This is a genomic window from Halovivax limisalsi (genome assembly GCF_023093535.1).
Lineage (GTDB): Archaea > Halobacteriota > Halobacteria > Halobacteriales > Natrialbaceae > Halovivax > Halovivax limisalsi.
Genome location: NZ_CP095757.1, coordinates 3,411,423 through 3,467,572, shown reverse-complemented (window position 1 = coordinate 3,467,572; position 56,150 = coordinate 3,411,423). Strand labels below are relative to the sequence as shown.

Below are 56,150 nucleotides of genomic sequence, written 5' to 3'. Positions count from 1 at the left end.
GCTTCCACGTACGTACGTAATTCGACCAGTAGCGCGTGAAGGTGGATGAGCTCCTGGGTTTTCATGCGACCATCTAGCACACCGGTCGCTATATAGCATTTTGCCATCCGTATTTAGTGTGAGAATATTCGTAACACCCGGTCGCTCCCGGCATCCTCCTGACAGCCGCTTGGGCGCTCCTTGGTTCCGGTCTGTCCCCGGCCTGTGTTGAGCGACTTCCCATCTCGGATCGCGGTCGCTACGTCGCCATTCGCACTGTCTCCCCGACACGGCGCTGTCACCAGTACTGCAGCGGGGGGACGGACCGGTGGTCGGCTCGCCGTCACCGGTCTCCAATCCGAGAGCCACGTCCTGTGCGACGCCTCCACCCACGCCCCGTAGCGGCCCCTTACTTTTCACGTCCTCCCTGCGAGGTGACGTATGACCGACCATTTCGGCATCCTCGCCCTGGCGCCGCCGCTGCTGGCGATCGTGCTGGCGATGACGACACGACAGGTGCTGGTGTCGCTGTTCGCCGGCGTCTGGGTCGGGGCGTTGCTCGTCGCGGGCTGGAACCCGATCGCGGCCTCGGCGCTGACGATGGACTGGCTGGTCGAGGTCGTCCGGTCGCCCTTCAACACCAAGTTCATCATTCTGATCCTGTTCATGGGCGCCGGCGCCGCGTTCATCTACCGGTCGGGCGGCATCCTGGCGCTGGAGCGCGCGATCGGCGACCGCGTGAACACGGCCCGCGACTCGCAGATCCTCACCTGGCTGATCGGCGTCTTCATCTTCTTCGACTCCTACACGAGCACCGTCGTGACGGGCAACGCGACGCGGGAGCTCTCCCAGGAGAATCGCTCCTCGCGGGAGATGCACGCCTACGCCCTCGACTCGACGACGTCGCCGGTCACCACGTTCGGACCCGTTTCGAACTGGATCGGGTTCCAGGTGTCGATGATCATCGTCGGGTTCGAGGCGACCGAGGTCACGACGGACGAACTCGGCGTCACCGCGTTCGGCCTGTTCCTGCAGTCGATCCCGTGGAACATCTACTGCTTCATGGCCTTCTTCATGGTGGGGTACGTCGCGATCACCCAGCGCTTCTTCGGCCCGATGCTGGACGCCGAGTGGCGCGCCCGCTCGACGGGCCGGACGATCCGCGAGGACGCGACGCCGCTGTCGGACGTCTCGACCGACGTCGGCGAACCGAGCGAGAAGAACCCGAAACTGGTCAACTTCTTCGGACCGATCCTCGTCCTGCTCGTCGTCGGCCTCGTCTCGATGTGGTACCTCGGCGGTGGCCACCAGCCCGGCGTCGATATCGCGACCGCCTTCCAGGAGACCGACGTGGCGCTCGGGTTGCTCCACGGCGCGTTCGCGTTCATGCTCGCCGGGTTCGTCGGCTCGCTCGCCTACCGGACGATGGACTTAGAGGAAGCCGGCGAGACGATCCTCGACGGGTTCAAGACGATGGTGATCGCGCTGGCGATCATCGTCCTGGCGTGGGCCATCGGCGTCGCCGCCGAGAACGTCGGCACGGCCGATTTCATCGTGAACGTGATGGTCGGCAGCGGCGTGCCCGGGAGCTTCCTCCCGCTGATCGTCTTCGTCGCGGCGATGTTCGTCGCCTTCACCACGGGAACCTCCTGGGGAACGATGTCCATCCTGACGCCGCTGGCGATCCCGCTGGGCCTCGAACTCGTCGGCCCGTCGGTGCTCCCGGTCGTGATCGCGATGCTGTTCGGCGGCGCCATCTGGGGCGACCACAGCTCGCCGATCAGCGACACCACGGTGATGTCGTCGATCTTCGCCGGCTCCGACCACATCGACCACGTCAACACCCAGATCCCCTTCGCCGCGACGGCCGCCGGCGTCACCGTGATCGTCCTCGTCCTGTACGGCCTGGGCCTCCAGAGCCCGATCGTCGCGCTGCCGCTCGCGTTCGTCCTGACGGCCCTCGCGGTCCTCGCGCTCAACAAGATCGACGCGCGGCGCAAGGGACTCCCCGAGGTGATGCCGACGGCCGCCGCCATCGAGTCCGGCGCGGTCGACGCCGAACGCGGGGAGGCTGCCCCCGGAAACGGGAGGTACGCGTTCCTCTCGCTGATTCCCGTCACCGCGATCGTCATCGTCGTCGCCTACCTCGCGCTCGTGTTCGCGTTCGCCGCACTCGGCGGCTGATCGAGGTCCGATCCACCTGCGTTTGATCCGAGCGAACGATGCTGGGACGTCTGAGCGGTCGAACCTGCGAATCGCACAGAGTACGTCGGTACAGTAGGATCCGTGCGGCGGTTACAGTCCGTAGAGGTATGTATCGATAACCCAGCCGAGAACAAAGAGGACGGACCCAAAGACTCCAGTGAAGACCGCACCAGTAACCGTCTCGGTTTCTCTCCAGCCCAAGCCGAGACCGACACTAACGACGAAACCAGCGACGATGACCCGCCAGTCCAAGGCCACGGTTTCACGGAACGGCTACTAGCTCTTTATACTGTACGTTTCGCACGCGATGGGGACGAATTCCGATTCCGTGATCGGAATCGGCGTCCGAAACCGGTGAATATCACCGCTGTCCGGCTCGCGATAGCGGCGCGTCTGGTAGCCGGGGTGATGACCGACGATGTCTTCTCCCCACTCGAAATTCGAGAGACGACGATTCGAAACCGGTTCGCGATGTCGCCGATGTGTCAGTACTCCGTCGACGACCGGGACGGGCTCGCGACCGACTGGCACCGCGTCCACCTCGGCTCGCGCGCCGTCGGCGGCGCCGGCGTCGTCCTGACCGAAGCCACCGCCGTCGAGAAGCGCGGCCGCATCACGCCCGAAGACCTCGGCATCTGGAGCGACGCCCACCGCGATGCGCTCGCTCCCGTCGTCGAATTCGTCGACTCTCACGGCGGGACACCCGGTATCCAGCTCGCACACGCGGGTCGGAAGGCATCGAAGACGCGCCCGTGGGACGGCGGCGAGCCGCTCCAGCCCGACGAGGGCGGCTGGGAAACGGTCGCGCCGAGCGCCGTTCCGTATCCGTACGACGACGAGCCGCCCGCGACGGCGAAACTCGAGGCGGACGAGATCGCCGACGTCGTCGAGTCGTTCCGGGCGGGAGCACGGCGGGCTCGCGAAGCCGGCTTCGAGATCGCGGAAGTCCACGCCGCCCACGGCTATCTCCTCCACGAGTTCCTCTCGCCGGTGACGAATCGCCGCGACGACGCCTACGGCGGCAGCTTCCGGAATCGAACCCGGATCGTCCGCGAGATCACCGAGGCCGTTCGCGAGGAGATGGGTGCGGATCGGCCCGTCTTCGTGCGCATCTCCGCGACCGACTGGCTCGACGACCGCGCATCCTGGGATATCGAGCAGTCCGTTCGCCTCGCGGACGACCTCTCCGACGCCGGTGCCGATCTGATCGACGTCTCGTCGGGCGGCATCAACCCGGACCAGGCCATCGAGTCGGTCGGTCCGAACTACCAGCTACGTTTCGCCGAACGCATCCGAAACGAGAGCGACGCCGACGTGAACGTCGGCACCGTCGGGGGCATCACGACGGCCCAACAGGCGGACGCCATCATCCGTAACGACCGCGCGGACCTCGCCATCGTCGGTCGGAAGTTCCTCGACGACCCCTATTTCCCGCTGCACGCCGCCCGCGAACTCGGTCGCGAGGACGCCGTCGACGTCCCCGTCCAGTACCAGCGCGGATTCTGAGTCCGCGGGCCCCGCGTCTCGACTTTCGCGTCTCGGTTCTCGGGGTGACGGACGTTCGGCGCGGCCGCCGGCGGTATCCCGGACCTCTCTCGACTCGCGATGGCCGTCGCTCCCGTCGAACGGTAGTGGGATTTCTGCGTCAGAACGTGACCCGTCCCTACGGTCGTTCCTCGGGCCGTGCGAAGCCCACGCCACCGGCGAGGATGGCAGTCCCGGCGAGGATCGTCGCCCCGAGGACGACGAACCCGTCGTCCGGATTCAGACCGGCGATCGATCCGGCGACGTCCACGACGAACACCGTGACGAACAAACTCAGGATTGCGAACGCGAGCATGGCGATTCCGGCCAGGAGCGCGCTGGCCAACGACCCGAACGTATCAAGAACTCCCATTGAACGGTATACTCACACACTTCATAAGTAAATGGCGATGGCGGCGTACGCACAGACCGTCTCGTGACGGTTGCCCGCCCATCCCCGTACCGAGCGGTGATCGTCGCCCCTGTCTCACCGCAACGCCTCGCCCCAGTCGCCGCCGTGAACTACCTCTTCGAGGCCGGCGCGTTCGCGCGTGTCCGCCGAACTCTCGACGCGCTCCTCGGCGGGGTGGCCGACCGCGATCGCGCCGATCGGATCGTACGCCTCGGGCACGCCGAAGGCCTCGCGAAACGCCGGCCAGTCCGCGTCCGGGAGGCCGAAGAACAGCGCGCCGAGGCCCTCGTCGACGGCGGCGTGCAGGATGTTCAGCGCGGCCATCCCGGTGTCGATGTACCAGTACGGCACCGGCCAGCGCGACTCGTCGCGGTCGGTCCAGCCCTTGTCCGGCTCGGCGTACCGATCGAGGTAGTCGTCCTTGCAGGCCAGCGGGACGACCACCAGCGGCGCCCGCCGGACGCGCTCGGGCTGGGCGTTGTGCTCGTTGGTCGCCCAGAAGCACTCGCGATCCGCGGGCGACTCCAGCGCGAGAAAGGCAAAGCCCTGGCTGAACCCGGCCGAGGGGCCCTGCAGTCCAGCGCTGACGATCCGTTCGATCGTCTCGTCGTCGATCGGCTCCTCGCGGAAGTTCCGGACCATCCGCCGGCGCTCGATGACCTCGTAGTACTCCATGCGCGCTCGTTTCGGGGCGTTCGTGAAAGGTCTGGAGGGTCGGGCGGGCCTCTGACTACCGCGCTTCGATCTAATCAGTAGCTATATAATATTTCACGACCACTGTCAGAATGGAAGCCACGGACTCCACCGAACGCGCGGGGACATGCGCAGGAAATGTCCCGGGTGCTAGGTCCACCCGAGACGTGGCTTCCAAACCGCGAGGCGATTTGGTTGCCATGTTTGCGAACACACTACCGAGACAAAAAGGTCTCGCACGCCTGTGGTACAGTCAGCGACAGCTATTCGTGGATTCCGTCTGGGATTCTAAACTGCGTTGGGAGCCTCGGTGTCAACTCGGCACGGTGGAGGGGAACTGACGATGGCCAGGTTTTCGAGTGAGGAGCCGGAGGGTGGCTGCGACCGCTGTGGGACCGGATTGACCACCGAACACTGGGTGTGCCTTCGGGCGGAGCACCGAGGGCAGCTGGCGGATTGGTACACGGCGTCGGAGAAGCGAATCTGCGCCGACTGTCTGGCCGCGCTAGGGATGCTGGATTTGGACGTTGGCAAGTGGGCTGCCGGACGGCAGGGAGAGCGACCGGACTCGGTGCGGAACTCTGTCGGTAGTTGAGGATCGGATGGTAATTTTCTATGCGACGACTTTTCTTTTTCGTGACTACGAGGTGGCTGGATAGCGGATTTTACGATTGCATTTGGATTGACGAACGTTCGAAGCCGTATTCGATCTCTCAATATCGCGGCGATAACTGGCAGATTGGACCCCGCTTGTTCCGAGTGGACAGAGGTACTGATTGGGTCGCGAAACCGTCCATCGGACAGTGCCGTGACTGCTAGTGTGAACGCTTATGTGAGCTGTAACGATACTGCAAGAACGATGGAACATACAACGAAATATCTCCTGTGTTGTCTTGGTGCGACTCTCTTTACGTTTACAACGACCGTTGTTGGACTTGTTTCACCCCTCATCGTTGGCAGTAGTGCCGTTCTAGTGGTCGGTTGTGCTGCAGCTCTAACGACATCATCGAGTCAGCACATCGTCGTCGGAACGATTGGTGCATTCGCCGTAATCATGGCCGGGGCCGTTGTCCCAGTAGGGCTGGAGGAAGTAGCTCTGCGTTGGAATCTGGATGAGCGCGTAGCCGTTTCACTTCTTCTGACCGGTTCGGTGGCTACGCTCGGAACTTCTCTCGAGGCTATTCGAAGACGGATGACTGCTGGCGAACCGATCCGGTAGTCTCCTGTTGACGGCTCACCGATCATCCAAGCGAGCACTCGATCGCTCCAATCACGCGCCGGATGCAGCGTGATTGATGGAGCAACCACGATTTGAAGACCCCCAACAGCGTTCGACACTGGCCGACCAACCATCGTTTCGTCTGTCTCCTCTGGCAATCTTCGACGGCGGAGTCAGTGTACTTTCCCCTCTGTCACCGTGGCAACTCGCCAAGTGGAACAATTTTCCTCCCGGTAGAACTCTCTGTAGTTCACTTACCACGTGCGTAGCGGAGCCAACACCCGCCCTTCTAGCCCCAAATTCTTCATATCGAACACAAAAATCAGGTCCATGGGAGTCGTTGGCAGAGAGGGAGACTGGCGGCTCGAAAAGACCGACGAGGGCGTGTACGAGATCACGTTCCGTCGGAAGGTGCGGGTCTAGGGTGTCACTCCCGGCGCACCAATGCGAGTGCGAAATGCACCACTGCTGGGCGCCACGCCCGTCCGAGCGGTCGGGTCGTATCAAGAAGGCGGCGGGACTCTTCGAAGCGCACGCCCAGGGCCCGCCACCGCTCGGGATGGAGCGCTCCGCGGGCGAATCTGCCATCGGCGGCGGTTCGCTGGACGACATTGACGCTGACGAGATCGATCTTGATTGATACTGCCCGCTGAATCTGCGCCGTGCTCGGCGGCTCAGGCGGCTATCGGCGCCAAATACGCACATTTCCTCCCTCACTTTCGCCCTCGACCGGTCTCGCTATCGGGCGAAATGTGCCAAACTGGTACTGGATGGCAATCAACGCATTCTGCAACCGTATTTCGACCTATTATATTTTTATATTCACTAACTCCGTAACATATTTAAATAATAACTAAAAAGTCTATTCATGAACCGCCCCCATTTGCCATATGTCACTATTGTGGGTATCGCAGTTCTCGGTCTCGCCCTACTGCTGAATCCCTTCTATTTATATCCGGATGGAGGGGGAGATTTCAAAGTCACATACCATGTTGTAGAGATTGGAAATGAATCTGGTGCTGAAGCGGCTCTTCAGCAATCGGAACAAGTATTGCACTGTCCCGGTGAACGTCCCTGTGCCTTGGAAAGGCAAATACTCGAAACGGGTTCTGTCGAATACGATGGGTTTATAGAGGATTATGAGGCGGCTCGTGCCGACCCGCGTACAAGTGAAGCCCCACGGTTGTACCCTGTAGTCAGTATTGAAGGTGATCTATACCTCCCAGAGAGCGAATACGTGGATAATAGGTCGATATTGACGCTCTCAAACGTCAGCGGCATGGAGGCAATTGAACACGCCAGTGTGGATGCAGCGGACCGGTCTACCGAAGTTCGTGAGGCGGTTGAAACTGGATCGGTTACAGTATACGGCGAACATATCGATGATTTTGAACAAAACCTGATTATCGAACACGATGGGAGCTATTATTGGCAACACCGATATCATTTTCGAGGCGGCCATTGGACGGGAGATGGAGGGCTTTGGGGAGCCAGAGCGTTGCTATATACGTTGGGTGGCGGATTGTTGGCGTACTCTGGATGGCGCCTTCGAGGTGATTGATTAACCGAGTATATGCTTCATCGGTTACTCACTTCGTCGTACTATAGGGGGTCTTATTCAGCATCGCTCTCTCAATGATAATGTCTCTGACAGTAGCTTCAGTGGGTACCTGCGCAAATCCGCTGAACGTGGTCGAAATCGATCTCGAATGAGATTCTCGCCCGGTATCAGCGCCTTTCGTCTGCTCGCTAGTGGGATCGAGCCCCGCTCAGTTACGGCAGAAGGGAGATGAGTGACTTCTTCACCAGTGTTCGTCCGCTCTCCGTCAGTTCGCCCGTAATTTTTCCGTCCATAATCGATGCCGGTGGGATCGTGTACAACGCCCACGGCATCAGGTCGGAGGTGTCGGTGAACGAGATTCCGTCGAGACGCTCGTCTTCGAGTTCCGGTGTCGTTTGTTGGTACTTCCCGGCGCTCGTTCCGATGCACATCACCGTACAGTCGGTGGCACTGAACGGGTGCGTATCGTGAGAGAGGACGATTACCGGCCGTTGTAGGTGGGCGTCGGTCGGATCTTGCGGCCAGCAAACGGTTCCTGCGGGTAGTTTACTCATTCAGGTCGTCGCTGTCGGCTTCCAACGCGGCGAGTTCTGCGTCCAGCTCCTCGTCGGTACGGTCGGCACCGATCTGTGTGTCGGGCGTTTCCGGCTCGGTATCCCCGTCGCGGTGGTGACCGAACATCCGATGGACTTGATCGAGCCTCGAGACGTACCGCCGAATGTCCTCTCGGTCGCCGAGTGCGTGATATAGCCATCGTCCGTCTTTCCGACGTAGTCATCGTCGTACAGGCGTTTGAGGGTGGTCGTGGCGGTCCCTCGGGGGATGGAAAGTGCTTCTTTGACGTCCTGTGGAGCGTACCCCCATTCGGGGTTTCGATAGAGGTAGGCCACGATATCCGACTTCGTGGTCCCCGGGCGAAGGGACAGCTCGGAGTCGTGGTTCTCGAGAAGCACTGGCATAGTGTACCCGAGTGTAGTCGACTGTACCACGAAACCAGTTCGGTCGATCCGGGTCACCGATATCCATCCGAAAACGGCTCCCGGATTGTTTCCCTGGCCTATCCTCAGCAGGCCCTGTGTACTTCCCCCGCCATTCACAACGAGACGCATAACTTCAACCGTTCGCATCCTCGCGCTCGTGCCGCCGCTGCTGGGTGCCACGCCCGTCCGAGCGGTCGGGTCGTACCACGAGACGGGGGCTCTTCGAAGAGCACGCCCAGGGCCCGCCACCGATTACCGCACCGACGCTCGGGGGACTGACCACCTCACCAACGGCGCTCGTGACAGCGGGTGTCGATCATCCTCATCCCGTTCATGGACGCGGCGTTATCTACCGGTCGAGTGGCATAGACTGCAGAGTCTCGGAGCAGCGCGAGCGGTCCGTACAGGTTCGCGTCGAGGAGCGTCCGAACGTACTCGGTCTCTGAGCCGTCGGATCCCGGCCGACAGTCGTGTCAGTCCGCCGTGTTTGACTCGCTCGCGTCTTGGAGACGGAGCCGGGCGGCGCAAGGGGCGTGTGGCGGCCAGACCGTCCACGCGGCCTCGGTAATCGGGGGGTCGTCCAGTCCGTCACCGCACCGCGCTACAGCGGACATATACATCTAATATTCACATCGGCCAGTAATTATATAATGTTTCGATCCCATAGTGGAAACTGGCGCCACGCTCCATTTTGTCGCGAACCCGTGGATGGGAGCCGCCCGCGTCCTCGAGCCGCGGCCGTCGGGGCGACGCGCTCGAGAGGCGGACCGGTCGCCCGCTACACCGACTCCGTCAAGCCGCCGTCGACCCGGACGTTCTGCCCGGTGACGTAGCTCGCCTGATCGGAGCAGAGGTACGCCACCGCGTCGGCGATCTCGTCGGTGCGGGCCGGCCGCCCCATCGGAATCTCCGCCCGCGTCTCCTCGTCGACCTCGAAGCTGTCGACGAAGCCGGGCTGGACGCTGTTCATTCGAATCCCCGCGTCTGCGTACCGGTCGGCGTACAGTTTCGTGAAACTCCCGAGGCCGGCGCGCAGCACCGACGAGACGGGGAAGTCGGTTGACGGTTCGAACGCCGAGAACGTCGAGATGTTCACGAACGCGCCGCCGTCGTCCTGGGACTCCATGATCGGCGTCACGAGCCGGGCCATCCGGACCACGTTCAACAGCACGAGGTCGAGTCCCTCGTGCCAGTCGTCGTCGGCGATGTCGAGCAGGTCGCCGCTGGCCGGGTGCCCCGTGTTGTTGACGACGGCGTCGATCCGGCCGTAGCGCTCGCGCGCGGCGCCGACGAGCGCAGCGAGGGCGTCCGGATCGGTGACGTCCCCCTCGAACCCGACGCCGGCGAGCTCGTCCGCGACGTCGACGGCGGCCCCCGATCTCGACAGCAAGACCGGCGTGTAGCCGTCCTCGCTCAACCGTCGCGCGCACGCCTCGCCGATGCCGCTCCCGGCCGCCGTGACGATCGCCACCGCTTCTTCGGGCATACGCCCCATACGCGCTGCAAGACAAAAGAATTCCAGCCGATCACCGCTCGCTCGGGGTCCACGGCGCCGTTCGGTCGCGTCGCCGTGCGGTCCGCGGGGTCGAACTGTGCCCGGTACCGGGAGCAATCTGAGCGCCCGATCGGTCCGCGAGCCGCGCGGTTCCACCCGTTGCGCTCGCGTCGGCGATCGCTTACAGTATACTGCCGGCACCTTTTCCGCGCCGATCGCCGCCCTGCAACCGTGTACGCGCTCGTTTCGCTCATACTCATCATCTCGCTGTCGATGCTGATCGTCCGCGTCGGCACGGTCGCGCTCACGATGACGGGACTGTCGGAGGAGGTCGCGTCGTTCCAGTCGCTGTCGGCGTACTCCGGCGCCGGGTTCACGACCGAGGAGGCGGAGGTAACCACCGCGTACCCCGCGCGACGGATGGTGGTGAAGACGCTGATCAGACTGGGGAGCGTCGGGCTCGTGACGTCGATCGCGACGCTGATCCTCTCGTTTACCGACCCGACGACGCGACTCAGACGACTGGTGATCCTCCTCGCGGCGGCGCTCGTGCTGGCGGCCCTCTCGCGGAGCCGGACGTTCAACGAGCTGCTCACGCCGTTGATCCGGCGCACCCTGGATCGGACGGCGACGTTCGAGCTCAGGGATTACGTCGGGCTGTTGAACCTCGACCGGGAGTACTGCGTCGCCGACTTCGAAGTCGACGCGGACTCGTGGCTGGCGAACGAGCGGCTGGCCGATCTCGAACTTCGGTCGACGGAGGGGATCGACGTCCTCGGAATCCGGCGCGAGGACGGCACATACCTCGGCGCGCCGTCGGGCGAGCACGAGGTGACCCCCGGCGACACCGTCATCGCGTACGGCCAGCGCGAGCGACTGGAAGAACTTGCCGATCGACCCGCGAGCGATACCGACGCACACCAAGACGCGAAGGCCGCCCACCGGCGGCTCCTGGCGCTGGAACGCCGGCTCGACCCCGAGCGCCAGCCCGTGCGCCCGGACTGAGCTTCGATCCGTCGGCTGGACCGTTCTGCCGTCGCCCGACTCCGGCTCTCGCCGCGGCCGCGGGCCGTGACGTACCAAAGGTACAACCGCGCGTCCGGCGAACGAGTGTGCATGACCGGCACCGACGACGATATCGACGACGTCGACCGCGGCATCCTGCACAGGCTCCAGCAGGACGCCCGAAACGAGTCGGCCCGAGAGATCGCCACGGCGGTCGGGGTCTCCGCGGGGACGGTTCGAAACCGCATCGAGAAGCTGGAGTCCGCCGGGATCATCCGGGGGTACCTTCCGGACATCGACTACGAGCGGGCCGGCTACCAGCTCACGATCCTCTTTACCTGCACGGCGTCGGCCCCGTCAGCGGAACTCACCGAAACAATCCTCGACAAACACGGCGTCGTAACGGTGCGGACGCTCCTGGCCGGCACCGAAAATTACCACGTGACCGTCGTCGGCACGGATACGGACGACGTCTCGTCCATCGCCGATTCGATCCGCGAGTGCGGCCTCGAGATCGTCCGGGCCGACGTTCTCGACGCGGAAGTCGTCCAGCCGTTCAATCACTTCGGGACGGAGGGCTCCGAAGCGGACGAATGATGCATTCCGGACGCGGGTAACTTTTCTCCCCGAAACTGCGGAATCAGCAATCTATTTTCGATTTGTTCGGTTGTGCCCGATACTGGGCCGGGGCTTTAACTGCATTCACCGCCACCGATTGGCCGAATGCAGTCACCCCACACTGGCGAGCCGGTCGACCGCGAACCGCTCGTCTACGAGATCGTCCAGCAAATTTCGGCGCGCGAGGCCGTCGATCCGCTGTCCCTCACACCGCCGCTTGCCGACGTCATCGACCCGGACGCGCTGACGGGGCTGTTCGCGTCACCGACGACGGACGCGGCGTCAGGCGCCGGGATCGTCACGTTCGAATACTGCGGATACGAGGTGACGGTCGACAGCGACGGGGAGGTCGCCGTCGAAGAGACGCCGGCGAACGAGTCCCCGGGGGACGAAACGGCCCGGTCCGTCTGATTCGACCGCCCGCCGATCCCCGATACGCGTTCCCGCCGCCCGGAGCGTACGAGCGGCTGAACCGGTGTCGATCACGGCGGACCCGACTCGACCGAACGGGCCGGCCGAGACGGTTTGATGGCCGTCCTCCGCGTACCGTCGACCATGACTTCCGAGGACGACCGGCGCCACGATTCGCTCGACCGCTCCGATCAGGACCTCGGCGCGTCGATCGCCGACGATCCCGACGCCCTCCTCGACGCGCTCCCGCACTACTATCGCGGCGAGGTATCCCAGGCCAACAGCGCCCAGAACCGGATCGACCAGACCACCAACTGGGCGATCACGGTGCTGGCCGCGCTACTCTCCGTCGTCTTCTCGAGCGCGGACATGCCGGCGTACTTGCTCCTGATCGGCCTCCTCGTCCTCCTGATCTTCCTGTGGTACGAGATCCGACGCTATCGCTTCTACGACCTCTACCGGGCCCGGGTCCGGTTTTTCCAGGAGAACGTCTTCGCGGACGCCCTCGCGCCGTCCGGCGTCGAACACCCGCGGTGGCGCGAGGAGCTGAGCGACGACCTGCGCCGGCCGACGTTCAAGGTGACGGCCTGGGAAGCCCTCTCCCGGCGGCTCCGCCGCATCTACGGGCTGCTGTTCGTCGTGGTCGGCGTCGCCTGGACGGCGAAAGTGACGCTGTTCACGCCGGAGACCCGGTGGACCGAGGCCGCGGAGCTGCCGGGCGTTCACGGGATCGTCGTGGCGTCGCTCCTGGGCGCCTTTTTCCTCGGCGTACTCGCCGTCGCGCTCTGGCCCCAGCGTCGCAGCGCGAAGGGCGAAATTTACGGCGAGGAACCGGGAGCGTGGAAGGAGGAGTGAGGCGTCCGCTCCGGCAAGCCGGAATCGGACTGGTCACCGCGTCGGCGCTCTCCGGACGGTTTGTCGTCCCGATTTGTGGTGCGGATCGAACCTATCGACCCGTAGCGATCGATACGAATAAGTACGAGATCCGTCCACTTTCCGGTGAGTCGTCATGCGAGGCGAACCCTCTCACCGTCCGTTCTTTTCGCCGCGGACGCGTCCGGCCGCGCGATCGGTCGAGTAGCTGCAGCATTCGCTCGCCTCGCTTCGCTACGTTTCACGCACGCGACGTCCGCGTCGCGTTCCGTAGTTGCACTCGATCCAGTGAACACACCAGTCAATGCAGCCTTCGACCGATCGCCCGGCCCAGCACGGGTCGGACAGCCGCGAGGACGGCTCGGTCCGCCCGGACCGCAGTCGTCGATCGCATCGCACAGAATCCAGCCGGACGCTGCCCTCTTTCGGGCGGCCACGTCGGATCCGTCCGCGACCGGTACGCTCGCCGGACCGGAGCGGACCGACGACCACGCGACGGGGGGTGGGCCGATGAGCGGAGCGACCAGTTCGACGGCCGACGCCGACGAGTACCCGCCGCTCCGGCGAAACCCGAACTTCGTCAGGTACTTCCTCGGGACGTTCGTCTCGAACGCCGGCGACAGCCTCTACAACGTCGCGATCCTCTGGCTCGTCCACGAACTTGGCGGGTCGACGGTCCTGACCGGCGTCGCGAGTTCGCTGTTGCTCCTGCCGTACCTGCTCCAGATCGTCGCCGGGCCGATCGTGGATCGGTTCCCGATCAAACCGCTCCTCGTGGGCTCGCAGGTGATCCAGGGCGTCGTCGTCCTCGCACTTCCGCTCGCGGCCTACACCGGGCACCTGACGGTCTGGTTCGCCATCGCGATGATTCCGGCGCTGGCGCTGATGACGCTCGTCACGTCTCCCATCCGGTCGACGCTGGTTCCGCGGATCGTCGCCGACGGCCAGCTCTCGCGGAGCAACTCGGCGCTCGCGACCGTCACGCTGGGGCTGGACATGATCTTCGACGCCCTCGGTGGCATCTTCGTGGCCCTCCTGGGCGTGACGACGCTCTTTCTCGTCGACTCGGTCACCTTCGCCGTCGCCAGCGTCCTGTTCGCCGGCATCGCCGTCCCCGCCGTCGAACCGGACGATGACGGGTCCGCCGAGTCGCCGGTCGAGACGTACGTCGCGGATCTTCGCGCGGGGATCGACGTCCTCCGCGGGACGCTGTTCGTCGACCTCCTGTTGACGTCGGCGGTGGCCAACTTCGCCGTCGGGATCACGCTCGCGATCCTGCCCGCCTTCGGCGATTCGCTCGGCGGGCCGGCGATCTACGGGCTGTTGCTCGGCGCCCTCGGCGTCGGGCGACTGCTCGGCTCGCTCGTCGCACCCGCCTGTTCGGGCCTGGCGTACGGCCGCCTCGTCGCCACAACCTTCCCGCTGGCGGCGGGGTGCTGGCTCGCCTCGGTCGCATTCGCGTCGCCGCTCTCCACGGTCCTCCTGTTCGGGATCGCCTGGATTCCGGCCGGGATCAACGGCGTCCTGACCGAGACGCTGAACCAGTCGATCTTCCCCGCCGATCGCCTCGGTCGCGTCGCGGCGATCAAGGGGACGGCGGCCACCGCGACGCTCCCGCTCGGCTCGCTCGTCGGCGGACTGCTCGCGTCGGCGCTCGGCCTCGCGACGACGATGGGGCTGGCCGCGTTCGGCTTCGCGTTCGTCGGCGTCTACGTCGCCGTCCGGCGACCGCTTCGGACGCTGCCGTCGGTGGACGCGGCCGCGCCGGCGGACTTCGACGTGACGATCTCCGACGCCGAGTGAGCCGAGAACCGGCGTCGCTTCGTTCGACCGCGTTCGTATCGCGCTCGTCGTTGCGGCCGGTCGCCGCCAACTACCCGCATTCGAATTTCGAACGCGTCCACTAGCGTAACGGGTGTCGATCCGCCCCCGCGGTCGTTCACGCATCTTCGAACAGGCCTGTACCTGCAGGTGTCCGGTACAGCGAGGGCAACGACGCCGCAGACCGGCTGTGATCCAACGAGCAATTAGCACAGTGGGGAATCTGACCCAACAGGTGTATTAATAAAAATTTAATACAATTTAGTTGAACTGCGTGGTGTGAAACGACTGCTACTGATCGTTCTGCTCGCATCGATGATGCTGCTCTCTGCAGGTTGCATCGGACTCGGTGACGGATCGGATTCCGGCCCCGAGAACCCGACCGAGACCGAGTCACCGGAGAAGACGGTCGATCCGCTCAGTGAGGGGGCGCTGCTCGACGCCATCGATTCCGTCGAACGCTACGAGTACGATCTGACGTTCCGATACGAGGTGGATTCCGCCCGTAATCTCTCCATTTCGGCTGCGGGTGCGGTCGACCGAGCCGCCAACAGCTACCGAAGCGAGCAGGAATACGATCTCTTCGGTACCGTCCAGTCCTCGACGTACTACGTCGTCGACGAGACGATGTACGCAACCGGTGATGCGTTCGATTCCGCCGACGGGTGGGTGAGACAGCCAGTCACCGAATCCGATTCGGATATCGTCCGCCAGAAGCTTGCCAACCTCTCCGCTCACACCACGCTTATCGAGAACGGGACGTATGGACAGTTCGGAACGGAGACCGTCGATGGCGTCGAGACGACCGAAATGGTCGCCTCGCTTTCCGAGAACCAGACCGATGCCGTGGCGGAATTCGTAATGGATGACCCGGCTAATCTGGAGGACGTGTCCTACAGTATTTACGTAAACGAATCCACCAGTTTCGTCCACAAGATCGAGTTGAACACGTCGGCCGCTGTCGACGAAGTTCGCACCACCACCTCGGTCGAAATCAAATTCGCGAACCACAACGGCGATATCGACGTCACGCTCCCCGAAGCAGCACGATCTGCGACGCCGGTCGACGACACCGAAGCCGACTCGTGACCGATCGACGCCGGTGAACGTCACTGTGTCGATCCGGTCCGGTCGGAAACCCCATGGCGTTTTGCGCCTCCGGCCCGAAATTCGGACGATGACCGATCGGTGGCAGACGCTCTTCGACCGGGCGAGCGACTACGACGTTTCGACGGACGACGTTCGAACGCGTCTGGACGCGATTCGTGAGGAGGGTGGGAGCGGTACGTCCGACGGCGCCGACGCGTCGCCGACCGACGCCGGAGGGGACGATGCCTGACCGGCCGAACCCGGCCCGCGTCGTCGCCGACGCCGACGTGCTGGCGGCCGACCTGCTCGTCGGCGAATCGGCCCGCGAGGCGCTCGATCACGTCCGGCGACACGACTGGGTCGAGCTGGTCGCGAGCGACGCCCTCCTCGCCGAAACCGAGCGGGTCGTCGCCAACCTCGCGGATGCCGACCTCGCCGCCGACCACCGGGCGCGGCTGGACGACGCGCGCGTGGCTGTCGACCACCCCGACGGGGATCACCCCGGATTGGCGTCGGCGTACGCGGGCGAGGCGGCCCACCTCCTCTCGTTCGACGACCGGCTCACCTCGGCCGCCGCGGGACTGACGATCAAACCGCGCGTCGACGTGAGCGTCCGCCAGCCGGACGCGTTCGCGACCCTCTTCGATCCCGAGAGCCTGTACGAGCACGTCGTCGGCGGCGACTATCCCGGTCCGGATCGCGATCCGCGAGCGTGATCGAACTGCCGGCGGCGTGCTCGAGCGCAGGTATCGTCACCCATTTGCGAGTTTGGATCGCCACCCGCGTCACCGTTCGTCCTCGGCCACCCACTCGGCGAACGCGGCCAGCGCCCGCCCGCGGTGGGAGATGGCGTTCTTCTCGGCGGGTTCCATCTCGGCCATCGTCGTCCCGTTGTACGCGAAGATGGGATCGTAGCCGAACCCGCCGTCGCCGCGCGGGGCGACGATCGTCCCCGCCACAGACCCGGTGAACGTCTCGACGTCGGGATCGGCCGGATCGCCCGACGCGGAGGCGATCACCGACCGGAAGCGAGCCCGGCGGTTCTCCTCGTCGGCCGCCAGGCTCCAGACGCGCTCGATACCCAGCGTGTCCTCGACGTACGCGGAGTAGGGGCCCGGAAAGCCCCCGAGCGCGTCGATCGAGAGGCCCGAGTCCTCGACGAACACCGGCTCGTCGCCGCCGCGTTCGCGGTAGGCCTCGGCGGCGCCGCGTCGGGCGATGGCCTCGATCGAGTCCGCCTGGATCTCGGCGTAGTCGTATGTCACCTGTTCGATCTCGGCGATCCCGTCGAAGTACTCGCGCGCCTCGCGAACCTTCCCCTCGTTGCCCGTCACGAACTGCAGGTGCATGGCTCGACCCTCGCGCGGCTGATCGAAAAGGGAACCGATCCAACTGCGGCTACGAGTTCGGCGTCGCCGATCGATCGCGAGGGCGGTACCGCCGTCACCGATCGACCGCGCTCAAAACGTCCGCGCTATCGGGACCGAAAGTTGCGGTAGCGTCGGCGTGACCGTTACTCGTCGTCGACGAGGACCTCGACCGGTTCGGAGTTCTCGTCGTCTCGCTCGTCCTCGCCCGGGCCCGTACTCTCCTGCCAGAGGAGCGCGGCGGCGACGCCGACGACGAGCCACGAGCGCCAGTTCGCGAGGTTCAGGGTGTAGCCGATGCCGAAGGGTTTCTCGACGAGCATGCCCTCGCCCGGTTTCCAGTACGCCGACAGCATGCGGCCGATGCTCGGTCGGTCGAAGTTGTACGGAACCCCCAGAATCTCTCCGGACGTCGGTTTGTCTGCCATACCGGACGATACGACCCGGGGTGTGAAGAGTATTGTGTGCCGGCACGAGGGCCGCGAGCGTCCGTCGGATCGCGATGCGGGCCGGTGTCTCACTGCCGGCCACCGCGCGGTCACCGCCGAAACAGCGTCTCGAGGACCCGCGCCTCGGCTCGCTGGAGGTGCTCCGCGGCCGTCGCCGTCGCGCAATCCAGCTCGGCCGCGACGTCGGCGGTCGTCGCCGTCCGGGGAACCTCGTAATAGCCCAGCTCGAGGGCGGTTTCGACGGCGGTTCGCTGTCGCGGCGAGAGCGCGGCGCGGGCGTCCGCCGGGGCGACGGTCTCCCCGCCGACCGCGTCGATCACGAGGCCGACGTCGTCCGGCACCGCCTCGACGGCCCGCTGGATGTCGGCGTCGGTCCCGACGATCGTGAACGAGTTCGACCCGTCGTCGTGACAGACGACCGGCGGAATCGTCAGCAGGCTCCCCCGGGTGAAGGTTTCGAACAGCGATCGCGCGGCCGGGTCGACCCGCCCCTCGAGAAAGCAGTGACACTCCCGTTCGGCGATCGGGAGGAGTTCGTACGCGTCCACCATCTCGGCGGCGGCGAGTTCGGCCTCGAACCGCCGATAGTCCCCCGTGAGCCGGAGTAAAAACGCCGTCGGCGGCTTCGCGACGTTCCAGTTTTCGATGCGCACCCGATCGAGGAACGCGGCGCCGCCCGCCAGCCGCTCGTACAGCGCCGGCGCGTAGGAATCGGTCGGGTGCAGCGTCAACCGGACGCGTTTCATGGAACGCACAGTACCGGCGCCGGTCACTTGAAGGGGGGTGAAATATTCGGCTCAAACGTTCTGTGCGTTCGCCGCATCCGTTCGAACGCCGATGGACCGAAACGTTGGCGGACTCGATCGCATCGTCCGTGGTGTCGTCGGAATCTGGCTACTCGTCGTCGCCGTCGCGGCCCTCGCCGTCGGGGCTCGCGGACGGGCGACGATTGCAGCCGTCGCGGGAGCCGGTCTCTGCTGGAACGCCCTGACCCGGTTTTGCGGGGGGAACTACCTGCTTGGCATCGACACGACCGGCGATAACTGCGATCGCGGGTGATGCGGAACTCCGGCACGCCCCGCGCGACCGCTCTCGCCGGTCACTCGCCGACGTAGCGCCCGCGGCCCTCGATGTCCGCGAGTCGATCCAGCACGCGCTCGTCGCCGGCTTCCTCGTACGCCTCGAGAAACGCGTCCCGGAGCGGCTCCGGTTCATTCGCCGTTCCGACGAGACTCTGGTCGAAGACGTGGAGGTCCATCGCGTAATCCTCGACGTGATCGGTGTGATAGCCCAGCCCGAAGTCGATGAGGTAGGTCGGACCGGGCGTCGACGCGGTCGAATCGCTTCCCTCGCCGTCCGTCGACCGTTCCGGTCCCGGCCCGCGCACCCGGACGTTGCGCGTCGTCGGATCGCCGTGGACGAAGCCGGCGTCGTGTATCGCCGCCAGGTGCCGCCCCACCGCGCGGACCCGATCGACGGAGAGGGCGTCGCGGAGGTCCCGGTCGCCGACGGACGCGAAGGTGATCGTCGATTCGAAGGGGTCGACGTCGCAAAGTACGGGCGTGGGGACCCCGACCCGTCGCGCCTGGCTGGTGAGTCGCGCCTCGATCGCCGTCCGCTCGCGGCGCAGCCTCTCGTCGAGTGCCGGGTGCCGGTAGGACTTGGGCTGGCGGCGCTTGGTGACCACGCCGGCCTCGCGGTCGACGGTGACGACCGCCTCCGCGCCGTCGACGATCCGCTCTGGTGGCTCCGTCGCGGCGATCGAGCGTCCCGCGTCCTCGCGCCACCCGACGACCACCTCGTCCGGCCGAAAGTCGGGATCGATGCGGGAGTCCGCGACGGGCAGGGTCTGGCCCGCCTCGGCCATCTTCGCGCCGAGGACGGCGATCATCCCGGCGTTGTCCCGGAGGAACCGGGGTTCCGGCGCGTGAAACGACGCGCCGCGGGCCGCACACATCTCGGAGAGCATCTCGCGCAGGCGGGCGTTCTGCCCGACGCCGCCGCCGAGGACGAGTTCGGCGCTGCCCGTCAGCGACAGCGCCCGTTCCGAGACCTCCGTCAGCATCGCGAAGATCGTCTCCTGGAGGCCGACGCAGACGTCCTCGACGGGCGTCCCCTCGTCGTACTCGGCCTTGGCCGCGGACATGATCCCCGAGAACGAGAAGTCCATCCCCTTGACGACGTACGGCAGATCGACGTACTCGCCGTCCGCGGCCGCCCGCTCGACCTTCGGGCCGCCCGGGTGCGACCAGCCGACGTGGCGGGTGAACTTGTCGATCGCGTTGCCGACGCCGGTGTCCATCGTTTCGCCGAGGACGCGGTAGCGCCCGTTCCGGTAGGCCAGCAGGTGGGCGTTCGCGCCGCTCGCGTTCAGGCAGACCGGATCGTCGAAGTTCGCGGTGTGCCGGCCGATCTCGAGGTGGGCGACCATGTGATTGACGCCCACGAGCGGGACGTCGAGCGTTTGCGCGAGCGCGCGGGCGGCCGTCGCGACGATGCGCAGACACGGCCCGAGCCCCGGACCCCGCGAGAAGGCGACGGCGTCGATCGGCGGCTCGACGGGATCGCCGTCAGAATCCTTCCCGCCGTTCGCCGCGGCCAGCTCGCGGGCGTGATCGAGGGCCGTCTCGACGACCCGCGGGATGGCCGCGTGCATGTGTTCGGCGGCCTCGCGCGGGTGAATGCCGCCGCTCTCGGGCTGATACGGGTCGCTCTCGATGACCGTCGAATCGGCCTCGGAATCGTAGACGGCGGCGCTGGCGGCCCAGGCCGTGCCCTCGATTCCGAGGACGCGCCGGTAGGAATTCACGGTTGATCGCGCTCCCGACCGCTATGGGGCGGCGACCACCGACCGCTCACGGCGCGGTGCGCCGTTCGCGATAGTCGATGCCCCTCGCTGCGCTCGGGCCATCGCTACTCCCACTCGGTGTAGCCGCACTTGCCGCAGTGCTGGCGGTCGCCGTGCTCCGCGAGGTAGGCGTCGCCACAGCGCGGGCACTCCTCGCGCTCGACGGTGCCGTCCTCGCCGTAGAGTTCGTGTCGGCTCATTTCAGGCCTCCTCCGCTTCGGCTTCCTCGCCCGACTCCTCGGCGTCGACGCCGATCTTGTTGCGGTCGAGCATGTGGTCCTGTTCGACTTCGGTCGCGGCGTCGGCGGTCTCGTAGACCTTCGCTTCGCCGACGGTCTTTCGCATGCCGAACTTCGTATCGAGGTTCCGGACGACGACCTCGTTCGCGTCCTTGTTGAGCGTGGCCGCGAGACTGTCACGCACCTGCAGTCGCGAGGGCGTGGCGTCGTCGTGGGTCAGTTCGAACGTGACGTCCGTACGATGCAACATCGGATTGTCCGTCTCTTCGACGATGGCGACGTCCATGATATCACTCAGTTACCCTACTATCCCCCGGTCGTCGCTAAAAGGATTTCGAACCCGTCACCCCACCCGCCGCGCGCTCGACCCGATTCCCGGGCCGCTCTCACCCACGCTGCTCGTCGCGAGGGGGCTCCGTCCGAACGTGATTGTGGTATAACAAGAATTATTACGGCCACCAAACAACCCACAGAAAATGCCCTCCAGACGCCAGATTCTCGCCGGGGCTGTCGGGGCCGGTGGGTTTGGGGCCGCTGTCGCCGGTGTCCGGACCGTCAGCTCGGACGGACTACAACTCGCCGCGTCCGACTGGCCGATGCCGAGGTACGACGCCGCCGGCACCGGACACAATCCCGCCGGATCGGGCCCGGCCGACGACGCGGCGGTTCGCTGGGAACAGTCGGCGAACGGAGCCGTATTCGGTTCCCCAACGCCAATCCTGGTGGACGGAACGCTCATTACCGCCGGCGGGGGTTCGTTCGCCGCGTTCGACGCGGAGACCGGCGAGAAACGCTTCGAGCGGTCGGTGTCGTACAGTTCGGCCCCGGCGTGGGTTGGCAGTGACATCTACCGAACCGGGACCCTCGCGGTGACCGGTCCGGAGGGTGTCTTCGGGCTGAACGCCGGCGGTGGCTACGACCTGGCCGGCTGGTCGGTTGGCGCCGAACGCTGGCACGCGCCCAGGCTGGATTCAGCGGGTGGGCTGTTCGGTGCGGCGACCGGCCGTGCGCCGGTTGCCGTCGGCGGCACGGTCATCGCGGCCGTTCCTGGGACGCGCCGGTTCGTCGCCCTCGACGGCGACAGCGGTCGCATCGAGTGGCGACACGAGGTCGGCGACACGGGCGGTGATCCGCTGCTCCGGCCGGTCGTCCGCGACGGCGTCGCGTACCTCGCGAGCTGGCCGAACGATCTCCACGCGGTCGAGGTCGAATCGGGCGACTCCCTGTGGGAGGTCGAACTCGACGCCGACGAGATTCTCTCGCCGACGGCGACGAGCGAGGGGATCGTCGTCCCCGACTGGAACGCCGTCTTACTCGTCGATCCGGAGGACGGGCACACCCGGTGGACATACGACTACGACGGCAACGCAACTGACTGGAGCGCCGCGGTCGCGAACGATACCGTCTTTCTGACGGATGGTGACGGATTCCTGCACGCGATCGACCTTGCGAGCGGCGACGAGGTCTGGTCGACCGAAACCAGTCGCCAGAGCGCGCCCGTCGTCGCGGACGGCGTCGTTTACATCTCCACGCTCGGTGAGGCGACGATCTCCGCGTTCGACGTCGGATCCGGCGACCGGCTGTGGACGCGGGACGGCCCGGTGGGTCCCTCCCAACCGATCGTCGGCGACGGTGTCCTCTTCGTCGCGGGGTACGACCGAACCGTCGCCCTGGAGGAAGCATGACCGACGCGTATCCGGACGAACCCCGCGACGAGACTGGCGATGTCGCGGCGCCCTGGGGCCGATCGGGGCTGGTAACCGGGTCCATACGGAGTGCCGTCTCTCGCCTGGCGAGTATTCCGACCCTCCTCGTTCCGTTCGCCGCCGTCGCCGCGCTTATTACTGGGATCGATAGGCTTCGGCACCGGGATCCGATCCCATCGGTCGCGTGGGAATCGGTGGCCGACAGTACGATCCACGTCGAGTATCCGCTCTATCCGGCCCCCAGGTCGCGAACGATCCGTCGGCTCGAGGCGCTGATCGATCTCGAAGTCCCGTACCTGTTGTGGGCGATCGGGCTGGAACTCCTGACGATCGGGGCGGTTGCGGTCGCCGGTGTGATCGTGATACACCGGGCGCTCGCCGACGCGGGAATCGATTCGCCGCCCGTTCGCCGCCGACTCGGCGCCTATATCGGGTTCGTCGTCGCCGTCGACCTTGTCGGTCGGATGCTCGGCGGCATCGGTGCGTTAGACGAGATGGGGCTCGTTCTGGGAGTGCCGGTACTGATCGCGCTGCTCGTGGTCAGTATCAGACTCCTTCTCGTTCCGATCCTGCTGGTCGCCGGTCGATCCCTTCCGTTTGCGATCCGACGGAGTAACCGACTCGCACGCGGGCACGGCTGGTCCTGTCTCGGAGTGATTCTCATCTTCGGACTGGGGACCTGGCTCCTCGCGAGCGTGCCGATCGTCGGAACGTTCCTCACGGGCCTGGTGATCGCTCCGCTGCAAGCCGTCACCCTGGTCGCGATCTACGGGCGACTCTCACGCGGAGAGAATCGGGCCGCCAGTCCGGCTTCTTAGTCGCTGCGGACGACCATCCCGCGGGGAACCTGCGACCCGAAGGCCTCGTCCCACTCGATCGGGACCGCACGCCAGTGTGCGCCGAAGTCGCTCGACCGGTAGAGGCCGCGATTGGTCGCGCCGTAGACGACGCCGGGCTCGCCGGTGGTCGCGAAGACGGTCCTGACGACGCCGTCGCCGGTCGGCAGGCCGGTGTCCTCGAGCAGTTCCCAGGCGTCGTCGCCGCGAAGGCGGTAGACGTAGGACTCGGCCGAGTCGGGCGTGTGCGCACTGGTCGCGCCCGACGCGCTCGAGACGAGCACCGTCTCCGGGTCGCCGGGGTCGGCGACGACCGACCAGCAGTAGCGGTGGTCGAGCCCGACCTGCGGTTGGTCCCAGGTTTCCCCGCCGTCGGTCGAGCGCGCGAAGCCGTCGCCCGCGGCCGCGTAGACGAGGCCCTCACGATCGGGGTGGGTCGCCAGGCTGTGGTTGTCCCGGCGCGCGCCCGGCGGGCGTTCCTGCCAGGTCGCTCCGCCGTCCGTACTCAGCAGGAAGGCGCCGGCCTCGATCCCCACGTAGAGGCGGTCGGGGTCGAACGGGTCGACCTCGATCCAGCGCACGTGGTGGGTGGTCGGCCGCGGCGGGAAGAACCACTCCGGCTCCGACGGGAGGTCGGCGATGCCCTCGAGGTGCGTCCACGAGTCCCCGCCGTCGCGCGAGCGGTAGAGTCGGCTCGGTTCGGTCCCGGCGTAGACCGTCTCCTCGTCGTGGGGCGAGCGGGCGAGCGCCGTCACCGGATCGCCGTCGCCGACGTCGAGGCGCTCCGGATCCCCGTCGGTCACGCGCAGACAGCCGCGGTCGAACGTCCCGACGAGCAGGCGATCGGGAGCTGCCGGATCGCCGGCGAGGCACTGCAGTCGGCCGGCGTCGAGGGGCGTCGTCGCCAGTTCGGCGTCGGCACCCGTTCCCGTCACCGTCAGCAGTCGATCCTCGAGGGCGAGGTGAACGATGTCCATGGCTGTGACTCCGCTCGCCGACGTGATGGCTCTTGGGTGCGAAGCGGCCGCTTCCGCTACGGTAGTGCCGGCGAACGACCGACGACGCGACGAGAACCTTCGAAACCGCCTTAGTCGTCCGTCGCGGGCGCTGTCACCGGTTCGACGCGCTGGCCGCGCGGCCCGTCCAGGTCCACGTCCGGCAGGAGATCTCTGAGGTACTGGCCGGTGTAGGACTCGTCGTTCTTCGCCACTTCCTCGGGCGTGCCCGTCGCGACGAGTTCGCCGCCGTGCTCGCCGCCCTCGGGGCCGAGGTCGACGATGTGGTCGGCGTTCTTCACGAGGTCGAGTTCGTGCTCGATGACGACGATGGTGTTGTCGTTGTCGGTCAGGCGGTGGAGCACGTCGATCAGTTTGCGCTCGTCCGCCGAGTGCAGCCCCGTCGTGGGCTCGTCGAGCAGGTAGAGCGTGTTGCCGGTGTCCTTCTTCCCGAGCTCCTCCGCGAGTTTGATGCGCTGGGCCTCGCCGCCCGAGAGCGTGGTCGAGGGCTGGCCGAGGCGCATGTAGTCGAGGCCGACGTCCTTCAGCAGCTGGAGGCGTCGGCGGATCTGGCTCGAGGACTCGAAGAAGTCGTAGGCCTCCTCGACGCTCATGTCCAGCACGTCCGAGATCGTCTTGCCCTTGTAGGTGACGTCGAGCGTGGCGTCGTTGTAGCGCTCGCCGCCGCAGGCCTCGCAGGGGACGTAGACGTCCGAGAGAAAGTTCATCTCGATCTTGACGGTGCCCTGGCCGCCGCACTCCTCGCAGCGCCCGCCCTTGACGTTGAAGGAGAAGCGTCCGACCTCGTAGCCCCGCTGCTTCGCGAGCGAGGTCTGGGCGAATAGCTCGCGGACGTGGTCGAAGACGTTCGTGTAGGTCGCCGGATTCGAGCGCGGGGTTCGGCCGATCGGCGACTGGTCGATCAGGCGGACCGTCTCGATCTCGTCGATCCCCTCGATCGCGTCGTGCTCGCCGGGGACGACGCTCGTGTTGTTGTTCATCTCGCGGGCCAGCCCCTTGTAGAGGATGTCGTGCATCAGCGTCGACTTGCCCGACCCCGAGACGCCGGTGATCGCGGTGAAGCAGCCCAGCGGCAGATCGACGTCGAGGTCGTCCAGGTTGTGCTGACGGGCGCCCCGGATCGTGAGGTGCCCGTCGGCCTCGCGGCGCGTCTCGGGGACGGGAATCTGTTTGCGCCCGGAGAGGTAGTCACCCGTGATCGACTCCTCGCTGGCTTTCACGTCTTCGAGGGGCCCGTTGACGACGACCTCGCCGCCGCGCTTGCCTGGACCGGGGCCCATGTCGACGATCGTGTCCGCCCGGCGCATCGTCTCCTCGTCGTGTTCGACGACGATGAGGGTGTTCCCGAGGTCGCGAAGCTCCTCCAGGGTGTTCAACAGCCGGTCGTTGTCGCGCTGGTGGAGCCCGATCGAGGGTTCGTCGAGGACGTACAGCACGCCGACGAGGCCGGCGCCGATCTGGGTCGCCAGCCGGATGCGCTGGCTCTCGCCGCCCGACAGCGTCGAGGCCTCGCGGTCGAGCGTGAGGTACTCCAGCCCCACTTCGACCATGAACCCCAGGCGCGCGCGGATCTCCTTGAGGATCTCCTCGGCGATCGTTCGCTCGCGCTCGGTGAGGTCGGCCTCCATCGACTCGAAGTGCGCCAGCGCGTCGCCGATGCTCATCGCGTTGATCTCGGTGATCGCCGTGCCGTCGACGAGGACCGCGCGCGAGGCGGGTTTCAGGCGCGTGCCGTCGCAGGCGGGACAGGCCGTCGCGGACATGAAGTCCTCGATGTGCTCGCGCGTCGAGTCCGAGTCCGTCTCGAGGTACCGTCGCTCCAGGTTGGGGATGACGCCCTCGAAGCGCTTTCGCTTCCGGCGGCTCCCGCTGCTCGTCGAGCGCTGGAAGAGCACTTGCTCGCTCGTCCCGTGGAGGAAGGCGTCCCGAACCTCCGGGTCCAGGTCCTCGAACGGCGTCGACAGCGAGACGTCGAAGTGGTCGGCGACGGCGTCCAGGCGCGTCTGGTAGTACGACCGGTTGTAGCTCCAGGGTTCGAAGACGTGCTTGAGCGGCTTCGAGGGGTCCTGGATGACGAGGTCCTCGTCGATCTCCTTGGTCTCGCCGAGGCCCTCACACTCCGGGCAGGCGCCGTGGGGCGAGTTGAAGGAGAAACTGCGCGTCTCGATCTCCGGGATGTCGATCCCGCAGTGCGTGCAGGCCAATTCCTGGGAGAACTCGACGACGAGTCGGTCGTCGGCGTCGTCGACGCCGTCCTCGCTCTCGGCGTCGGTGCCGTCGGCGTCGCCGGTCGTCGTGCCGAGGTCGCCCGTCCGGCGGGCTTCCTCGCCGAGGTACTCCGCCGCGTCTGCGGGCGGATCGGGCAGGATCAGCTTGAGGACGCCGTCGGCCTCGTCCAGGGCCGTCTCGACGCTGTCGACGATGCGCGGGCGGTCCTCGGGCCCCACTTTCACCCGGTCGACGATCACGTCGATCGTGTGGTCGTAGTTCTCGTCTAACGCCGGCCGGTCGAGCGTGAGGTCGTGCTCCTCGCCGTCGACCTCGACGCGCGCGTAGCCCTCCGAGACGAGCTGGTCGAACAGGTCCTCGAAGGCGCCCTTCTGGTCGCGAACGACGGGCGCGGCGAGTTTGAGGCGGGTGCCCTCGGGGAGTTCGAAGATCCGCTCGACCATGTTCTGGGCGCTCTGCTCGCCGACCTCGCGGCCGCACTCGGGGCAGTGGGGCGTCCCGACGCGGGCGTAGAGCAGCCGGAGGTAGTCGTGCAGTTCGGTGACGGTCCCCACTGTCGAGCGCGGGTTGTTCGCGGCGTTCTTCTGGTCGATCGAGATGGCGGGCGAGAGGCCCTCGACGGTCTCGACCTGGGGCTTGTCCATCTGGCCCAGGAAGTTCCGGGCGTAGGCGGAGAGGCTCTCGATGTAGCGTCGCTGGCCCTCGGCGTAGATGGTCTCGAAGGCGAGCGAGGACTTACCCGAGCCCGAGAGGCCGGTGACGACGGTCAGGGACTCCCGGGGGATCGAGACGTCGAGGTCGTTCAGGTTGTGCTCTTCGGCACCGCGGACCTCGATGTACTCGGCGGTCATCTACCGGTCGTCAGCGCCCGGAGTAGGTAAGGGCTGTCGGTTCGGAACGCTAGCGGAGTGAAAGTGAAGGGGTCGACCTCCGAACCGGCGTCGGTGTGAGACACGGATCCATCGAATCGCCGATCCGCTCCGAAGCGACTCAGTTCCAGTCGAGGTCGACGCGATCGTGAAATTCCGCGGCGAACGAGCCGACGTCGACCTCGCCGGCCTCGATCGACCGGAGCGTTTCCATCGCCGACGGCGGGATCGGCGGTTCGAGCAGCAAAAACGCCGTTCCCGTCGCCGTTCGGCTCAGGAGCCAGGTCGTCAACCGGTCGATCGGCGCCCACTCTGCGGCGGTCCGGATCGCGGCGACGCGCCAGGCGCGCTCTCGTCCCGCGGCGATCCCGAGCGTCGTGGCCACGTCGTCGAGTGTGCCGAGGTCCTCGCCGAGTTGTTCGAGGCCGGGCGCGTACCGCTCGGCCAGCACCTCCTGCAGGACCGAAACCAGGCGACGGAGGAGCTCGTTGATCTCGTTGTGATCGGCGTACTTTTCCTCGCGTCGCGGGTCGATACCGACGGCCGAAAGCGTCAACGCGAGGTCGTAGTTGACGTGGGCGTTGATCCCGAGAAACGCATCCTGCATGACGAGCGCGTCCCCGCCGAGCGCCGTTCCGAACGCGACGACCCACGGATCGGGGACGTCCCCGAACGCCCCGCGGTCGTAGTTCCGCAGTGCCCGTCGATAGTACTCGGCGAAGCGGACGAGGTACCGTTCCATCCACGCGGCGTCGCGAAACGCGCCCGCGTCGATGGCCCGGACGGTCCGGTCGGTCATCTCCGCGTAGATCGTCGCGAACACGGCCCGCCGATCGTCGCGTTCCAGAAAGTGCGATTCGAGCCGGTTCAGTCGTCGGCGCACGTCGTCGATCGACTCGAACGGCGCCCCGAGCAGCGCTCTCCGAGCCGGGTCGGGTTCGACGTCGACGCGGTACGCCGCGGTCTCTCGACCGACCGTGTGCCGGAGCCGCCGGAGGACGGATCGATCGAGCACCAGCCGGGGGACCGACTGATCGGGGAGTTGAACGGTCACCGTCAGTGTCTACCACCAGCATGCGCGCCCCGACGTATATTATTGTCTACTTCTTCTCCGGTGAACGATCGGCGCCGACTATCGACGTGGTCGATCGACGCGAGCGAGCCCCTCGGTTCTCACTCACTCGTTCGGCACGATCGTCACGGGCACCTCGGCCGTTCGCGCCAGCCGGTCCGCGGTGCTTCCGAGGATGGCGCCGGCGACGCCCTCGGCCCCGCGCTGCCCGACGACGATGCAATCGGCGCCGATCTCGTCGGCGTACGCGGCGAGTGCATCGGACGGCGTTCCCCGGCGCACGGCGCCGCGGATGTCGACGTCCTGGCCGTCGTACGCGTCGACCACGTCGTCGACGAGCGCCTCGGCAGCCTCGTTCAGTTCCTCGACCTCCGCGATTCCGAACCGCATCGGGCTGGCGCCCGTCTCGACGACCGTCGCCACGTGGACGGTCGCTCCCATCGGCTCGGCCAGCGAGATGGCCTCCTCGAGTGCGCGTTCGGCTTCCTCGCTGTCGTCGAGGCCGACGAGTATCGCGTCGTACATGGGCGGCTATTCGACGGCGAACCGGAAGGGACTGACGCTCGGAATCGGCCCCATTCGGCGACGTTCCGTTCGAACACGCACCGACCGCGACCATCCGCCGAACCGACCTGTCTCCGTTCCGACCGGACGACAGTCCTTTCCCCGCCGGGCTCGTACCGTGACAGATGGACGCTCTCGTTCCGGCGACGACCGGCTCGGCGATGCTCCTCGGTATCGGCGCGCTGGTCCTCCTCGTTGTCGTCGTCACGCTCTGGCAGTCGGTCAGGTTCGTCGACGCTTACGACCGCGAGGCGCTGACGGTCTTCGGCGAGTACCGCAAACTCCTGGAACCGGGGTTGAACGTCATCCCGCCGTTCGTCTCGCGCACCTACCGCTTCGACATGCGGACCCAGACGATCGACGTCCCCCAACAGGAGGCGATCACGCGGGACAACTCGCCGGTGACGGCCGACGCGGTGGTCTACATCCGGGTCATGGACGCCAAACGGGCCTTCCTGGAGGTCGACGACTACATGCCCGCGGTTTCGAACCTCGCCCAGACGACGCTGCGGGCCGTCCTCGGCGACATGGAACTCGACGACACGCTGAGCCGGCGCGAGATGATCAACGCCCGCATCCGCGAGGAACTCGACGAACCGACCGACGAGTGGGGGATCCGCGTCGAGAGCGTCGAGGTCCGCGAGGTCACCCCCTCGCCGGACGTCAAGCGAGCCATGGAGCAACAGACCTCCGCCGAGCGAACCCGCCGCGCGATGATCCTCGAAGCGCAGGGTGAACGTCGCAGCGCGGTCGAGCGAGCCGAGGGTGACAAACAGAGCAATATCATTCGCGCACAGGGTGAGAAACAGAGCCAGATCCTCGAAGCGCAGGGTGACGCCATCTCGACCGTCCTCCGGGCCAAATCCGCCGAATCGATGGGCGAGCGCGCCATCGTCGACAAGGGGATGGAGACGCTTTCCGAGATCGGCCAGGGCGAGTCGACGACGTTCGTCCTCCCGCAGGAACTGACCTCCCTCGTCGGACGCTACGGCAAGCACCTCACCGGCAGCGACGTCGCCGAGGGCGACGGCACGCTCGAGAGTCTCGACTTCGACGAGGAGACCCGCGAACTGATCGGCCTCGACGACATCGCCGAGATCATCGGCGAGATCGACGCGGAGGCCGCAGTGGACGTCGAGGCGATGGAACAAGAGGCCCAGGCGATCAAGGAGGGCCAGGATCTCGGCGCGACCGACGGCCCCGAAGTGCCGGAATCGAGCGATTCTTCCGACTCGGCCTGACGGATCGGTGTCGCCGACGGGCGGAGACGCGTCGCCCAGGATGCGATCGCTTTGGGTGGCTGTTACTGATACATGCCCGAGCCCTTCGAGCGGAAGCTCTGCTCTTCGTCGCCGCCCCTGGCCCCTTCCTGCTGGGCTTGCTGGAACTGGCTCGCGACCTGTTGCATCCGCTGTTGGATCTCCTCGGCCTGTTCGTCGAGCGGCGTCGTGTCGACCTCGAACTCGACGAGCGGTTCGAGCGCGTTTTCGATGACGGCCTTCGCTGAGCCCGGATCCGGCAGGCGCGGGTGCGCGCGGACGACCAACAGGGCGGCCGGTACGTCGGCCTGATAGCACTCGCGAACGAGCGCGCCCGTCACGCCGCCGACGACGCCGCGCTCGTCGCCGATCGGGATGTCGGCCGCCTCCAGGTCGGCGCGCACGTCCTCGGTCGTCGCGATGCCGGTGACCTGTCCGAGTTGCTCCTCGGAACTCGCGGGCGCCGCGGCGAGGAAGATCGCCCGTCCGATGTCGCCCGCGATGTCCTCGATGACGCACCGACTGAGCGGCTCGTACGCTCGTTCGGGGATCGTCAGGTCGCTCTGGAGGGTCATCACCGCCGGATCGGCGCAGCCGTAGACTCGGACGAGATCCTGCACCAGGCCGTCGTCGAACGTCGCCACCGGCGGGAACGCCTCCGAGGTGATGTTCCCGCAGTGGGAGAGATCGAGCTGGTCGTTCAGCAGGTCGACGGCGATCGAGGCCACCAGCCCGTGTCCCGGCAACCCCTCGATGAGCGTCGGTTCCTCGCTGGTCATCTCCGCGAGTCGCTCGTACGACGTGGATGGATCGGACGCCATTGTACCGTCTCGTTCGGAGACCACCGCCAAGGTTCTTTGCACAGCCGGTCGCTCGCGACGAACGATCGCGGCCGTCCGTTCGGTACGATTATTTGCCCCCGCAATTTAGTGGGTATCGCCAGCCAAGCGGCCGGTCCCCCGCTCTCCGGGGCGGCTCGAGTCCGTGAAAACCGGTCGACGACCGGACGAGCGGCCGACTGCGCGAGGGCGCCAGCGGCCGTCGAGAACCCGGTTGCGGGCGCGTCCGGCAACGCGTCCGGGCCCGGCTGCAGCCGACGCGGATCCGCCCACAACCGCCCACGCACCGCACCACTCCCGACGCCGCCGGAACCCTCGACCGACGAATCCGACAATGTACCAGGACATCGAATCCGCTCCACGAGCCGAACTCGAACGGATCCAGCGAGATCGATTGCGCGAGACGGTCCGCCACGTCTACGACTCCGTGGACTTCTATCGCGATCGACTCGACGACGCCGGCGTCTCGCCGGCCGATATCGAGACGATCTCGGATATCACGACACTGCCGTTCACTGGAAAAGAACACTTCGAATCGCAGTACCCGGACGGGCTCTTCGCCGGGTCGGACGAGGATCTGACGCGGATCCAGGCCTCCTCGGGGACGACGGGCAAACAGAAACTCGTCGCCTACACCGACGACGACCTGCGCGTCTGGCGCGAGGTGATGGCGCGCTCGCTCGCGGCGGCGGGTATCGAGCCCGCCGATACGTTCCAGAACGCCTACGGGTACGGCCTCTTCACGGGCGGACTGGGCTTTCACGACGGCGTCGAGGAACTCGGCGCGACGGTCGTCCCGACGGGCGGCGGCAACACCGCCCTCCAGCTCGAGCTCCTCCGGGACCTCGACGTGGACGCGCTCGGCTGTACCCCCTCGTACTGCCTCTATCTCGCCGAGGCGGCCGACGAACGCGACATCGACGTCCGCGGCCTTCCGCTGTCGACGGTCGTCATCGGCGCCGAACCGTTCACCGATCCGATGCGCGCGGAGATCGAAGACGCGCTGGACGTCACCGCCGTCGACATGTACGGCCTCTCGGAACTCATCGGGCCCGGCGTCGCCGTCGAGTGCGCCGAAGCCCAGGACGGATTGCACCTCTGGGAGGATCACTTCTACCCCGAGATCGTCGATCCGGAGACGGGCGAGCCTCTCCCCGAGGGAGAACGCGGGGAACTCGTCCTCACCTCGCTGACGAAGGAGGCCCTCCCCGTCCTCCGGTACCGGACGGGCGACGTCACCAGTCTCACGTACGAGGCCTGCGAGTGCGGGCGGACGTCGGCTCGCATCGAGAACATTCGCGGGCGCGTCGACGACCTGCTCATCGTCCGCGGCGTCAACGTCTACGCGAGCAGCATCGAGGAGGTCCTGGTCGAGATCGACGACGTCGCGCCGCACTACCGCATCGACCTCTACCGCGATGGCTCCCTCGATACCATGGAGCTCACCGTCGAACGCCACGCGGACGCCGACCGATCACGCGAGGCCCTCCACGACCTGATCGAGCGGCGACTGACCGAGATCCTCAACGTCACGGTCGACGATCTCTCGGTCGTCCCGTCCGGCGAGATCGACCGCCAGGAGACCGGCAAGGTCCGGCGCGTCTTCGACCACCGCTGACGCCCGCCGTCGGCGCTTCGACGGTGCGGTCGCCCGAACGTCTTCGGGTCGAACGAACCCCGCTCGTCCCGGGCGTGGATCCCCTCGTTTCAGAACCGTTTTCGGAATCCGTCGCCGACCGGTCGGTATGGTTCGCGTCGACGGCTACGTCCACCACACCGGCGATCACTGCGGGTCGACCTCGCTGCGAAACCTCGCCGGCCGCTACGACTGGGGGGTCGACGAGCCCACCTGCTTCGGCCTGGCGGCGGGCCTGGGCTTTACCTACTTCGAACTGGCGCGCGCTCCCCACCGCGGGTTCTTCGGCCGGCCGCTGTGGATCGAGGACGCGTTCTTCGAGCACCTCGGAATCGGGTACGAGCGGTGGCAGCCGGGTATCGCTGCGGAGCCGGATACGGACGACGAGCGCTGGGCCGCCGTCGTCGATCGCCTGCGCGACCGAACCGCTGCGGGCGATCCGGTGATGGTCTTTACGGACATCTTCCACCTCGAGTACTTCGACACGGGGACGCACTTCGCGCCGCACACGATCCTCGTCGTCGACGTCGACGGTGACGAGGTCGTCCTCTCGGACAGCGAGTTCGACGCCGTCCAGCGCGTCCCGATCCCGGATCTTCGAGCCGCGATGGGATCGGACGCCGTCTTCGACCTGGGCTATCGCCACCTCGTCGTCACCGATCCGGAGCCGACTGTCGACCTGGCCACGGCCGCACGGGCGGCCATCGAGACGACCGCCGACGCCATGCTCGATCCGAACCGAAGGGACCGACCGCTGGGTCGGGGGTCCCACGGCCTCGACGGCATCCGCGCGTTCGCCGACGATCTTCCCGCGTGGACCGACCTTCCCGACCCGCAGTGGACCGCCCGCTTTGCCTACCAGAACGTCGAACGCCGCGGCACAGGCGGCGGCGCGTTTCGCAGCCTCTACGCCCGCTTCCTGCACCGGATGATCGCGGAACTCCCGGAACTCGATCCCGCGCTGGCCGAGCGGACGGCCGCGATCGCGGACGACTGGACGTCGATCGGGGAGACGCTGAAGACGGCGAGCGAACTGGATCGCGCGACGGACTCCGAATTTCCCGAGCTGCTCGCCGACGCGAGCGACGCGATTCGCGGCGTCGCCGATCGGGAGGAGCGCCTGGCTCGCGACCTCCTCGAAGCGGTGTCGAACTGAGGTGACGGGAACGCTGCCGGTCCACCCGGCCGTCGCGTGGTGCTGGGGAGCCGGTCGGTCCCGTCGGCCCGTTATGGGACGATGAACCGGCTCTGCGTTCTCTCCTGCGGTGATGGCGTGTCCCCACTCCATCCCGAACCCGTCACCTCGCTGGCCGGTAGTACGTTTCTTCCGCCCCCGTTCCGCTTTTCCGAAACCACGTGACGTCGTTTCGTCTCCCCGATTTCGGTAGCGCAGGCCCCGAGAGCGACGAACGAACCCGTTTGCCGAATCTCCAGCGACGGATCCGAATCGTCTCGCCGAGGGCCTCGCTGACGCTCGGCCCTCGCGGCTCACGGGTCGCTTGCGCTCCCCGCTCGCAATCTCGAGGGCCTCGCTGACGCTCGGCCCTCGCGGCTCACGGGTCGCTTGCGCTCCCCGCTCGCAATCTCGAGGGCCTCGCTGACGCTCGGCCCTCGCGGCTCACGGGTCGCTTGCGCTCCCCGCTCGCAATCTCGAGGGCCTCGCTGACGCTCGGCCCTCGCGGCTCACGGGTCGCTTGCGCTCCCCGCTCGCAATCTCGAGGGCCTCGCTGACGCTCGGCCCTCGCGGCTCACGGGTCGCTTGCGCTCCCCGCTCGCAATCTCGAGGGCCTCGCTGACGCTCGGCCCTCGCGGCTCACGGGTCGCTTGCGCTCCCCGCTCGCAATCTCGAGGGCCTCGCTGACGCTCGGCCCTCGCGGCTCACACGTCCTCGGGCAACCAGCCGCCGTCGACCTCCACGTTCTCGCCGCTGACGTAGTCGAGATCGGGATCGAGGAAGAAGCGGACCACCTGCGTGACGTCCTCGAAACTCGCCGGCCGATCGCGCGGCAGGTCGTCCGGAAACTCCTCGGAGTTCTCCACGACGTACGGCGAGACGGCGTTGACGGCGATGCCGTCGTCCTGCGTGTCGTTCGCGAGCATTCGCGTGAACATGAGGACGCCCGCCTTAGCGACGAAGTAGGGGAAGTTCTTCGGATCGACCAGCCCTTTCTCGGCGCCGGCGTAGCCGACGTTGACGATGCGACCGAATTCGGCCGCTCGCATGGTCGGTAGGGCGCGCTTCGAGCAGAGGTACGTGCCGGTCAGGTTGGTGTCCATCACGCGCTGCCAGGTGGCGAGGTCCATCTCGTCCCAGCGGACGGGCGCGAAGTCGCCGACGTTGTTCACCAGACAGTCGACGTCGCCAAGCTCGGCCTCGACGGTGCTGAAGAGCCCGTCGACGCTCTCGGGATCGGTCACGTCGGCCTGCACGGTGATCGCTGCTGCTGCGCCGCGGTCGCTGGCGGTCGCGGCCACGTCGGCCGCCGCCTCGGCGCTCGTGTGGTAGTTGACCGCGACGCGAGCCCCGCAGGCCGCCGCGTCGAGGACGAGCGCGCGTCCCAGTCCCTTCGCGCTCCCGGTGACGAGGACCGTTCGGTCGGTCAGATCGGGTCCGTCCATACGCGACGGTCCGTCGCCGGCGGGTTAGCTGTACCGCCCGGCCGCCGTCACTTCCCTTGCCCGAACCCCGCTTCGCGGTCCGTCGCTTCTACAGATTTGCCACTCGTGCGGGGCCCGTCGTCACTTCTCGTCCGCCCGTTCCTTCCAGCGTCGTTCCTGTCGTCGTTCGGCGACGTGCCGGCTCCCGTCGGCCAGTTCGTGGCGAACTCGGCTCTCGAAGCCGTCGATCTCCGCGAGGATCGTCCCCTGGAAGTCTTCGACGACGTCGTAGGACCACCGATCGCCGTCGACGACGCCGTGGGGAAGCACGGACACGCGCAGCTCGTCGGCGAGTTCGTCGTGCCCGGCCGTCCGGAGCCGCCGTTCGGCCCGGTCGAGGTGGTCCATCGCGTGCCCGGTCGCGTGGTGAAATTCCAGCAGGACGCCCTGTGCCCGCTGCAGCCACTCGAGTCCGAGTTCGACCTCGTGGAGTGCGTCGCGTTCGTCCTCGCTCAACGACTCGATGGGGTCGTCGGGTGCCATGCTGTCTCTAGACGCTCCCCAGCCCCAAAAGGCGGGCCCACGGCCGTCGAGATCGTCGGTACGGACAGACCGTCCGTCGGGAATCGTACCTCTGCGCGGTAGCCTCCGACGACGTTCGACGGCGGTGTTCGTGGCGCATCCGACGATCACGTCCCCACTCCGACGGAGTCGCCGATTAGGCTCTTCACCGCCGGAACCGTCGATCAGATCTCCACCGACGGATCCACGCCCGCCGTCGATCGCGGGCCGATCCGTCGAGACGATCTGTCAGTTAATTTCATTACGAGGGCGCGGAATGTGCTCGCCATGGACGTCGCACTGGGAGATCTGGTCTGTCTGGTGCTATACGAACGGACGGCCAGCGGGGAGGGGGACGGCCCGTCGAACGGGCGCTCGACGGTCGCCCTGACGCCGACCGATCTCGCGAGCGGGGTCGGTATCGACCCGACTGACGTTCCGGGTCGCCTCGACGTCTTCCAGACGACGATGCGCCTCACCGACGAGGGGGAGCTGACGGAGTCGATCCGGACCACCGACGCCGGGATCGAACGGAGCGTCTACGCGCTCACCGAGGCGGGGTGGGAGCGCGCGCTGGCGTGTCGCCGCCGGCTCCTGGAGCAATCCGAGGCGTTCGATCCGTCGACGGTCGCGGACGATCGACCGCTCTGGGACGTGATCAACGCCACGCCGGAGACGCCGCTGTCGTCCGTTCTGGCCGGACTGTCGAGCGAGCCGGTCGCGACGTCCTCGGGGTACGTCTCCGGCGAGGTGTTCGTCGGCCGGGCCGTCGAACTCGAAACGCTGGTCGAGGCCCTGGACTCGATCGACAGTCGCGGCGGGCAGACGCTGTTCGTCACCGGCGAGGCGGGCGTCGGCAAGTCGGCGCTGGTCGAACGGCTGCTCGATCGAGCCGCCAGCGACGGCGTGACCGTCGGTCGGGCCGCCTGCCAGCGCGGGAACGACGCGCCCTACGGCCCGCTTCGGCGCGCGATCGAACGGGCGTTCGATTCCTCGGTGCTCGACCCGCTCGCCCGGGCGACGAGCGAGGACCTGGCGGACGCCCCGCTCTCGACGCGCCAGAGCGCCCTCCTCGGCGACGTCTCGACTGCCGTCTGCGATCGGTCGACTGACCAGCCGACGCTGCTGTTCGTCGACGACCTGCAGTGGGCCGGCCCCGCCACGCTCGCACTGTTCGAACGCCTGGCCGACGAGTGCGGCGCCTGGATCTACCCGCTGTTGCTCGTCGGCGCCTACCGCCCGGGTGCCGTCGCGGCCGACGCGCCGCTGGGTGAGATGCGCGAACGCCTCGACGCCTCGGATCGCGTCGCGTCGCTGGCGGTGGCGCCGTTCGACCGGGACGATACGGCCCGGTTCGTCCGACGACTCGTCGGGGACGCGACCGTCCCGGCGGCGTTCGTGGACCTCGTTCAGGAGGCGACGGGCGGCAATCCGCTCATCGTCGAAGAGGCCGTCGCGGGGATGCTCGAACGGGACGAGATCGACCCGGCCCAGGGCCGGTATCCGCGATCGCTCGAGGAACTCGACGTCCCCGGCGGTGCGGAAGGGGCCGTCGAACGACGCATCCGCGCGCTGGACGAGACGGCGACCGACATCCTCGAGACGGCCTCGATAATCGGCCGGACGGTCGACCTCGAGACGCTCGCCTCGACCGTCTCGATCCCCGAGGCGCGACTGGGCGCGTACCTCTCAGTGCTCGTCGACGCCCGCCTCCTGGAGTGGACCGGCGAACCCGAGGCCGACCCGATCCAGTTCGCGAGCGGCCTCGTTCGCGAGACGATCCTGGCCGGTCTCGCGGACGATCGCCGGCAGGCCCTCCACGAACGCGCCGCGGAGCGCCTGATCGCCGCCGACGCACCGCCGTCGGCGATCGCGGGCCAGTGCGAGGCCGCCGGCCAGCTCGCCCGGGCGATCGAGTACTACGAGCGGGCGGCCGACCGAGCCCGGGCCACGTACGCCGGGGAGGCCGCCGTGGACGCCTACGAGCGCGCACTCCGACTGGCCGACCGCCTCGGCGAGCCCGATCGCGCCGCTTCGATCCGCCTCGAAATCGGTCGCACCCGGTTCGTCCGGGGCGAACCCGACCGCGCCGAGTCCCAGTACGAACGAGCCCTCTCCCTGGCGAGCGACGACGCCGTCGCCTGTCGCGCCGCTCACCGCCTGGCCGAGCTCCGGATCAAAGCCGGCTCGGTCGAGCGCGGCCTCGACGTCGCCCGGGACGCCCTCGAGCTGGCGACCGACGCCGTTCCGCCGGCGGATCGGTGTCGCCTCCACCGGGTGACCGGCTGGGGACTGGTTCAGCGCGGCGACTTCGACGGCGCGCGCGGTGCGTTCGAGGCCTGTCTCGACGTCGCCGAGGACGCGGAGGATCCCACCCTGTACGCGCTCGCGACGCACGATCTCGGGACGCTCGACGGGAAGACGGGGCTGTTCGAACGGGCGGAGCGCCGACTCACCGATGCGGTGTCGTCGTTCGAGCGCCTGGACGAGGCCCACTACTGTGCGAAGTCGCTGACCAACCTCGCGCTCGTCCACCGCCAGAGCGGCGATCTCGAGGCGGCCATCGATGCGAACGAGCGGGCCCTCTCGATCCAGCGCGACCACGGACTGCGCGAGACGTTGCCCGACGCCCTGCTGAACCAGGCGCTCCTCTACCGAGCCCGGGGCAACCTCTCGCAGGCGGTCGACGAGTACGAGTCGGCGATCGAGGTCGGCGCCGACATCGGCCGCACCGAGCGGGTCGCCAAGGCCCGGGTGCAACTGGCGCAGGTGCATGTCCACCGCGGCCGGCTCGACCTGGCCGCGGCGCGCTGTCGCGAGGCGATCGCGACCTTCGAGGACCTCGACGGGACCGACGGACTCGTCGTGGCTTACGTTACGCGCGCGCGAACGAACGGCTACGCCGGCGCCGTCGACCGGGCCGGCGAGGACGCCCGCCGGGCGCTGTCGCTGGCGCGCGAGCTCGGCAACGACGATCGCGTCGCCGCGGCCCGCGACGTCCTCGGCTGGGTCCGCCGGATCGACGGCGACCCCGAGACCGCCCGGGATCACCACGAGGCCGCCGTCGAACTCGCCGGCGACGGCGCCAACGACGTCGACGTCACCCGCTATCGCGTCGAACTGGTCGCGGACCTCCGCGAGGCGGGCGAGCTCGACCGGGCGCTCGACCTCGCGACCGAGACGGTGACGGCGGCCGGGGCAACCGACGAGCAATTGCTCGAAGCCCGCGCCCGGTCGCGACTCGGCGCCTGCTGCCTCGCGCTCGAGTCGTTCGATCGGGCCGAACGGGAACTGGAGGCGGCGATCGGGGTCCAGGAATCCTGCGGCGCGACGGTCGACCGGGTCGAATCGCTGCTCGATCGCTGTCGCGTGGCCGCTGCGAGCGGGGCCGTCGACGACGCGACGGATCGACTCGACGCCGCCTCCGGGCTGGTTTCGGAGTACGGCCTCGGTCTGTTCGAGGGACCGGCACGAGCCCTCCGAGCGACGCTCGACGAGTGACCGTGATCGGCCGGTCGAAACGCGAACGGACCGAGGTCGGTCGACGGGAGCCCTGGAGAACGGCGTCACCGACCGGGCCCAGGCCCGCCGGGTCGCCAGCGCGGCGACGGATTGTAGTCCCAACGTGGCGGCGCTCGCCCGGGAACACGAGCTCGTCCGAGACGCGTTCGACGAGATCGAGGCGCCGACGCTGGTCCTGCGTCGCGACCTCGACGTCGCGGATCGGGCGGCGGATCTGGCCGCGGCCGACCGGCTGGCCGACGGCCGGCTCGTCCAACGTTCCGAACGCGGGTCACTACGTGTTTCGCGACGCGCCGGACGCGGCGCTCGCCGAGCTGCGGACGTTCGTGCGCCGCCGCGACGGCCGCTGACCGGTTGTTCGTACTGCGGTCGGAAACGGCCGGTCCCGTCCACCGGCTTTACTCGTCGTCGACCGACTCCTCGCTCACCAGCCGTCGGAGGCGGAAGGTGACGACGGTACCGCGCGGGTCGTTGTCGCGGATCTCGAACTCGCCGTCGAACACCTGGACGATCCAGCTGGCGAGCCAGAGGCCGAGTCCGCTCCCGTGGGTGAGCTGGGTCGGGGTCGCAGAGCCCTGGACGACCCGCCGTTCGTCGGCGGGGATGCCGGGACCGTCGTCGGCGACCGACAGCTCGAGCCAGCCCTCGCGCGGCGCGTCCGCGACCCAGATCTCGACCGACGGCGTATCGCGATCGTTGTGGACGATCGCGTTCTCGACGACGTTCTGGAGCGCGATGTCGAGCGGCTCGCCGGCGTCGATCGCACCCCGCGCGCCCACCGTGACGTCGACGGTCGCGGACGGGTAGCGCTCGGCCGCCCAGTCGGCGGTCTCGTCGAGCAGTGCTTCGACGTCGACCGCCCGGTGTGGATCGCCCGTCTCGTCGATCGAGCGTTCGAGCGTCCGGATCGTCTCGCCGAGTTTGCCCAGCCAGTCGGCGGCCCGCCGGATGGTCTGGAGGGCCTCGAGGTGGTCCTCGTCGACGGCCGGTTCGAGCGTCTCGGCGTAGCCGGCGATGATGTTGACGTTCGTCCGGAGGTTGTGCCGCAGCGCGCGATCCATCACCGAGAGGATCTCCTCGCGGCGCTGGCGGTCGGTCACGTCGCGCAGGACGCCGGCCGTCCCCGCGAACGAGCCGTCCGAGGGCTGGAGGGCGAGCGAGTTCTCGACCGTCAGCGTCCGGCCCCGCTCCGTGACGGCGACGCTCTCGACCGTGGTCCTGGCCGGCGTCTCGTCGCTCGCGTGGAGGTCCCGAATCGCCTCGGCGATTCGCTCGGCGCCCGCCTCGGTCGTCACGGCCGAGAAGTGGACGTCGGATTCCGCCACGGTGGTCCGGTCGATCCCGAACTGTTCTTCGAACGCGCGGTTGACGAAGGTGAACGTCCCCGTCTCGTCGGTCGCGTAGACCGGATCGGGAACGACGTCCATGATCGTCTCGTACTGCTCGAACTGGTTCGGCCCCGCGAGCGACTCCTCCGCGTCCGCCGCCTCGCCGTAGGGCAACGTTCGGCGACTGGTTTCGCGGAGGTGGATCCAGCCGTGGTCGATCGTCGAGCGGGCCGCGTCGCAGGAAAGGACGTACGGTTCGTAGCGCCGGCGCTGGCCGTCGATGACGCACTCGAGGTCGTGGGACTCGACCGGCGGCGGGAGGACTCGGTCGAGCTGGCTGCCGACGATCGATCCGTCCCCGGTCGAGAGGAGCCGCTCTGCGAGTTCGTTGGCCGCGACGATCTCGCCCCCCTCGACGACGAGTAACCCGTCCGGGTGGTCGATGTTGGGGCGGTCGGATTCGGCCGCGGGCTCGTCCTCGCCCGACGGTCCGTCCTCCTCCGTCTGCGAGTCGCCTGCGGGGGCCCCGGAATCGCTCGACGATCCGTCACCGTCCGCACCGGCCCCGTCCGCGGCCCGCCCGGATTCGTTCGACGACTCGTTTTCGCTCTCGGCTGACGCATCCGCGGGGTCCCCGGAATCGTCGGCCGCCACGTTGTCGTCGGTCTCCGGGCCGTCGTCGACGCCCTCGGCGTCGAAGCCGCCGGCCAGCAGGATCGCCAGGCGGTCGACGATTCCGGCGGCCCAGTATCCCACGGACATCGACCAAGTAGAGAACCGACAGGAACCTATAGCTTTTGGCGGTACCCGACGGTGAACCAACTCGCCGTCGGGCGGAATCGGGATCGAAATCGGCCGGGTCCGAGCGGCCCCGATTAAGTGGCTGGGTCCCGTCCGTCCGCGACGTGACCTACGTCGCGGGCGTCGACCTGGGCGCGACGAACCTCCGCGCCGTCGTCGTCCACCACTCCGGCGAGCGACTGGCGACCCGGCGCCGGGCCACGCCGCAGGGCCCGAGCGGCGTCGACGTCACGGAGGCCGTCCTCGACAGCCTCCGCGCCGTTTGCGGCGACGCCGGGGTCGACCCGTCGGCGATCGAGGCCGCCGCCGTCGGCTCGTTCGGGCCGTTCGACCTGGCCGAGGGAACCGTCGTCGACCCGGCGAACCTCCCGGATTCGGTGGATCGCGTCCCGCTTTCTGGTCCGGTGGCTCGCCTCCTCGAGACCGACGACGTCTTCCTTCACAACGACGCGACCGCGGGCGTCATCGCGGAGCGATTTTACGCCGAGCGCAACCCCGACGACATGTGTTACGTGACGATCTCCTCGGGCATCGGCGCCGGCATCTGCTGCGACGGGACCATCCTCGCCGGCTGGGACGGCAACGCGGGCGAGGTCGGCCACGGAGTCGTGGATCCGGCGGGACGGCTCACCTGCGGCTGCGGTCGCGACGGCCACTGGGAGGCCTACTGCGCCGGCAGCGCCATCCCGGACTACGCCGAGTTCCTCGCGGCCGAGAACCCGGACCTCGAAACCGATCTCGCCCTCGAGGAGCCGTCGTTCGACGCGGCCGACGTCTTCGCCGCGGCCGGCGCCGACCCGCTCGCGGATCGCGTGATCGAGCGCGTCGGACACTGGAACGCGATCGGGGTCGCGAACCTGGTCCACGCCGTCGCGCCGATGGTGGTCTCGATCGGCGGCGCCGTGGCGACGAACAACCCCTCGCTCGTCCTGGATCCGATTCGCGACCGCCTGCCCGAGCTCGTCGTCTCGAACGTCCCCGACGTTCGCCTCACCACGCGGGGCGACGACGTCGTGCTGGACGGCGCCGTCGCGAGCGCGCTGACAGGCGGCACCGGCGATCGAACGCAACTCGTCGGGTGACCGTCGGCCTCGCACCGACGGAATCGCCGCGAACCCCAACGTATTCCCCCCGTCGGCCCCAAGTCACGCCAATGAGCACCCCCGAATCGGAGCCGCTTCGCGAGCGCGTCGAGCGCTGGCTCGCGAGTCAGATGCCCATCATCCAGATGCACGGCGGGACGAGCGCGGTCCGGGAGGCCGACCCCGAGACCGGCGAGGTGATCATCGAGCTCGGCGGCGGCTGTCGCGGCTGCAGCGTCAGCGACGTGACGACCGGCAACATCCAGGCGGAACTGCTCACGTGGGACGAGATCGAAGACGTCACCGTCCGGGTCCCGGACGCGCGCGAGCAACTCGGCGGCCCGGAGCAGGCCGAATCGATCATGGGGATCGACCGGACCGAGGGCGGCCGCGGCGACTGGGGCTCCTCGAACCCCGGCAAGGACCACCTGTGAACGGCCGGTCGTCACGATTTCCCCGCTCGCGTCAGTTCGCGGTTCGGTATCGTCCGTTCGTGTGTCCCGAGTCGCGCCTCCCGTTCCGCTCGCGGCCCGGCGGTCCTCACGACCGAGGGCTGCGAGCGACGACGGTGATATTTGAACCGGGCTATAGGCTTTTAGGACCCACTCCCGTTCCGACACCCATGCAGGTGCGCGGCGATCTGGCGAACGATGGTGGTGTGCGATGAGTGAGGAACCCGGCGACGGATCGGCCGCTGCACCGGGTATCGACGGCCAGGGGGACACGGCGCACACGATTCGACTGGAACTCGAGGACGAACCCGGTCGGTTACACCACGCGCTCGGGCCGATCACCGACCACGGCGGCAACCTCCGGTCGATCCACCACGAACGGGGCAACCGAACGCCGCGCGGGACGATTCCGGTCGAGATCGAACTGGTGTGTACGCCGTCGCAGTTCGAGGCCATCGTCGAGGGTCTGCGATCCGCCGACGTGTCGATCATCGAGGCCGGATCCCACCGCTACGAGTCCGAGGTGACCGTTCTCCTCGTCGGTCACCTCGTCGACACCGACTTCTCGGATACGCTCTCGCGGATCGAGGCGTTCGATCACGCGTCCGTGGTCGACGCCACGATCGACGCGCCGGAGGGGACCGAGGGCGTCTCCGCGGCACTGCTCCGCCTGGCCGTCGACGACGGGCAGGTCGATCGAGCCCTCGACGCCGTTCGCACGGTCGGCGAGGAGAAGGAACTCACGGTCGTCGAACCGCTCTCCGGAGGTGAGCGCTGATGGGTGGTCGTCGACTGGCGATCGTCGGCGCCGGGGCCGTCGGCCGATCCGTCGCCGACCTGGCCGGCGAGTACGGCCACGAGGTCGTCGCGATCGCCGATTCGCGCGGCGCGGTCGTCGACGAGTCGGGCGTCGACGTGGCGTCGGCTCTGGAGCGAAAGCGACGCGGCGACCCCGTCGGCGACGCCGCCCACGAGGTGGTCTTCGAGACGCCGTACGACGTCCTGGTCGAGGCGACGCCGACGACGCTCGAGGACGCCCAACCGGGATTCGGCCACGTCGAACGAGCCCTCGCGGCCGATCGGCACGCGGTCCTCGCGAACAAGGGACCGGTCGCCGAACGCTACGACGAGTTGCGAGCGCTGGAAGCCCGGAGCGAGGGCTCGGTCCGCTTCGAGGCGACAGTGGGCGGGGCGATTCCGGTGTACTCGACGATCGAGGACCGGATGCCCGAGCACGTCACGGCGGTCCGGGGCGTCCTCAACGGGACGGCGAACTTCATCCTCAGCCGGATGGAGAGCGAGGGACTGGATTACGACCACGTCCTGGCCGAGGCCCAGGATCTCGGCGTCGCGGAAGCGGACCCGACGTTCGACGTGGACGGGACCGACGCGGCGCTGAAGTTCGTCATCCTCGCGAACGTCCTCGCGGACGGCGGCTTCTCGCTTTCGGACGCCGCCGTCGAGGGCATCGAGGGCATCCCACAGAGCGCGCTCGAACTGGCGAGCGAGGACGGCCAGACGATCAGACTCGTCGGCGAGGCGACGCGGGAGGGCGTCCGCGTCGGTCCGCGACTGGTCGGCGCACACAGCCCGCTGGCCGTCGACGGCACGCGAAACATCGTCCAGTTCGAGACAGAGTACGCGGGCACGTTACACAACAGCGGCGCCGGCGCCGGCGGCCCGGAGACGGCGACGGCCGTACTGGCGGACGTCGAGCGCCTCGCCGGGCGTTGATCGTTGGCCATCCCCCGCGCCGATCGCGGGCCGCGAGCCCGACGATTTCACCGACGGCTGGATGTGTTCGGTCTGGTGGACCGATCGGCTACGAATCGGCTCCGTGATTCGAGTGACGAAACGGCCCGTCCGGCGGGACGGTCCTCCGTCCCACTCACTTTGTCGAATCGTCCGGCTCCCGTTCTCGACGCTGATTCGGCACGTCGGTTTTGTCTTCGATATGTTGGTGGCCATATCTTTCGAATCTTCTCGCGCTCGACGATCATTGACGTCCGTTCCCCTTGTTTAGAATCGTCGAATTTATAATCTCATTCTATGATACCGGAACGAAAATTTATTCAAGGAGATCTTGTATTACAGTTCGATGTCACGAGACACACCGACCGAGGTTAGACGTCGATCGATACTTCGCGGAGTCGCCGGATCCGCCGCAGTCATGGGTGGCCTGGGTGCGATCAGCGGTACCGGGGCTGCGGAGCAGGCCCGACAACAAAAGCAGGAGCTACTCGATCCCGACCGCGCTCGAACGGTGGTCGAAGCGGAAACTGTCGAGTTGCGGTCCGAGCTCGCTCGACGCGGGATTCTCGATTCCGCGTCTATCGATCAGTTCACGTTCGAACCGCAATTCGATCCCGAGGTGACGCTCTCGACGGATGCCGAGACGGAGGGGTTCGACGTCGCTGCGGACATCGAGGAGGGAACGCCGACCGCTCACATTTCGGTTTCGAAGAACACCGATCGATACGACATCGCCGTGTATGTGCGACCAGGTGTCGATCGGAGCTACGCGGTCGTCGAAGATACCCGGACCGACGACCGATTCGCGATCAATCCCGACACCGATAGTGTCAAACTGGAATCGTCGCCGTGTCCCGAGGACGGAGAGACCTACTGTGCCGAGGACTGCTGTGCCAGTGAGGGCACCTACGGGTACAAGAAGGAAATGACGGTCGAATGCTTCTACGAACCGCAGTTCGGTTGTATCTGTGATACGACGGCATCCGACTGTTACGACGGTTGCGCCTCCGGCGAGTGTGGCTGGTAGCGTTCCGTTCGATCGAGTCGATTGGAGGCCCCGACTGTCGGTTTTCCGCGCCGAGTACGGCGCCTCGTCCTCGAGTTCGTAGTCCGACTCGCCCCGAATCCGCGAGGACTTGGCATTCCGCTGTCGGGAACGGACGAGCCACTGCCATCGAGGTTGCCAGTCGATCCGTTCCGCCTGAACGTCACGATTCGCTCGACCGAATCGTCTGTATGCGCACCCGCCACCCTAGTCGGTATTACCAGTCCGTGCATCCCATCATCGTTGGTGGGCTACTGGAGAACCGTCCTCACGCGCGCAGGTCCCGTGCGCCGACGGGTTCACACCGCATCGGAACGTACCACTTCGTGTGACTTCCTGGCAAACCGCAAGGCGGCGTCGGGGTATACTGATACGACTTTCGAAATGGTTTTAACTGGCTCCGGCCAACAAACCCGGTATAAGCGCCTTTGCGCGTGAGCTACAACAATGAGCGACAAACCGCACCAGAACCTGGCCATCATCGGCCACGTTGACCACGGAAAGAGCACGCTCGTGGGTCGGCTCCTCTACGAGACGGGGAGCGTCCCGGAGCACGTCATCGAACAGCACCGCGAAACAGCCGAGGAGAAGGGGAAGGGCGGCTTCGAGTTCGCCTACGTCATGGACAACCTCGCCGAGGAGCGAGAGCGAGGCGTCACCATCGACATCGCCCACCAGGAGTTCGACACGGACAAGTACTACTTCACCATCGTCGACACGCCCGGCCACCGCGACTTCGTCAAGAACATGATCACCGGCGCGTCGCAGGCGGACCACGCGGTCCTCGTCGTCGCCGCCGACGACGGCGTCGCGCCCCAGACCCAGGAGCACGTCTTCCTGTCGCGCACCCTGGGCATCGAGAAGCTGATCATCGCGGTGAACAAGATGGACGTCGTCGACTACTCGGAGGACACCTACAACGAGGTCGTCGAGGAGGTCAACCAGCTCCTCAACCAGGTCAACTTCCAGGTCGACGACAACTCGTTCATCCCGATCTCGGCCTTCGAGGGCGACAACGTTGCCGAGTCCTCGGACAACACGCCGTGGTACGACGGTCGCACCCTCCTCGAGACGCTCAACGACCTGCCCGAGACCGAGGAGCCGACGGACGCACCGCTGCGCCTGCCGATTCAGGACGTCTACACGATCTCCGGTATCGGGACCGTCCCGGTCGGCCGCATCGAGACCGGCGTCATGAACACCGGCGACAACGTCTCCTTCCAGCCCAGCGACGTGGGCGGCGAAGTGAAGACGATCGAGATGCACCACGAGGAAGTGCCGAAGGCCGAACCTGGCGACAACGTCGGTTTCAACGTTCGCGGCATCGGCAAGGACGACATCCGCCGCGGTGACGTCTGCGGCCCCGCCGACGACCCGCCGACGGTCGCCGAGACCTTCCAGGCCCAGGTCGTCGTCATGCAGCACCCCTCGGTCATCACGGCCGGCTACACCCCGGTCTTCCACGCCCACACCGCCCAGGTCGCGTGTACGATCGAGTCCATCGACGCGAAGATCGACTCCTCGACCGGCGAGGTCACCGAGGAGAACCCCGACTTCATCCAGTCGGGCGACGCCGCGAAGATCACGATCCGGCCGCAAAAGCCCCTCTCGATCGAGGCGGCCAGCGACATTCCGGAACTCGGCAGCTTCGCCATCCGCGACATGGGTCAGACCATCGCGGCCGGACAGGTCCTCAGCGTCAACGAGAAATAAATGCAGCAAGCACGTGTCCGTCTCGCCGGGACGAGTCCGCAGGATCTGGACGACATCTGCGACGACGTCCGCGAGATCGCGAACAACACGGGCGTCAACCTGAGCGGCCCGATTCCGCTCCCCACGAAGACGCTCGAAGTGCCGGCTCGCAAGTCCCCCGACGGCGAGGGGACGGCGACGTGGGAGCACTGGGAGATGCGCGTTCACAAGCGCCTGATCGACCTCGACGCGGACGAACGTGCGCTCCGTCAGCTCATGCGCATTCAGGTCCCGAATGACGTCTCGATCGAGATCGTCCTCGAGGACTGACCGCCGCACGCGTTCGATCGAGTGAATTTTGTCCGGTCGCATCCTGTGACCGATCGACGTCGTCGACGCACAGTCCGGTCCGCCCAACGCATGACTCGTTCGAGTAGCCCGATCGTCGAGACGCTCGCGCTTTTCGTGATCGTCGCTTGCGTCAAGTTCGTCGTCGCCACGTTCAGCCTCGCGCTTGCGGTCGGGCTGTTCGTCCTCGCACCGCCGATCGACGTGAACCCGTGGACGGTCGTGACGAGCGTGTACGCCCACAAGAACCTGTCTCACCTGCTCTCGAACGCGATCGCGCTCGTGCTGTTCGGCTGGCCGGTCGCCCGGTCGACGACGCGCGCCCGGTTTCACGCCTTCTTCGTCGCGACCGGCGCGGTCGCGGGCGTCTCGCAGATCGTCCTGACGGACGTGCTCGCGTCGGCCCCGTTGATCCCGGCGACCCCGACCGCCGGCGTCGTCGGCGCGAGCGGTGCCGTGTTCGCCCTCATGGGCTACTTGCTGGCGTCGAATCGCCTCTCCGCGGGTGTCGCCGGGCTGGTCGACGTACCGCGGTGGATGGTTGCCGTGCTGTTCGTGGCGGTGGCGATCGTCCTCACCGTGGCGACCGGGGCACCGGGCGTCGCACTCGTCGCGCACTTCACCGGCCTGCTGATCGGACTCGTCGCCGGCTCGCGACGCGTGCTTCGGCCGTGACTCTCGACGAAACACAAGCCTCAAATACCGACTCACTCTAGAATCGGTCGCGGGCTCGTAGATCAGTGGCAGATCGCTTCCTTCGCAAGGAAGAGGCCCTGGGTTCAAATCCCAGCGAGTCCATCGCTTTCCTTATACGTTTCGAAGTGTCCCGTTAGACGGGTCTGTAGGGCCCCTACTGATATATTTCTATATATTAGAAGGGAAAGGAAGTCGCGATTTTGCGAAGGAAGTGAGGGGATCGGTTCCACCCCGATGCAGTCGGGCGATTGTACCGAGTGAAAGGAGGTGGTCAGCGTGAGTCGAGCAGCCCTACTCGACGCAATCGACTCCGACGAACTGCGTAGGCGACGCTACACGCGGCCGTCCGTCGAGAAGAGCCGGGAGTTCCGGTGTCCAAATTGTACGAGACGGTGTACGCGGCTCACTGACGGCACGCACGAGGCGGGCCACGCATTCGACTGCCAGCGGCGCCATCTGGCACCTGGAAGCCCGGGTCAGCCTGAAACGGACGGGGGTGAGGAGCGATGACGTCCGGGTTCGTCCGCGCGAACCGGCTGTACGACGTCGAGACGGGGACGTCGATTCCTCATCCTGCGACACTCGCGAGTGAGAGCGATGGTCAGGGGCCGGATCGAGACATCCGGTCGGATGGGGGCGTAGTAGCGTACGGAGGTGGTCTGGTTTGAGCCGTCTCGTCGATCGCGAGGAATGTCCGCTTTGCGGTGACTCGGTGCCTGCGACGCGACCGCTGTGTCCCGACTGCTCGCGTGAACTCAACCAGGTCCGGGGTGAGATGCTGTGAGCGTCGCGGACAACGCGGACTGGGGGCGGACGGTCGAGACAGCTGCGTGTGAGCGCTGGCCGCTCGAGCACGTCGCTGCTGACAATGACAAACCCGACTGGTTCGACGCGAGATTCGTCGCTCCGCTCGAGGCGGAGTCTACTCCGGAGCCAATCGTAGAGGCCGGGACGCCGGTCGAGGTAAAATCGTGTCGGCGCCGCTATTGCGGGCGGTACGGCCGGTGGTGGATCAAGCGCGAAAGCCACGATCGATTGGTCGACGCGGCGGGCGAGTACGTACTCGCGGTGACCGATCGAACCGGGATCGTCCGCATGTCGCTGTTGAGCGCTGAGACGGTCGACTGTCTGTGTTCGACCTGGTGGGAGACGGGCGACGGCGGACCAAACGCGGAGGAGTACCGGCAGGTGCCCTGGACGGTGGTGTTCGAAGATCTCGTCGGGCCGGGAGGTGAGCAGCGGTGACGGAGTGCTATGAGTGTTCTGAGCTTGTCAATCCGCGACTCGCGAGGGTCTACGTCCCGCCGGACGAGTCCGTCGGTCTCACTCTCTGCGTTGATTGCCAGGCGACGTATCCGCGTGGTCGGCAGTACAAACCGCGACGTCTCCCGAACCTGTCATGCACACCACTCAGAGGAGGTGAGTTGCCTTGAGTGTCGACGCGGATCGAAACTACAGAGCCGAACTCGCGAGCCCCAAGTCGGGGCTGCAGGGGTTTCCCGTCGACGCGATCTGCACTGGCTGCCAGCGCGTGCACGTCAAGCAGGCCCGGCCAGAAGACGTCGGCCAGTCGATCGACATCGACCCGGTGACGCTCGACGCGAAAACGATCACCTCGTTCAGGCACGTCTGCCACCGGTGTGGGACGGTGACTTGGTGGAATCCGAGGGCAGTGCTGTCCGGCCTGATCGAGGCGAAGCGGTCCGCGGAGGAGTGACCGATGTCGCAGGTCGCGGATGCCCCACACGAGAGCCACGGCCGTTGGAAGTGGGCCGAGTGGGGCCGTGGACCGTATCAGGCACTGTCGAAAGTGATGCTCGGGCCGCCGTTCGAGGGCTACCTGGAGCTGGACATCTCGGTCGACGGCGAGCCCTGGCACGTCCAGGTGAGCTATTCGAAGTCGGGATTCGCCCCTGCCGAGACCGACCCGATCGACGCGCCGCGGCTCTACGAGTGGGATATCGTGGGTCGAGGGACGGGCGAGTCGAAAGCGTCGTTCAACATCTCGCCGCGATTCCCCGATATGCGCCATTGGGAGACTGGCGAGCCGATCAGACTTCCGTGGGAGAGCCAGTTCGGCGAGGTCGAGGGCATCGACGTCGAGTACTCCCCGTCGAACATCGAGCCCGAGCGTGCGCTCGAACTGCTCCCCGAATTCTTCCACGCGATCTTCGAGGAGGCCGGCGAGCCGATCTATCGCGAGTACTTCCGGAAGCCGCCACACCCCGAGTACAGTCGCGAGTGGGCGCACGAGCGCTACGTACGTGTTCGACGAGAGTGGGCCGAGCGCCTGGCGAAGTCGGGAGTGCTCCAGAAGGTGATGCATCACCTGACGGACCTCGAAGGGGTGAAGGCGGAGCTGAAGATCGACAACGAGGAGATTATCAACCACCAGAACCGGCTGGTCCTCGAGCCGTCCGCGGTGGGCGAACTCCTACCCGGCCACACCTACGGACAGAAGTTCGAGATCTACCAGCTGCGCGACGCCGACGCCGTCGACAGCGATCACCCGTCGTACCATCCGAAGGTCGAGGTGCTGGTGAACAAGGCGATGAACGGCGGCGAGGCGTGGTCCTGGGGCGAACGCCGCCAGGTCGTCGAGGAGATCGAGGAGACGCTGCTGAACTTCCTGGCGTGGGACGATATTCCGCTCGCGCCCGACGCGAGCGGCGTGTACGTCGAAGACGACCATTTCGAGGCGACGACGCGCGAGGAGTCCGTCGAGATCTACCCCGACCCGACGCCGCGCCTGGAAGCAAAGAGCGACCACCTGCTACTGACGACGCTTCGCGACATGGGCGAGACCGCCGAGGAGGTCGCGGGTACCGTCGCGACGGACGGCGGCCGACGCGTCGACGACCTGGCCGACCAACTCGGCAAGCATCCGGCGACGATCTACCGCGCGATCAAGGACCTCGGGGAGATCGTCCAGCTCGATGACGGCCAGGTGAGCTACCGCGCCCGGAAGTATCGCGAGGAGATTCGAGCGCTCGTCGAGAGCGCCGAGTACGCGATCGACAGCTACGCCGACCGAATGCAGTCGATCATGGGGATGGCCGATCACATCGCCGACTGCTCGCCGTTTCAGGAGTGGCTGGCAAAGAACGGCGCCGAGATCGAGTACGACGAGAACGGCGAGCCGGAGCGAATGCGGATCGATACGATTCTCTCGAGGCTGAAGTCCGACAGCTTCGAGACCGCGCAGACGATCGCCGAGGAGGCCCTGTACAAGTGGACACGCTCGGGAAACGATCCGCTCCCGCTGCGGCGGACGTTGATGGCCTGGAAGACGCCTGGCGGTGGAACCGAGACGGCGTACGTCGGGGCGATCGCCGACCGCTGAAGCCGCTAACGTAGTGGCAACGCTATCCCGGTGCTTATTTTCAGCAAGTATACTTTCACTAGGTTCCGACAGTCACAAGTTCAGTTGTGTTCGGGTGGCGGTCATGGGCTCGACCGCGCCGACCGCACCGCGACCGCTGCGGGGTCGTTTCGCGCTGCGCGCGAACGCCCCCTTGGGGGGTGTCCCCAAGGGGACAGAGTCAAAAATTACAACGCACCCGCCCCACCTCTTCGCCGCAATCTCCAGTTGAAATACTTGAAATAGGGGTGTTGGTCGTTATTTCTCTGTCATTCACCACAAGTTCTAATAACCAGTGAAGAAATTCTCTGATACAGATCCATTCCCATCTGGCTCATATGCCTTCTCATCATCTAGAATTCCTAGGTTCATACGATCTCTTCGGTAAATCGGTGCCTGGTGCAATATTCCTAATCGGATTTTACTCCCTTTTTCCGAGGGATCAGATCGTAATCCCTCAATCAGGGGGTCGGTTTGTTGACATTATTTCCTTACTTGTTGTCCTCCTTCTTTTAGGTTTAATGATAGGTCAGGGGGTTCACACATTAGCGGATAACTTTGAGAAGGTATTTCTAAAGTTAGGAATTTGGCTTACCCGGATTTCTCGTACGCTCTATGTGGAGGGCGCCCGCCTGATGAATTGGTATCGCCGCTCAGCTAAAAAATATTGGAATGGAGGAAAACGCATAATTCTGATATTATTTATGGTATCATTTTTCCCATTGACTTTTATCGTACTTCTAAATCTGCTATTAAAGTTTATCATGGATTTATTACTAGCAGCTATGATCTGTATATTCCCAGAAAGATGGTTTGATATATACGATACTATAAGGTTGGGATGGGGTATTTGGTGGAAAAATAGATATTGGGGTCTTTACGACTCGTTAATCGGCCATCGATATTTGTTTGGAAAATCAATTGAGTGGAATTACGCTGGCGATAATCCAGAAAGATGGGAAGAAAAAGAAAAAGAAGAATTATATGACAGATTCATCCTTGCATACCTGAATGCCTATGATGTGGACATGAGGAGAAAAGTGCCATATGAAAATGCTAACAGATACCCTCTAATCACTGCTCGTTTGACTCATAGAGGTGACGCACAGTACCGGCATTTTCAATCATTGTATTCGTTTTGCCGAAGTATGTGGGTAGTGTTCCTTTTACTAGGGTTGGCACATTTGGCTATGTATCTTGCACTTTTCCAATTTGGAACGATTTCCCTTAATTCCCTACCTCTATCTTTTTATGCTCTTAGTGGTTACGAACTATACCTACCCCTAATACTCTTAGCTACTTCCGCAATGTTTTTGGACGCATCAGGAACGTACAAAAGGCACTATATTGAATATATGATAGCTGAGTTTTCAATACTTGAAGAGTTCAATGACGATCTAGCCATGACATATCGACAGTCACTACTCGAGGAACATTCGTAATATACCAATGTTGGGAATCAAAAGGAAGATTTTACTTCCGCTGGATGCCGACTACCCATATGTGGTAAGCGGTAATCGATAACCATGAGTGGGGAAGTACCTGATGAAACTACGCCCTCTTCGGAAGCAGAAGATATCTCTCTAGAGGAGCTAATTCGGGTATTCCTCCAGAAGCACCCTCATGGTTTGTATGAGTTTAGACTACAGAAGTTGGTCTACCTTGCTGAGCTGCTCTCTCTCGCAAAGAGGGGGGAAAGGATCACTAATACCGAGTATGTCCCATATATGTATGGGTGCTATTCAGAAGAATTGAGTAATACTCTTGAGGATTTAGAGGGGTCTCTACCGACAATGCCCGAAATGAAGAGAGGGAAAATTGTTACAAAATACCAATCTGATGGCGAGGAAATCAAAGTTGATAGTGAAATAGAAGATATTGTCGAATCAGTGGTTGAAGCGACGTCAGGAATTGGAAGTGAGGATTTGGGTAAATGGAGTAAAAAAACAGATCTCTACAGCAAAAGCGAATATGCTGAAACAATGAAATTCAAAAACTATATAGATAATTCCAACTTCAATCTCCGGGAGGATATAATAAAACTAGGAGAATCCATGGAGGATCACATCAATAATTGAATTTGTATAGTAAATTTGATAGAAGCAGAATTATAAAGATGTGAATAAAATAACGTCCTATCTCTTGATCAATCTAAAGACTACAGAAGTATAGGCTCTCAGCACTCATTGATCTCCAACTCAGCCAGAATCCAATTGTCATCTATTGGATGCTGTCGTTCCCCATGGGGTCACGCGTCGAGAGAATCCGTTTCCCGAATATGAACACGAGCACGATCCGACCGTGTTCATATCGCGGCGATCTGGCCGACAAACGAGACCGCAGCCGGGCCGCTCGCGGCTGTGACCTATGGGTCACTTAAATCAGACCCGTTTCAGTGACCGCAAAAATCTAGGATTCACGGACCGTGTTCACGAGTATGGGCAAAAGCACGACCCCAGCAAGCGTCCGAATCCGCACCGACGATGGCAACGAGTGGCGGTTTCGATCGATCGAGAAGGCCGCTGACTTCTACGATTGTAACCGGAGCGACGCCGTTGCTTACGCCTGCGAAGATCTTGTTTCGCAGGTTGCTGCGGCCAAGAAGATTCTCGAACGGGACGACCTGACAGCCGAGCAACGCCAGGAGATGGCCGAGACACTATCAACGAGAGCAGTCACGTTCGAAATCGAGACTGAAATTGAAACCATGAAAGGGTAGCTCGTCCTGAGGTTTTTAAGGCATAATGCGACGTGACGAACTGATGCACCGGCATCCACAGGACGACTTGATCATAGTGGAAGCGCTCACCTGGATGGCACGTCAGTATGCCGAAGGCAGTAAAATGTGGTACCATTGCTGGGCGATGGCCGACGAAATTGCACACGCACACGGCCTTACCCTCGTTGATGCGATCAAGCAGCGGGAACCGCTTGAGAGACAATCGCAGAGGCGCCAGTAGAATAGACTGAGGTCGATATCGATATGTGAGAGTTCCAGCCGTTGAAGCTCCTTTATAAGCTTATCAATGACCTATCCTCGACTCGTCACTCTGGAATTATCGCTGTCACGAGTGGTGATTTCCTTCAAATCTGGGTAACACGGTGTCCGAGTAGTCAGCCGCTTTCCTTGATCTCCCCACACTCGACGGATCCAGGAACTCTTTGCAGTATGTGGTCCTCGTTCTTTCTCTGCCTCCTGCAGTTATCGGGCTCCCCCGCTTCAGAGGTCGCTACCGGGCTCAACCCTTTCATGGGTAGACGGCAAGGGGGTGGAACAGGGTCTATTGGGGTGGTGGACTATTTGTGCCCGTTGTGTTCGTATGGTCTTATGAGGGTGCTGGGTTCACAGTCAACTGGACCAGAGCGTGTCACAGGGCTGATTAAGCCACAACCTCTGGATCGGTAGCCGGTTTCGACCCCTCTCGAGTCCTGTCGGCTATTGAGCGTGGCACGGTGTTACATCATCTGTAGTTTTATTACACCGATCGATGAATTTTCAAAATACGGGTACTATTCACATGGATGGCGACAACTCTGGTGAAGTCGGAAACGGTGCGTCGGTAGCATCGATTAATCCCCACCTCGGAGGGAAGGACATCAGATTTCTACAGGCGATTCAGGAGGTGAACGGACGAGCGGGATACAAGCCCGGTACTGATGAGCGACCGCCGGCAACGACTGGGAAAATCGCATCCGCAGCAGATCTCAACAAGAACGAGGTCAACTACCGGTTCAACCAGCGCGGATTCGATACAGACGGCCTCGGATACATCCGTGTTTACGGCTCCGAATTACTCCCTAATGGTGCACTGTCAGCGAAGTGTGCGGAACTCACAGAGAAGGGTGAGGAGGCGCTGTCGGACGTCCTCGCCGGAGCTGCTTCGGGCTCATTCAAACCCGACGAGGATCTAGAGGACCGACTGGCCGAGCTCGAAGCGGGATTTGAGGCGATGCGTGAGGAAAACGAAGCACTTCGAGAGACGATTCACCAATTCGTCGAGCGAGATATGGGTGCGTGGAGTACTGATCGAGAAGAACAGTTCGACGCAATCTTGAACGCCATGGTTGCCTACCAGCGGATATTCAGCGAGGTATTCG

Annotated in this window: 54 protein-coding genes and 1 tRNA gene (2 of these 55 cut by a window edge); 34 read left to right on the top strand and 21 right to left on the bottom strand. The window is 65.5% G+C overall.

What is annotated here, in order from left to right; all coding sequences use genetic code 11:
• Positions 1–65: the 5' portion of a UPF0058 family protein gene (locus MXA07_RS16155; RefSeq protein WP_247729625.1), read on the bottom strand. The gene continues 172 nt to the left of window position 1, outside the view; the window shows 65 of its 237 coding nt (coding positions 1–65); it begins with the start codon at positions 63–65; its stop codon lies beyond the left edge, outside the window.
• 415 nt (positions 66–480) lie between these two features.
• On the opposite strand from MXA07_RS16155, the gene MXA07_RS16150 reads away from it, so the two are divergent.
• On the top strand, positions 481–2,163 hold the full coding sequence (locus tag MXA07_RS16150) for a Na+/H+ antiporter NhaC family protein (protein ID WP_425492227.1): 1,683 nt from the start codon (positions 481–483) through the stop codon (positions 2,161–2,163).
• Between the two features lie 111 nt (positions 2,164–2,274).
• Here MXA07_RS16150 and MXA07_RS16145 read toward each other — a convergent pair whose 3' ends face one another.
• Positions 2,275–2,442 carry a hypothetical protein gene (locus tag MXA07_RS16145; protein ID WP_247729623.1) on the bottom strand — a complete coding sequence of 56 codons (168 nt, stop codon included), beginning with the start codon at positions 2,440–2,442 and terminating at the stop codon, positions 2,275–2,277.
• Positions 2,443–2,592: 150 nt separating this feature from the next.
• Between MXA07_RS16145 and MXA07_RS16140 the strand changes: the two genes are divergently transcribed.
• Complete coding sequence (locus tag MXA07_RS16140) at positions 2,593–3,690, top strand: NADH:flavin oxidoreductase/NADH oxidase (RefSeq protein WP_247729622.1); 1,098 nt, start codon at positions 2,593–2,595, stop codon at positions 3,688–3,690.
• 157 nt (positions 3,691–3,847) lie between these two features.
• Here MXA07_RS16140 and MXA07_RS16135 read toward each other — a convergent pair whose 3' ends face one another.
• Together MXA07_RS16135 and MXA07_RS16130 are read right to left on the bottom strand one after the other, a co-directional pair.
• Positions 3,848–4,081: a hypothetical protein gene (locus MXA07_RS16135; protein WP_247729621.1), complete on the bottom strand. Its 234-nt coding sequence runs from the start codon at positions 4,079–4,081 to the stop codon at positions 3,848–3,850.
• Positions 4,082–4,195: 114 nt separating this feature from the next.
• A complete protein-coding gene (locus MXA07_RS16130) occupies positions 4,196–4,795 on the bottom strand; it encodes a nitroreductase family protein (RefSeq protein WP_247729620.1) in 600 nt (199 codons plus the stop codon).
• Positions 4,796–6,900: 2,105 nt separating this feature from the next.
• Between MXA07_RS16130 and MXA07_RS16125 the strand changes: the two genes are divergently transcribed.
• Complete coding sequence (locus MXA07_RS16125) at positions 6,901–7,593, top strand: DUF8127 domain-containing protein (RefSeq protein WP_247729619.1); 693 nt, start codon at positions 6,901–6,903, stop codon at positions 7,591–7,593.
• Between the two features lie 212 nt (positions 7,594–7,805).
• Here the strand turns inward: MXA07_RS16125 and MXA07_RS16120 are convergent, their stop codons facing one another.
• The 3 genes from MXA07_RS16120 to MXA07_RS16115 all read right to left on the bottom strand — a co-directional run bounded on the left by MXA07_RS16120 (position 7,806) and on the right by MXA07_RS16115 (position 10,059).
• Positions 7,806–8,024, bottom strand: coding sequence for a hypothetical protein (locus tag MXA07_RS16120; RefSeq protein WP_247729618.1), 219 nt, complete (start codon positions 8,022–8,024; stop codon positions 7,806–7,808).
• A 115-nt stretch (positions 8,025–8,139) separates the two neighbouring features.
• A complete protein-coding gene (locus MXA07_RS18205; RefSeq protein WP_282102524.1) occupies positions 8,140–8,274 on the bottom strand; it encodes a hypothetical protein in 135 nt (44 codons plus the stop codon).
• Positions 8,275–9,351: 1,077 nt separating this feature from the next.
• Positions 9,352–10,059, bottom strand: coding sequence for an SDR family oxidoreductase (locus tag MXA07_RS16115; protein ID WP_247729617.1), 708 nt, complete (start codon positions 10,057–10,059; stop codon positions 9,352–9,354).
• A 240-nt stretch (positions 10,060–10,299) separates the two neighbouring features.
• On the opposite strand from MXA07_RS16115, the gene MXA07_RS16110 reads away from it, so the two are divergent.
• From MXA07_RS16110 to MXA07_RS16075, 8 genes are all read left to right on the top strand, one after another.
• Positions 10,300–11,073 carry a TrkA C-terminal domain-containing protein gene (locus MXA07_RS16110; protein WP_247729616.1) on the top strand — a complete coding sequence of 258 codons (774 nt, stop codon included), beginning with the start codon at positions 10,300–10,302 and terminating at the stop codon, positions 11,071–11,073.
• Positions 11,074–11,184: 111 nt separating this feature from the next.
• A complete protein-coding gene (locus tag MXA07_RS16105; protein WP_247729615.1) occupies positions 11,185–11,670 on the top strand; it encodes an Lrp/AsnC family transcriptional regulator in 486 nt (161 codons plus the stop codon).
• A gap of 126 nt (positions 11,671–11,796) precedes the next feature.
• On the top strand, positions 11,797–12,102 hold the full coding sequence (locus MXA07_RS16100; protein ID WP_247729614.1) for a HalOD1 output domain-containing protein: 306 nt from the start codon (positions 11,797–11,799) through the stop codon (positions 12,100–12,102).
• A gap of 144 nt (positions 12,103–12,246) precedes the next feature.
• Positions 12,247–12,957, top strand: a complete 711-nt coding sequence (locus MXA07_RS16095; RefSeq protein WP_247729613.1) for a DUF2270 domain-containing protein — start codon at positions 12,247–12,249, stop codon at positions 12,955–12,957.
• 528 nt (positions 12,958–13,485) lie between these two features.
• Positions 13,486–14,778, top strand: coding sequence for an MFS transporter (locus tag MXA07_RS16090; RefSeq protein WP_247729612.1), 1,293 nt, complete (start codon positions 13,486–13,488; stop codon positions 14,776–14,778).
• 297 nt (positions 14,779–15,075) lie between these two features.
• Positions 15,076–15,885, top strand: coding sequence for a hypothetical protein (locus MXA07_RS16085; protein WP_247729611.1), 810 nt, complete (start codon positions 15,076–15,078; stop codon positions 15,883–15,885).
• Positions 15,886–15,973: 88 nt separating this feature from the next.
• The gene (locus MXA07_RS16080; protein WP_247729610.1) at positions 15,974–16,135 is read left to right on the top strand and encodes a hypothetical protein; all 162 of its coding nucleotides are present in this window, start codon (positions 15,974–15,976) and stop codon (positions 16,133–16,135) included.
• The gene (locus MXA07_RS16075) at positions 16,128–16,601 is read left to right on the top strand and encodes a DUF7384 family protein (RefSeq protein WP_247729609.1); all 474 of its coding nucleotides are present in this window, start codon (positions 16,128–16,130) and stop codon (positions 16,599–16,601) included. The genes MXA07_RS16080 and MXA07_RS16075 overlap by 8 nt, the downstream gene beginning before the upstream one ends.
• 69 nt (positions 16,602–16,670) lie before the next feature.
• Here the strand turns inward: MXA07_RS16075 and rdgB are convergent, their stop codons facing one another.
• The 3 genes from rdgB to MXA07_RS16060 all read right to left on the bottom strand — a co-directional run bounded on the left by rdgB (position 16,671) and on the right by MXA07_RS16060 (position 18,447).
• Positions 16,671–17,234: an RdgB/HAM1 family non-canonical purine NTP pyrophosphatase gene (rdgB, locus tag MXA07_RS16070; RefSeq protein WP_247729608.1), complete on the bottom strand. Its 564-nt coding sequence runs from the start codon at positions 17,232–17,234 to the stop codon at positions 16,671–16,673.
• Positions 17,235–17,398: 164 nt separating this feature from the next.
• A complete protein-coding gene (locus MXA07_RS16065; RefSeq protein ID WP_247729607.1) occupies positions 17,399–17,680 on the bottom strand; it encodes a DUF5808 domain-containing protein in 282 nt (93 codons plus the stop codon).
• Positions 17,681–17,790: 110 nt separating this feature from the next.
• Positions 17,791–18,447 (bottom strand): helix-turn-helix domain-containing protein, encoded by a 657-nt coding sequence (locus tag MXA07_RS16060; protein ID WP_247729606.1) that lies wholly within the window; start codon positions 18,445–18,447, stop codon positions 17,791–17,793.
• 91 nt (positions 18,448–18,538) lie between these two features.
• On the opposite strand from MXA07_RS16060, the gene MXA07_RS16055 reads away from it, so the two are divergent.
• On the top strand, positions 18,539–18,760 hold the full coding sequence (locus MXA07_RS16055) for a YgaP family membrane protein (protein WP_247729605.1): 222 nt from the start codon (positions 18,539–18,541) through the stop codon (positions 18,758–18,760).
• A 40-nt stretch (positions 18,761–18,800) separates the two neighbouring features.
• Here the strand turns inward: MXA07_RS16055 and MXA07_RS16050 are convergent, their stop codons facing one another.
• The 3 genes from MXA07_RS16050 to MXA07_RS16040 form a co-directional block, all read right to left on the bottom strand.
• Positions 18,801–20,510, bottom strand: coding sequence for a bifunctional N(6)-L-threonylcarbamoyladenine synthase/serine/threonine protein kinase (locus tag MXA07_RS16050; RefSeq protein ID WP_247729604.1), 1,710 nt, complete (start codon positions 20,508–20,510; stop codon positions 18,801–18,803).
• Between the two features lie 104 nt (positions 20,511–20,614).
• Entirely contained in the window at positions 20,615–20,749 is a 135-nt protein-coding gene (locus tag MXA07_RS16045) for a 30S ribosomal protein S27ae (RefSeq protein WP_247729603.1), read from the bottom strand.
• Position 20,750: 1 nt separating this feature from the next.
• Positions 20,751–21,074, bottom strand: coding sequence for a 30S ribosomal protein S24e (locus tag MXA07_RS16040; protein WP_247729602.1), 324 nt, complete (start codon positions 21,072–21,074; stop codon positions 20,751–20,753).
• 190 nt (positions 21,075–21,264) lie between these two features.
• Between MXA07_RS16040 and MXA07_RS16035 the strand changes: the two genes are divergently transcribed.
• A complete protein-coding gene (locus MXA07_RS16035; protein WP_425492180.1) occupies positions 21,265–22,473 on the top strand; it encodes an outer membrane protein assembly factor BamB family protein in 1,209 nt (402 codons plus the stop codon).
• Positions 22,470–23,312, top strand: a complete 843-nt coding sequence (locus MXA07_RS16030; protein WP_247729600.1) for a hypothetical protein — start codon at positions 22,470–22,472, stop codon at positions 23,310–23,312. Before MXA07_RS16035 ends, MXA07_RS16030 begins: the two co-directional genes overlap by 4 nt.
• Here the strand turns inward: MXA07_RS16030 and MXA07_RS16025 are convergent.
• From MXA07_RS16025 to MXA07_RS16010, 4 genes are all read right to left on the bottom strand, one after another.
• Positions 23,309–24,307 carry a WD40/YVTN/BNR-like repeat-containing protein gene (locus tag MXA07_RS16025; RefSeq protein ID WP_247729599.1) on the bottom strand — a complete coding sequence of 333 codons (999 nt, stop codon included), beginning with the start codon at positions 24,305–24,307 and terminating at the stop codon, positions 23,309–23,311. The two genes, MXA07_RS16030 and MXA07_RS16025, sit on opposite strands and share 4 nt — an antisense overlap.
• Before the next feature lie 110 nt (positions 24,308–24,417).
• Positions 24,418–27,426 (bottom strand): excinuclease ABC subunit UvrA, encoded by a 3,009-nt coding sequence (uvrA, locus tag MXA07_RS16020; RefSeq protein WP_247729598.1) that lies wholly within the window; start codon positions 27,424–27,426, stop codon positions 24,418–24,420.
• A 139-nt stretch (positions 27,427–27,565) separates the two neighbouring features.
• Complete coding sequence (locus tag MXA07_RS16015; protein WP_247729597.1) at positions 27,566–28,498, bottom strand: DUF5995 family protein; 933 nt, start codon at positions 28,496–28,498, stop codon at positions 27,566–27,568.
• Between the two features lie 123 nt (positions 28,499–28,621).
• Entirely contained in the window at positions 28,622–29,041 is a 420-nt protein-coding gene (locus MXA07_RS16010; RefSeq protein WP_247729596.1) for a universal stress protein, read from the bottom strand.
• A gap of 164 nt (positions 29,042–29,205) precedes the next feature.
• Here MXA07_RS16010 and MXA07_RS16005 point away from each other — a divergent pair, with 164 nt between their 5' ends.
• Positions 29,206–30,321, top strand: a complete 1,116-nt coding sequence (locus MXA07_RS16005; protein ID WP_247729595.1) for an SPFH domain-containing protein — start codon at positions 29,206–29,208, stop codon at positions 30,319–30,321.
• A gap of 62 nt (positions 30,322–30,383) precedes the next feature.
• Here the strand turns inward: MXA07_RS16005 and MXA07_RS16000 are convergent, their stop codons facing one another.
• Positions 30,384–31,160 (bottom strand): proteasome assembly chaperone family protein, encoded by a 777-nt coding sequence (locus tag MXA07_RS16000; RefSeq protein WP_247729594.1) that lies wholly within the window; start codon positions 31,158–31,160, stop codon positions 30,384–30,386.
• A gap of 352 nt (positions 31,161–31,512) precedes the next feature.
• Between MXA07_RS16000 and paaK the strand changes: the two genes are divergently transcribed.
• Complete coding sequence (paaK, locus tag MXA07_RS15995) at positions 31,513–32,796, top strand: phenylacetate--CoA ligase PaaK (RefSeq protein WP_247729593.1); 1,284 nt, start codon at positions 31,513–31,515, stop codon at positions 32,794–32,796.
• 127 nt (positions 32,797–32,923) lie between these two features.
• Positions 32,924–33,970 carry a BtrH N-terminal domain-containing protein gene (locus MXA07_RS15990; protein WP_247729592.1) on the top strand — a complete coding sequence of 349 codons (1,047 nt, stop codon included), beginning with the start codon at positions 32,924–32,926 and terminating at the stop codon, positions 33,968–33,970.
• A gap of 722 nt (positions 33,971–34,692) precedes the next feature.
• Here the strand turns inward: MXA07_RS15990 and MXA07_RS15985 are convergent.
• Together MXA07_RS15985 and MXA07_RS15980 are read right to left on the bottom strand one after the other, a co-directional pair.
• Entirely contained in the window at positions 34,693–35,433 is a 741-nt protein-coding gene (locus tag MXA07_RS15985; RefSeq protein ID WP_247729591.1) for an SDR family NAD(P)-dependent oxidoreductase, read from the bottom strand.
• A 120-nt stretch (positions 35,434–35,553) separates the two neighbouring features.
• Entirely contained in the window at positions 35,554–35,955 is a 402-nt protein-coding gene (locus tag MXA07_RS15980) for a hypothetical protein (RefSeq protein ID WP_247729590.1), read from the bottom strand.
• Positions 35,956–36,261: 306 nt separating this feature from the next.
• On the opposite strand from MXA07_RS15980, the gene MXA07_RS15975 reads away from it, so the two are divergent.
• Positions 36,262–39,474, top strand: a complete 3,213-nt coding sequence (locus tag MXA07_RS15975; RefSeq protein WP_247729589.1) for an ATP-binding protein — start codon at positions 36,262–36,264, stop codon at positions 39,472–39,474.
• 419 nt (positions 39,475–39,893) lie between these two features.
• Here MXA07_RS15975 and MXA07_RS15970 read toward each other — a convergent pair whose 3' ends face one another.
• Positions 39,894–41,585 (bottom strand): sensor histidine kinase, encoded by a 1,692-nt coding sequence (locus MXA07_RS15970; protein WP_247729588.1) that lies wholly within the window; start codon positions 41,583–41,585, stop codon positions 39,894–39,896.
• A 143-nt stretch (positions 41,586–41,728) separates the two neighbouring features.
• Here MXA07_RS15970 and MXA07_RS15965 point away from each other — a divergent pair, with 143 nt between their 5' ends.
• From MXA07_RS15965 to MXA07_RS15890, 16 genes are all read left to right on the top strand, one after another.
• On the top strand, positions 41,729–42,706 hold the full coding sequence (locus tag MXA07_RS15965; RefSeq protein ID WP_247729587.1) for an ROK family protein: 978 nt from the start codon (positions 41,729–41,731) through the stop codon (positions 42,704–42,706).
• A 71-nt stretch (positions 42,707–42,777) separates the two neighbouring features.
• Positions 42,778–43,140, top strand: coding sequence for a NifU family protein (locus MXA07_RS15960; RefSeq protein WP_247729586.1), 363 nt, complete (start codon positions 42,778–42,780; stop codon positions 43,138–43,140).
• Between the two features lie 229 nt (positions 43,141–43,369).
• Complete coding sequence (locus MXA07_RS15955; RefSeq protein WP_247729585.1) at positions 43,370–43,936, top strand: ACT domain-containing protein; 567 nt, start codon at positions 43,370–43,372, stop codon at positions 43,934–43,936.
• The gene (locus MXA07_RS15950) at positions 43,936–44,892 is read left to right on the top strand and encodes a homoserine dehydrogenase (protein WP_247729584.1); all 957 of its coding nucleotides are present in this window, start codon (positions 43,936–43,938) and stop codon (positions 44,890–44,892) included. The genes MXA07_RS15955 and MXA07_RS15950 overlap by 1 nt, the downstream gene beginning before the upstream one ends.
• A gap of 364 nt (positions 44,893–45,256) precedes the next feature.
• Positions 45,257–45,937 (top strand): hypothetical protein, encoded by a 681-nt coding sequence (locus tag MXA07_RS15945; RefSeq protein WP_247729583.1) that lies wholly within the window; start codon positions 45,257–45,259, stop codon positions 45,935–45,937.
• Positions 45,938–46,402: 465 nt separating this feature from the next.
• A complete protein-coding gene (gene tuf, locus MXA07_RS15940; protein WP_247729582.1) occupies positions 46,403–47,668 on the top strand; it encodes a translation elongation factor EF-1 subunit alpha in 1,266 nt (421 codons plus the stop codon).
• Positions 47,669–47,977: a 30S ribosomal protein S10 gene (gene rpsJ / locus MXA07_RS15935; protein WP_247729581.1), complete on the top strand. Its 309-nt coding sequence runs from the start codon at positions 47,669–47,671 to the stop codon at positions 47,975–47,977. It abuts the gene before it with no gap.
• Between the two features lie 90 nt (positions 47,978–48,067).
• Positions 48,068–48,670 (top strand): rhomboid family intramembrane serine protease, encoded by a 603-nt coding sequence (locus MXA07_RS15930; RefSeq protein ID WP_247729580.1) that lies wholly within the window; start codon positions 48,068–48,070, stop codon positions 48,668–48,670.
• A gap of 51 nt (positions 48,671–48,721) precedes the next feature.
• Positions 48,722–48,793 (top strand) — tRNA-Ala (locus MXA07_RS15925).
• 678 nt (positions 48,794–49,471) lie between these two features.
• Positions 49,472–49,936 carry a PD-(D/E)XK family putative nuclease gene (locus MXA07_RS15920; RefSeq protein WP_247729579.1) on the top strand — a complete coding sequence of 155 codons (465 nt, stop codon included), beginning with the start codon at positions 49,472–49,474 and terminating at the stop codon, positions 49,934–49,936.
• A gap of 184 nt (positions 49,937–50,120) precedes the next feature.
• Positions 50,121–50,408 (top strand): hypothetical protein, encoded by a 288-nt coding sequence (locus MXA07_RS15915; protein ID WP_247729578.1) that lies wholly within the window; start codon positions 50,121–50,123, stop codon positions 50,406–50,408.
• Between the two features lie 3 nt (positions 50,409–50,411).
• Entirely contained in the window at positions 50,412–52,034 is a 1,623-nt protein-coding gene (locus MXA07_RS15910) for a DUF7845 domain-containing protein (RefSeq protein WP_247729577.1), read from the top strand.
• Positions 52,035–52,390: 356 nt separating this feature from the next.
• Positions 52,391–53,494, top strand: a complete 1,104-nt coding sequence (locus MXA07_RS15905; RefSeq protein ID WP_247729576.1) for a hypothetical protein — start codon at positions 52,391–52,393, stop codon at positions 53,492–53,494.
• 84 nt (positions 53,495–53,578) lie between these two features.
• Positions 53,579–54,130, top strand: coding sequence for a type II toxin-antitoxin system antitoxin SocA domain-containing protein (locus tag MXA07_RS15900; RefSeq protein WP_247729575.1), 552 nt, complete (start codon positions 53,579–53,581; stop codon positions 54,128–54,130).
• 359 nt (positions 54,131–54,489) lie between these two features.
• Entirely contained in the window at positions 54,490–54,771 is a 282-nt protein-coding gene (locus tag MXA07_RS15895; RefSeq protein ID WP_247729574.1) for a DUF7692 domain-containing protein, read from the top strand.
• Positions 54,772–55,570: 799 nt separating this feature from the next.
• Positions 55,571–56,150: the 5' portion of a hypothetical protein gene (locus tag MXA07_RS15890; RefSeq protein ID WP_247729573.1), read on the top strand. 107 nt of this gene lie beyond the right edge of the window; the window shows 580 of its 687 coding nt (coding positions 1–580); it begins with the start codon at positions 55,571–55,573; the stop codon falls past the right edge of the window.

What these genes read in the sequence shown, in the direction of transcription:
- tuf (WP_247729582.1), top strand. Translation starts at nt 46,403, where the DNA reads ATGAGCGACAAACCGCACCAGAACCTGGCCATCATCGGCCACGTTGAC.
- MXA07_RS15900 (WP_247729575.1), top strand. Translation starts at nt 53,579, where the DNA reads ATGAGTGGGGAAGTACCTGATGAAACTACGCCCTCTTCGGAAGCAGAA.
- MXA07_RS15905 (WP_247729576.1), top strand. Translation starts at nt 52,391, where the DNA reads ATGCCTTCTCATCATCTAGAATTCCTAGGTTCATACGATCTCTTCGGT.
- MXA07_RS16095 (WP_247729613.1), top strand. Translation starts at nt 12,247, where the DNA reads ATGACTTCCGAGGACGACCGGCGCCACGATTCGCTCGACCGCTCCGAT.
- MXA07_RS16060 (WP_247729606.1), bottom strand. Translation starts at nt 18,447, where the DNA reads ATGAAACGCGTCCGGTTGACGCTGCACCCGACCGATTCCTACGCGCCG.
- MXA07_RS15955 (WP_247729585.1), top strand. Translation starts at nt 43,370, where the DNA reads ATGAGTGAGGAACCCGGCGACGGATCGGCCGCTGCACCGGGTATCGAC.
- MXA07_RS15960 (WP_247729586.1), top strand. Translation starts at nt 42,778, where the DNA reads ATGAGCACCCCCGAATCGGAGCCGCTTCGCGAGCGCGTCGAGCGCTGG.
- MXA07_RS16000 (WP_247729594.1), bottom strand. Translation starts at nt 31,160, where the DNA reads ATGGCGTCCGATCCATCCACGTCGTACGAGCGACTCGCGGAGATGACC.
- MXA07_RS16090 (WP_247729612.1), top strand. Translation starts at nt 13,486, where the DNA reads ATGAGCGGAGCGACCAGTTCGACGGCCGACGCCGACGAGTACCCGCCG.
- MXA07_RS15945 (WP_247729583.1), top strand. Translation starts at nt 45,257, where the DNA reads ATGTCACGAGACACACCGACCGAGGTTAGACGTCGATCGATACTTCGC.
- MXA07_RS16140 (WP_247729622.1), top strand. Translation starts at nt 2,593, where the DNA reads ATGACCGACGATGTCTTCTCCCCACTCGAAATTCGAGAGACGACGATT.
- MXA07_RS16100 (WP_247729614.1), top strand. Translation starts at nt 11,797, where the DNA reads ATGCAGTCACCCCACACTGGCGAGCCGGTCGACCGCGAACCGCTCGTC.
- MXA07_RS18205 (WP_282102524.1), bottom strand. Translation starts at nt 8,274, where the DNA reads ATGTTCGGTCACCACCGCGACGGGGATACCGAGCCGGAAACGCCCGAC.
- MXA07_RS16055 (WP_247729605.1), top strand. Translation starts at nt 18,539, where the DNA reads ATGGACCGAAACGTTGGCGGACTCGATCGCATCGTCCGTGGTGTCGTC.
- MXA07_RS15970 (WP_247729588.1), bottom strand. Translation starts at nt 41,585, where the DNA reads ATGTCCGTGGGATACTGGGCCGCCGGAATCGTCGACCGCCTGGCGATC.
- MXA07_RS15980 (WP_247729590.1), bottom strand. Translation starts at nt 35,955, where the DNA reads ATGGCACCCGACGACCCCATCGAGTCGTTGAGCGAGGACGAACGCGAC.
- MXA07_RS16010 (WP_247729596.1), bottom strand. Translation starts at nt 29,041, where the DNA reads ATGTACGACGCGATACTCGTCGGCCTCGACGACAGCGAGGAAGCCGAA.
- MXA07_RS16115 (WP_247729617.1), bottom strand. Translation starts at nt 10,059, where the DNA reads ATGCCCGAAGAAGCGGTGGCGATCGTCACGGCGGCCGGGAGCGGCATC.
- MXA07_RS15950 (WP_247729584.1), top strand. Translation starts at nt 43,936, where the DNA reads ATGGGTGGTCGTCGACTGGCGATCGTCGGCGCCGGGGCCGTCGGCCGA.
- MXA07_RS15895 (WP_247729574.1), top strand. Translation starts at nt 54,490, where the DNA reads ATGGGCAAAAGCACGACCCCAGCAAGCGTCCGAATCCGCACCGACGAT.
- uvrA (WP_247729598.1), bottom strand. Translation starts at nt 27,426, where the DNA reads ATGACCGCCGAGTACATCGAGGTCCGCGGTGCCGAAGAGCACAACCTG.
- MXA07_RS16120 (WP_247729618.1), bottom strand. Translation starts at nt 8,024, where the DNA reads ATGTGCATCGGAACGAGCGCCGGGAAGTACCAACAAACGACACCGGAA.
- MXA07_RS16080 (WP_247729610.1), top strand. Translation starts at nt 15,974, where the DNA reads ATGACCGATCGGTGGCAGACGCTCTTCGACCGGGCGAGCGACTACGAC.
- MXA07_RS16130 (WP_247729620.1), bottom strand. Translation starts at nt 4,795, where the DNA reads ATGGAGTACTACGAGGTCATCGAGCGCCGGCGGATGGTCCGGAACTTC.
- MXA07_RS16035 (WP_425492180.1), top strand. Translation starts at nt 21,265, where the DNA reads ATGCCCTCCAGACGCCAGATTCTCGCCGGGGCTGTCGGGGCCGGTGGG.
- MXA07_RS15910 (WP_247729577.1), top strand. Translation starts at nt 50,412, where the DNA reads ATGTCGCAGGTCGCGGATGCCCCACACGAGAGCCACGGCCGTTGGAAG.
- paaK (WP_247729593.1), top strand. Translation starts at nt 31,513, where the DNA reads ATGTACCAGGACATCGAATCCGCTCCACGAGCCGAACTCGAACGGATC.
- MXA07_RS16005 (WP_247729595.1), top strand. Translation starts at nt 29,206, where the DNA reads ATGGACGCTCTCGTTCCGGCGACGACCGGCTCGGCGATGCTCCTCGGT.
- rpsJ (WP_247729581.1), top strand. Translation starts at nt 47,669, where the DNA reads ATGCAGCAAGCACGTGTCCGTCTCGCCGGGACGAGTCCGCAGGATCTG.
- MXA07_RS15990 (WP_247729592.1), top strand. Translation starts at nt 32,924, where the DNA reads ATGGTTCGCGTCGACGGCTACGTCCACCACACCGGCGATCACTGCGGG.
- rdgB (WP_247729608.1), bottom strand. Translation starts at nt 17,234, where the DNA reads ATGCACCTGCAGTTCGTGACGGGCAACGAGGGGAAGGTTCGCGAGGCG.
- MXA07_RS16135 (WP_247729621.1), bottom strand. Translation starts at nt 4,081, where the DNA reads ATGGGAGTTCTTGATACGTTCGGGTCGTTGGCCAGCGCGCTCCTGGCC.
- MXA07_RS16045 (WP_247729603.1), bottom strand. Translation starts at nt 20,749, where the DNA reads ATGAGCCGACACGAACTCTACGGCGAGGACGGCACCGTCGAGCGCGAG.
- MXA07_RS16105 (WP_247729615.1), top strand. Translation starts at nt 11,185, where the DNA reads ATGACCGGCACCGACGACGATATCGACGACGTCGACCGCGGCATCCTG.
- MXA07_RS16150 (WP_425492227.1), top strand. Translation starts at nt 481, where the DNA reads ATGACGACACGACAGGTGCTGGTGTCGCTGTTCGCCGGCGTCTGGGTC.
- MXA07_RS16030 (WP_247729600.1), top strand. Translation starts at nt 22,470, where the DNA reads ATGACCGACGCGTATCCGGACGAACCCCGCGACGAGACTGGCGATGTC.
- MXA07_RS16075 (WP_247729609.1), top strand. Translation starts at nt 16,128, where the DNA reads ATGCCTGACCGGCCGAACCCGGCCCGCGTCGTCGCCGACGCCGACGTG.
- MXA07_RS16125 (WP_247729619.1), top strand. Translation starts at nt 6,901, where the DNA reads ATGAACCGCCCCCATTTGCCATATGTCACTATTGTGGGTATCGCAGTT.
- MXA07_RS15985 (WP_247729591.1), bottom strand. Translation starts at nt 35,433, where the DNA reads ATGGACGGACCCGATCTGACCGACCGAACGGTCCTCGTCACCGGGAGC.
- MXA07_RS15975 (WP_247729589.1), top strand. Translation starts at nt 36,262, where the DNA reads ATGGACGTCGCACTGGGAGATCTGGTCTGTCTGGTGCTATACGAACGG.
- MXA07_RS16025 (WP_247729599.1), bottom strand. Translation starts at nt 24,307, where the DNA reads ATGGACATCGTTCACCTCGCCCTCGAGGATCGACTGCTGACGGTGACG.
- MXA07_RS16065 (WP_247729607.1), bottom strand. Translation starts at nt 17,680, where the DNA reads ATGGCAGACAAACCGACGTCCGGAGAGATTCTGGGGGTTCCGTACAAC.
- MXA07_RS15930 (WP_247729580.1), top strand. Translation starts at nt 48,068, where the DNA reads ATGACTCGTTCGAGTAGCCCGATCGTCGAGACGCTCGCGCTTTTCGTG.
- MXA07_RS16040 (WP_247729602.1), bottom strand. Translation starts at nt 21,074, where the DNA reads ATGGACGTCGCCATCGTCGAAGAGACGGACAATCCGATGTTGCATCGT.